At 58.0% G+C, this 56,507-nt stretch carries 53 protein-coding genes and 5 pseudogenes (1 of these 58 running past the window's edge); 23 read left to right on the forward strand and 35 right to left on the reverse strand.

Translation table 11 applies throughout. The features are described from left to right. Positions 1–24: 24 nt before the first annotated feature. Positions 25–537, reverse strand: coding sequence for a ferritin-like domain-containing protein (locus PMI07_RS15570; protein ID WP_007757282.1), 513 nt, complete (start codon positions 535–537; stop codon positions 25–27). Positions 538–999: 462 nt separating this feature from the next. Here PMI07_RS15570 and PMI07_RS15575 point away from each other — a divergent pair, with 462 nt between their 5' ends. The 6 genes from PMI07_RS15575 (at position 1,000) to PMI07_RS36060 (ending at position 6,277) form a co-directional block, all read left to right on the forward strand. Continuing rightward, positions 1,000–1,902: a Ku protein gene (locus tag PMI07_RS15575; protein WP_007757280.1), complete on the forward strand. Its 903-nt coding sequence runs from the start codon at positions 1,000–1,002 to the stop codon at positions 1,900–1,902. A gap of 12 nt (positions 1,903–1,914) precedes the next feature. After that, positions 1,915–2,727, forward strand: a complete 813-nt coding sequence (locus PMI07_RS15580) for a Ku protein (RefSeq protein WP_007757278.1) — start codon at positions 1,915–1,917, stop codon at positions 2,725–2,727. A 1-nt stretch (position 2,728) separates the two neighbouring features. Further along, entirely contained in the window at positions 2,729–3,073 is a 345-nt protein-coding gene (locus PMI07_RS15585) for a hypothetical protein (RefSeq protein ID WP_007757276.1), read from the forward strand. A gap of 355 nt (positions 3,074–3,428) precedes the next feature. Then, on the forward strand, positions 3,429–3,644 hold the full coding sequence (locus PMI07_RS15590; RefSeq protein WP_037087124.1) for a DUF982 domain-containing protein: 216 nt from the start codon (positions 3,429–3,431) through the stop codon (positions 3,642–3,644). A 1,516-nt stretch (positions 3,645–5,160) separates the two neighbouring features. Continuing rightward, positions 5,161–5,439, forward strand: a complete 279-nt coding sequence (locus PMI07_RS15605) for a hypothetical protein (protein WP_007757273.1) — start codon at positions 5,161–5,163, stop codon at positions 5,437–5,439. A gap of 655 nt (positions 5,440–6,094) precedes the next feature. After that, the gene (locus PMI07_RS36060) at positions 6,095–6,277 is read left to right on the forward strand and encodes a hypothetical protein (RefSeq protein WP_348626243.1); all 183 of its coding nucleotides are present in this window, start codon (positions 6,095–6,097) and stop codon (positions 6,275–6,277) included. Here the strand turns inward: PMI07_RS36060 and PMI07_RS15625 are convergent. The 6 genes from PMI07_RS15625 to PMI07_RS15650 are packed head-to-tail and all read right to left on the reverse strand — an operon-like array spanning position 6,266 to position 13,374. Next, positions 6,266–6,910, reverse strand: coding sequence for an SOS response-associated peptidase family protein (locus PMI07_RS15625; protein WP_007757264.1), 645 nt, complete (start codon positions 6,908–6,910; stop codon positions 6,266–6,268). The two genes, PMI07_RS36060 and PMI07_RS15625, sit on opposite strands and share 12 nt — an antisense overlap. 22 nt (positions 6,911–6,932) lie before the next feature. Beyond that, positions 6,933–7,601, reverse strand: a complete 669-nt coding sequence (locus PMI07_RS15630) for an SOS response-associated peptidase family protein (RefSeq protein WP_007757261.1) — start codon at positions 7,599–7,601, stop codon at positions 6,933–6,935. 11 nt (positions 7,602–7,612) lie between these two features. Then, positions 7,613–7,918: a hypothetical protein gene (locus tag PMI07_RS15635; RefSeq protein WP_007757257.1), complete on the reverse strand. Its 306-nt coding sequence runs from the start codon at positions 7,916–7,918 to the stop codon at positions 7,613–7,615. Between the two features lie 11 nt (positions 7,919–7,929). Beyond that, positions 7,930–11,187 carry an error-prone DNA polymerase gene (locus PMI07_RS15640; protein ID WP_007757255.1) on the reverse strand — a complete coding sequence of 1,086 codons (3,258 nt, stop codon included), beginning with the start codon at positions 11,185–11,187 and terminating at the stop codon, positions 7,930–7,932. Continuing rightward, entirely contained in the window at positions 11,184–12,698 is a 1,515-nt protein-coding gene (locus PMI07_RS15645; protein ID WP_197032522.1) for a DNA polymerase Y family protein, read from the reverse strand. Before PMI07_RS15645 ends, PMI07_RS15640 begins: the two co-directional genes overlap by 4 nt. Beyond that, positions 12,616–13,374: an ImuA family protein gene (locus tag PMI07_RS15650; RefSeq protein WP_007757251.1), complete on the reverse strand. Its 759-nt coding sequence runs from the start codon at positions 13,372–13,374 to the stop codon at positions 12,616–12,618. The genes PMI07_RS15645 and PMI07_RS15650 overlap by 83 nt, the downstream gene beginning before the upstream one ends. Positions 13,375–13,937: 563 nt before the next feature. On the opposite strand from PMI07_RS15650, the gene PMI07_RS15655 reads away from it, so the two are divergent. Together PMI07_RS15655 and PMI07_RS15660 are read left to right on the forward strand one after the other, a co-directional pair. Next, complete coding sequence (locus PMI07_RS15655; protein WP_007757249.1) at positions 13,938–14,222, forward strand: helix-turn-helix domain-containing protein; 285 nt, start codon at positions 13,938–13,940, stop codon at positions 14,220–14,222. Next, positions 14,212–15,558: a HipA domain-containing protein gene (locus tag PMI07_RS15660; protein ID WP_007757247.1), complete on the forward strand. Its 1,347-nt coding sequence runs from the start codon at positions 14,212–14,214 to the stop codon at positions 15,556–15,558. Before PMI07_RS15655 ends, PMI07_RS15660 begins: the two co-directional genes overlap by 11 nt. A gap of 240 nt (positions 15,559–15,798) precedes the next feature. Here PMI07_RS15660 and PMI07_RS15665 read toward each other — a convergent pair whose 3' ends face one another. Both PMI07_RS15665 and PMI07_RS15670 read right to left on the reverse strand, forming a co-directional pair. Then, positions 15,799–16,704 (reverse strand): zincin-like metallopeptidase domain-containing protein, encoded by a 906-nt coding sequence (locus PMI07_RS15665; protein ID WP_007757245.1) that lies wholly within the window; start codon positions 16,702–16,704, stop codon positions 15,799–15,801. A 1,217-nt stretch (positions 16,705–17,921) separates the two neighbouring features. Beyond that, a complete protein-coding gene (locus PMI07_RS15670; protein WP_007757243.1) occupies positions 17,922–18,158 on the reverse strand; it encodes a hypothetical protein in 237 nt (78 codons plus the stop codon). A gap of 350 nt (positions 18,159–18,508) precedes the next feature. Between PMI07_RS15670 and PMI07_RS15675 the strand changes: the two genes are divergently transcribed. Beyond that, positions 18,509–18,847 (forward strand): hypothetical protein, encoded by a 339-nt coding sequence (locus PMI07_RS15675; protein ID WP_007757241.1) that lies wholly within the window; start codon positions 18,509–18,511, stop codon positions 18,845–18,847. A gap of 739 nt (positions 18,848–19,586) precedes the next feature. On the opposite strand, the gene PMI07_RS15680 is transcribed toward PMI07_RS15675, so the two are convergent. Beyond that, a complete protein-coding gene (locus PMI07_RS15680; protein ID WP_245277170.1) occupies positions 19,587–19,802 on the reverse strand; it encodes a hypothetical protein in 216 nt (71 codons plus the stop codon). A 784-nt stretch (positions 19,803–20,586) separates the two neighbouring features. Beyond that, on the reverse strand, positions 20,587–21,018 hold the full coding sequence (locus PMI07_RS15685) for a response regulator (protein WP_007757239.1): 432 nt from the start codon (positions 21,016–21,018) through the stop codon (positions 20,587–20,589). Between the two features lie 966 nt (positions 21,019–21,984). On the opposite strand from PMI07_RS15685, the gene PMI07_RS35665 reads away from it, so the two are divergent. Both PMI07_RS35665 and rpsU (PMI07_RS34160) read left to right on the forward strand, forming a co-directional pair. Beyond that, positions 21,985–22,317, forward strand: a complete 333-nt coding sequence (locus PMI07_RS35665) for a hypothetical protein (RefSeq protein WP_081760811.1) — start codon at positions 21,985–21,987, stop codon at positions 22,315–22,317. A gap of 177 nt (positions 22,318–22,494) precedes the next feature. After that, positions 22,495–22,758 carry a 30S ribosomal protein S21 gene (gene rpsU, locus PMI07_RS34160; protein WP_007757237.1) on the forward strand — a complete coding sequence of 88 codons (264 nt, stop codon included), beginning with the start codon at positions 22,495–22,497 and terminating at the stop codon, positions 22,756–22,758. Between the two features lie 338 nt (positions 22,759–23,096). On the opposite strand, the gene PMI07_RS34915 is transcribed toward rpsU (PMI07_RS34160), so the two are convergent. Both PMI07_RS34915 and PMI07_RS34165 read right to left on the reverse strand, forming a co-directional pair. Then, positions 23,097–23,243 (reverse strand): hypothetical protein, encoded by a 147-nt coding sequence (locus tag PMI07_RS34915; RefSeq protein WP_007757234.1) that lies wholly within the window; start codon positions 23,241–23,243, stop codon positions 23,097–23,099. Positions 23,244–23,385: 142 nt separating this feature from the next. Next, positions 23,386–23,838, reverse strand: a complete 453-nt coding sequence (locus PMI07_RS34165) for a hypothetical protein (protein ID WP_007757233.1) — start codon at positions 23,836–23,838, stop codon at positions 23,386–23,388. A 1,438-nt stretch (positions 23,839–25,276) separates the two neighbouring features. On the opposite strand from PMI07_RS34165, the gene PMI07_RS15705 reads away from it, so the two are divergent. Together PMI07_RS15705 and PMI07_RS15710 are read left to right on the forward strand one after the other, a co-directional pair. Next, positions 25,277–25,594 carry a PepSY domain-containing protein gene (locus PMI07_RS15705; RefSeq protein ID WP_007758807.1) on the forward strand — a complete coding sequence of 106 codons (318 nt, stop codon included), beginning with the start codon at positions 25,277–25,279 and terminating at the stop codon, positions 25,592–25,594. Between the two features lie 31 nt (positions 25,595–25,625). Next, positions 25,626–26,231: a hypothetical protein gene (locus PMI07_RS15710; RefSeq protein ID WP_007758810.1), complete on the forward strand. Its 606-nt coding sequence runs from the start codon at positions 25,626–25,628 to the stop codon at positions 26,229–26,231. A 254-nt stretch (positions 26,232–26,485) separates the two neighbouring features. Here PMI07_RS15710 and PMI07_RS15715 read toward each other — a convergent pair whose 3' ends face one another. After that, entirely contained in the window at positions 26,486–27,064 is a 579-nt protein-coding gene (locus PMI07_RS15715; RefSeq protein WP_007758817.1) for an isochorismatase family cysteine hydrolase, read from the reverse strand. A gap of 945 nt (positions 27,065–28,009) precedes the next feature. Here PMI07_RS15715 and PMI07_RS34920 point away from each other — a divergent pair. After that, positions 28,010–28,186, forward strand: coding sequence for a hypothetical protein (locus tag PMI07_RS34920; protein ID WP_155956530.1), 177 nt, complete (start codon positions 28,010–28,012; stop codon positions 28,184–28,186). 493 nt (positions 28,187–28,679) lie between these two features. Here the strand turns inward: PMI07_RS34920 and PMI07_RS15720 are convergent, their stop codons facing one another. Further along, positions 28,680–28,922: a DUF982 domain-containing protein gene (locus PMI07_RS15720; RefSeq protein WP_007758820.1), complete on the reverse strand. Its 243-nt coding sequence runs from the start codon at positions 28,920–28,922 to the stop codon at positions 28,680–28,682. 849 nt (positions 28,923–29,771) lie between these two features. Here PMI07_RS15720 and PMI07_RS34925 point away from each other — a divergent pair. Then, positions 29,772–30,374 carry a hypothetical protein gene (locus tag PMI07_RS34925; protein WP_007758824.1) on the forward strand — a complete coding sequence of 201 codons (603 nt, stop codon included), beginning with the start codon at positions 29,772–29,774 and terminating at the stop codon, positions 30,372–30,374. A gap of 29 nt (positions 30,375–30,403) precedes the next feature. Here the strand turns inward: PMI07_RS34925 and PMI07_RS15735 are convergent, their stop codons facing one another. Beyond that, on the reverse strand, positions 30,404–30,628 hold the full coding sequence (locus PMI07_RS15735) for a hypothetical protein (protein WP_007758825.1): 225 nt from the start codon (positions 30,626–30,628) through the stop codon (positions 30,404–30,406). A gap of 119 nt (positions 30,629–30,747) precedes the next feature. Continuing rightward, a complete protein-coding gene (locus tag PMI07_RS15740) occupies positions 30,748–30,957 on the reverse strand; it encodes a cold-shock protein (RefSeq protein ID WP_024163843.1) in 210 nt (69 codons plus the stop codon). 228 nt (positions 30,958–31,185) lie between these two features. Between PMI07_RS15740 and PMI07_RS15745 the strand changes: the two genes are divergently transcribed. Then, positions 31,186–31,503, forward strand: a complete 318-nt coding sequence (locus PMI07_RS15745; RefSeq protein WP_007758832.1) for a hypothetical protein — start codon at positions 31,186–31,188, stop codon at positions 31,501–31,503. A gap of 315 nt (positions 31,504–31,818) precedes the next feature. Here PMI07_RS15745 and PMI07_RS15750 read toward each other — a convergent pair whose 3' ends face one another. The 7 genes and pseudogenes from PMI07_RS15750 to PMI07_RS34930 all read right to left on the reverse strand — a co-directional run bounded on the left by PMI07_RS15750 (position 31,819) and on the right by PMI07_RS34930 (position 38,999). Further along, complete coding sequence (locus PMI07_RS15750) at positions 31,819–32,103, reverse strand: hypothetical protein (protein ID WP_007758835.1); 285 nt, start codon at positions 32,101–32,103, stop codon at positions 31,819–31,821. 674 nt (positions 32,104–32,777) lie between these two features. Continuing rightward, the gene (locus PMI07_RS15760) at positions 32,778–33,170 is read right to left on the reverse strand and encodes a DUF1236 domain-containing protein (RefSeq protein ID WP_007758837.1); all 393 of its coding nucleotides are present in this window, start codon (positions 33,168–33,170) and stop codon (positions 32,778–32,780) included. Positions 33,171–33,618: 448 nt separating this feature from the next. Next, positions 33,619–35,673, reverse strand: coding sequence for a response regulator (locus PMI07_RS15765; RefSeq protein ID WP_024163844.1), 2,055 nt, complete (start codon positions 35,671–35,673; stop codon positions 33,619–33,621). Positions 35,674–36,270: 597 nt separating this feature from the next. Beyond that, positions 36,271–36,570, reverse strand: coding sequence for a DUF982 domain-containing protein (locus PMI07_RS34180; RefSeq protein ID WP_007758850.1), 300 nt, complete (start codon positions 36,568–36,570; stop codon positions 36,271–36,273). Positions 36,571–36,627: 57 nt separating this feature from the next. Then, positions 36,628–37,101: an Hsp20 family protein gene (locus tag PMI07_RS15775; protein WP_007758851.1), complete on the reverse strand. Its 474-nt coding sequence runs from the start codon at positions 37,099–37,101 to the stop codon at positions 36,628–36,630. A gap of 170 nt (positions 37,102–37,271) precedes the next feature. Further along, positions 37,272–38,303, reverse strand: coding sequence for a non-homologous end-joining DNA ligase (gene ligD / locus PMI07_RS15780; RefSeq protein ID WP_007758852.1), 1,032 nt, complete (start codon positions 38,301–38,303; stop codon positions 37,272–37,274). Next, a pseudogene (locus tag PMI07_RS34930) lies at positions 38,236–38,999 on the reverse strand (Ku protein). Before PMI07_RS34930 ends, ligD begins: the two are co-directional and overlap by 68 nt. Positions 39,000–39,153: 154 nt before the next feature. On the opposite strand from PMI07_RS34930, the gene PMI07_RS15790 reads away from it, so the two are divergent. Continuing rightward, positions 39,154–39,372 carry a hypothetical protein gene (locus PMI07_RS15790; RefSeq protein ID WP_007758860.1) on the forward strand — a complete coding sequence of 73 codons (219 nt, stop codon included), beginning with the start codon at positions 39,154–39,156 and terminating at the stop codon, positions 39,370–39,372. A 114-nt stretch (positions 39,373–39,486) separates the two neighbouring features. Here the strand turns inward: PMI07_RS15790 and PMI07_RS15795 are convergent, their stop codons facing one another. The 4 genes from PMI07_RS15795 to PMI07_RS35340 all read right to left on the reverse strand — a co-directional run bounded on the left by PMI07_RS15795 (position 39,487) and on the right by PMI07_RS35340 (position 40,781). After that, the gene (locus PMI07_RS15795; RefSeq protein WP_007758862.1) at positions 39,487–40,068 is read right to left on the reverse strand and encodes an alpha-ketoglutarate-dependent dioxygenase AlkB; all 582 of its coding nucleotides are present in this window, start codon (positions 40,066–40,068) and stop codon (positions 39,487–39,489) included. 36 nt (positions 40,069–40,104) lie between these two features. Then, entirely contained in the window at positions 40,105–40,299 is a 195-nt protein-coding gene (locus PMI07_RS15800; protein ID WP_007758864.1) for a hypothetical protein, read from the reverse strand. Between the two features lie 61 nt (positions 40,300–40,360). Then, entirely contained in the window at positions 40,361–40,600 is a 240-nt protein-coding gene (rpsU, locus tag PMI07_RS15805) for a 30S ribosomal protein S21 (protein ID WP_007758866.1), read from the reverse strand. A 28-nt stretch (positions 40,601–40,628) separates the two neighbouring features. After that, a complete protein-coding gene (locus PMI07_RS35340; protein ID WP_197032523.1) occupies positions 40,629–40,781 on the reverse strand; it encodes a hypothetical protein in 153 nt (50 codons plus the stop codon). 360 nt (positions 40,782–41,141) lie between these two features. Between PMI07_RS35340 and PMI07_RS34190 the strand changes: the two are divergent. Then, a pseudogene (locus PMI07_RS34190) lies at positions 41,142–42,190 on the forward strand (IS630 family transposase). A gap of 549 nt (positions 42,191–42,739) precedes the next feature. Continuing rightward, positions 42,740–43,090: a hypothetical protein gene (locus PMI07_RS15820; RefSeq protein ID WP_037087152.1), complete on the forward strand. Its 351-nt coding sequence runs from the start codon at positions 42,740–42,742 to the stop codon at positions 43,088–43,090. A gap of 31 nt (positions 43,091–43,121) precedes the next feature. Here the strand turns inward: PMI07_RS15820 and PMI07_RS15825 are convergent, their stop codons facing one another. From PMI07_RS15825 to PMI07_RS15830, 3 genes are read right to left on the reverse strand one after another with little or no spacing between them, the layout of a single operon-like run. Next, positions 43,122–43,802, reverse strand: coding sequence for a hypothetical protein (locus PMI07_RS15825; protein ID WP_037087154.1), 681 nt, complete (start codon positions 43,800–43,802; stop codon positions 43,122–43,124). A gap of 36 nt (positions 43,803–43,838) precedes the next feature. After that, positions 43,839–44,468 carry a hypothetical protein gene (locus tag PMI07_RS34935; protein ID WP_155956531.1) on the reverse strand — a complete coding sequence of 210 codons (630 nt, stop codon included), beginning with the start codon at positions 44,466–44,468 and terminating at the stop codon, positions 43,839–43,841. Positions 44,469–44,496: 28 nt separating this feature from the next. After that, positions 44,497–45,189: a hypothetical protein gene (locus PMI07_RS15830; RefSeq protein WP_007774509.1), complete on the reverse strand. Its 693-nt coding sequence runs from the start codon at positions 45,187–45,189 to the stop codon at positions 44,497–44,499. A gap of 676 nt (positions 45,190–45,865) precedes the next feature. Here PMI07_RS15830 and PMI07_RS34195 point away from each other — a divergent pair. Then, positions 45,866–46,914 (forward strand): annotated as a pseudogene (locus PMI07_RS34195) (IS630 family transposase). A gap of 1,409 nt (positions 46,915–48,323) precedes the next feature. On the opposite strand, the gene PMI07_RS34945 reads toward PMI07_RS34195, so the two are convergent. Then, positions 48,324–48,629, reverse strand: a complete 306-nt coding sequence (locus tag PMI07_RS34945; RefSeq protein ID WP_007761420.1) for a DUF982 domain-containing protein — start codon at positions 48,627–48,629, stop codon at positions 48,324–48,326. A 1,615-nt stretch (positions 48,630–50,244) separates the two neighbouring features. Here PMI07_RS34945 and PMI07_RS15855 point away from each other — a divergent pair. From PMI07_RS15855 to PMI07_RS15865, 3 genes are all read left to right on the forward strand, one after another. Further along, entirely contained in the window at positions 50,245–52,218 is a 1,974-nt protein-coding gene (locus tag PMI07_RS15855) for an AI-2E family transporter (protein WP_007761417.1), read from the forward strand. A gap of 177 nt (positions 52,219–52,395) precedes the next feature. Continuing rightward, positions 52,396–53,262, forward strand: coding sequence for a transglutaminase family protein (locus PMI07_RS15860; protein ID WP_007761416.1), 867 nt, complete (start codon positions 52,396–52,398; stop codon positions 53,260–53,262). A gap of 383 nt (positions 53,263–53,645) precedes the next feature. Continuing rightward, positions 53,646–53,924, forward strand: a complete 279-nt coding sequence (locus PMI07_RS15865; RefSeq protein ID WP_007761414.1) for an HU family DNA-binding protein — start codon at positions 53,646–53,648, stop codon at positions 53,922–53,924. 43 nt (positions 53,925–53,967) lie between these two features. Here the strand turns inward: PMI07_RS15865 and PMI07_RS35670 are convergent. From PMI07_RS35670 to PMI07_RS15880, 3 genes and pseudogenes are all read right to left on the reverse strand, one after another. Beyond that, a pseudogene (locus PMI07_RS35670) lies at positions 53,968–54,161 on the reverse strand (DUF736 family protein); the annotation flags it as partial. 789 nt (positions 54,162–54,950) lie between these two features. Further along, a complete protein-coding gene (locus PMI07_RS15870; RefSeq protein ID WP_007761412.1) occupies positions 54,951–55,142 on the reverse strand; it encodes a hypothetical protein in 192 nt (63 codons plus the stop codon). Positions 55,143–56,502: 1,360 nt separating this feature from the next. Then, positions 56,503–56,507, reverse strand: a pseudogene (locus tag PMI07_RS15880) (CNNM domain-containing protein) (its annotated part continues 482 nt past the right edge of the window); the annotation flags it as partial.

Genomic DNA, 56,507 nt, shown 5'->3' on the forward strand with positions numbered 1-56,507 from the left:
AGCCGACAAGTAGGAGTAACGAACTCAGATCTTTGCGGTCTGCCCGGCTTCCTTGAGATTGGCGAACTTAATGGTAGTCCGACGAAGATTGGCTTCTAGCCACTTTGCCATCGCTATCTCCTCGTCGAGATTCGCCTGTAGGCCCGGCACCAATCCGGCAAAGCCACCAAGTTCGGCGACGGTAATGAGGGAATTGTAAGCGGCGATCTCGAAGTTCTCGAAGGCGAAGTTGGCGAAACTGTTTTTAAGGATTTCGTCACCAGCAACCGAGTGTCCGAGAGCAGCCATCGCCCCGACGGCCGAAAGCGCCATGTCTTTCAGGGAAGAATGACCTTCAGCGAGGCTAGATAGGATTTCCTCCAAGCGCGAGATCTGACCCTCGGTCTCACGAATGTGCTGTTCGAGCTTCGCAGCGATATCGGGATAGTTTTCGATCCGCTTTACCTGCGGCTTCATGATGGAGAGCGCTTGATTTTCCATAGCGTGGGCGTTCTTCAGTCCTGTCACGAAGATTTCGCGGGTTTCGTCGTCTGCCATTGTGGTACTCCTCTGTTGGTGGATGCAAACAGAATGGCACCTCTAAAGTTCCTTTCCCGGCGAGGGATCGTTCCCCGGCGCTGAAGTCCGTCTGCTGGGGGCTGCAACTGATCGATCAGCTCCAAGCCTCAAGATCCACTAGGCAATGCTTTCGACGGCCGTGGACCGCGGTGTTGCATCGCAACGTCCATTACCGAGTTGCCTGGAGGCATTGCCACGGCATAGTCGTCGACCCGCGTAGACGTGATCCGGTAGCCCCGATATTTCTGAACGGCTTGGCAGGTGGTGTATCGTCTTTAGGGGTCGGAACGAGGTGTTACACCTGCGATTCGCCACCTTAGGCACCTCGCGAAGGGATTCAGCTGGCAACTCCAAGCCATTGAAATCTGATTCGTTTCGATTCGGAACGAATCGGTTCCGTAACGATTGAGTCGCAAATCAGTCGAGTCGGAGTACAGCGTCATGGCAGGGCAGCGAGCACAGTGGAAAGGCTTCGTTAAATTCGGGGAAGTGTCGTGCGGGGTCGCGCTTTACACTGCCGCCTCCACCTCTGACCGGATCACCTTCAACACGATCAACAAGGCGACGGGGAACCGCGTGAGCCGCGTGTTTGTGGATAGCGAGACCGAGGACCCGGTACCCAAAGAGGCCCAGACAAAGGGTTTCGAGATTGAAAACGGCCAGTACATAATCATCGATCCCGAAGAGGTCGCGGCGACGATCCCCGAGAGCAACAAGACCCTCGAGATCGAGGCGTTCATCCCCTGCTCCGACGTGGACGATGTCTACTTCGACAAGCCCTACTATCTGACGCCAGACAAGATGGGCTCGGACGCGTTCGTGGCGTTGCGAGATGGCATGCGGAAATCGAATGTTGCGGCGATAGCCAGAACGGTGCTGTTCCGGCGAATGCGCACTGTTTTGATCCGCCCTCACGGAAAGGGCCTGATTGCCACCACGTTGAACTATGACTACGAGGTTCGCTCGTCGAAAAAGGCATTTGAGGAGATGCCGAAGATCAAGATCGAGGGCGAGATGCTCGAACTCGCCAAGCACATCATCGGCACCAAGAAGGGCGATTTCGATCCTGCCATCTTCGACGACCGCTACGAAGCCGCCCTTGCCGATCTGGTGAAGGCGAAGATAGAGGGAAAGGCGCTTCCGAAGCCCAAAAAGGTCGAGTTCTCCAAGCCGAATGACCTGTTGGCTGCTCTGCGCGAAAGCGCGGGCATGATGAACGTGGGCGAAGAGAAACCGAAACGCGCTGCTGCTAACGCTAATTCTACTGGACGGCAGCGCGCCGCGCGCGGGGCGGCCCCAAAGTCCGCCGCTTCAAGGGCTGCCCCGCAGCGCAAGACAGGGTAAGGAGGAAAGACAATGTCGCTCCGCCCATACTGGAAAGGCTACCTGAAGCTTTCGCTTGTCACCTGCCCCGTGGCGATGACGCCGGCAACGTCCGAGTCCGAGAAGGTCCGCTTCCATACCCTAAACAAAGAGACTGGCAATCGTGTCGTCTCTCAGTATGTCGATTCCGTCACGGGCAAGCCGGTCAAAGATGAGAACGAGGCGAAAGGCTATGCCCGTGGAGAAAATGACTATGTGCTCCTGACCGAGGACGACCTCGACGCCGTCCAGTTGGATACTGTGAAGACGATCGACATCGAGACGTTCGTGCCGGCCGATAGCATCGAGTGGGTCTACCTCGAGAAGCCCCACTACCTCATGCCGGACGACGCTGTCGGCAACGAAGCGTTCGCTGTCATCCGTGATGCAATGAAGGCCGACAAGGTCGTCGGCGTGTCGAAGCTTGTCATCGGCCGTCGCGAGCGGGCTGTCGTTCTCCAGCCCCGCGACCAGGGAATCGTCCTTTGGTCGCTGCGCTTCGGGGACGAAGTGCGCCCGGAGGAGAACTATTTCGAGGACATCGACGGCGACGCCGATCCTGATCTCGTGCCTCTGGTGCAGAAGCTGATCAAACAGAAGACTGCACGCTGGTCGACAGACATGGTCAGCGACCCCATTCAGGAGAGCCTCCTTAAGCTCATCGCCGAAAAGAGGAAAGCTCTCAAACCGACAAAGAAGTCGGCCAAGGGGAGGGAAGCGACCGTGCCAGCGTCGAACGTGGTCAATATCATGGACGCCCTTCGCAAGAGCGTCGCGGATGAACTCAGGAGCAGGAAGGCAGGATAAGATGGACAATATCGTCGAGATCGAACTGTGCGAACCCGCGCCTTTCCTGTTCGGAGAAAACGGGCATCTGGGAGTGACGGATGGCACGTCTGTCTGGATCGTCGCCGTCACGCGTGAGGCGATGATCGCCACCGCCGATCCGCCGGAGGCATCCCTCAAACGCCTTGTGCGCTATGCGGACCTTTACCGTGACATGGCCGAAGCCATGTTGACACGGGGAGAGGCCCAGGATGGCAAGATCTGGATATTCGAGAAAGACATTATTGCACGTCGATCGCCGCGCCGAAGTGGGTTTGACAGGGCTGAAGCTAGACCGCGTCCGCCGGTCCGGACTTCAGACGGATAGCGATGATCCTGAATCCAGAGGCATTCGGAAGGTGAGCAGGTCCGCGATGGTCATTCGGCGTCACCGGGCCTTTTGCGATCTGCGATGCGATGTTGTTGGTCTTGGTCCCGCACACCTAGCGAGTGGAAGAAGTCGGTTGCTTGCGCCCATCCGCGTATGGGGCATGTGGAAGTCCACGGTCCGTTCGAGGCGCTCGCACTTTCGATGGTTGGCCCATCATGAGAGGCCGGCACTTCATCCAGGCAAGAACATCGTGTGGAGCAGCGCTCGCTGATCACGTCCCGGCTGAACAGGCGAGGCAGGCTTTCGAGAAAGCCGTCGGTGAAGCGACGCAGGTCGTAAACTAGCGGGGCTTTTGACGTGCAAGAACTGGTACGAACCGGTGGTCGCGGGTGATGATCTAATCTTCGATCCCTTTCAGGCGGCGCAGTTCTTGCGCAGACAACTGCTGCGCAGCGATATCGCAGCAGGTGCCGTGGGTGCGATCATCGGAGCCCTTGACGGGCGTGAGTCGCTCGACAAAGCCCGGGAGACTTTTGTTGCGGCCGTAAAGGCAGCGCAGTTGAACTAAAGCAAAACGAAGCCGACGCCGGCCCGTTGCCCACTGGCGCCGTTAACTGGGCCCAACCCACCGCTGCGTCCTCCTGTTCAAGTCCCTTGCCGAACCAGGCTCGGCCAGGAAGGCGTGGTCGGGTGTCCCGGACGCCTCACGCGCTGGCAGCGAAGATCGAATATGCTTACCCCTTGGCCTTAGCTGCAGCGGCCGTCGGAGCAGCCGGTGTTTGCGCCGGCTTGGTCGGCGCCGGTCCGGTGTTGCAGCCTTTGCTCGTCATCGAGGACAGAATACGAAGGGCCCGCCGGCGATGGCGGCGGGCTTTCCTGAATGGGCGCGCGAAAGGAAATCGTAGATCCCCGCATGCATTCGCGGACAAATTGCGGGAGCAACTAAGCATCGCGATGGAGTCTCGAGCCCATAGGTTCTCTTGATAAGGCGTTGGACCGGAGGTGCGGGATCAAGTTCGTCATCGCGGCCACAATCTTGCTCGGGAGGGTCGGCGCCATCTGATCTAGGCATTTTGCGGCTGTGGCGCAGATCTAGACGAGAGGGTGGGGCGAATTGATTTGCCCGAGGATTTGCGCCCCAAACTTGACTCTCGTCATGAGGGTTTTAATGCTGGCTCCATGAGTCCTGATCGCTTCAACGAGTGCCTGCGCCACATTCGCTGGACGCCCTTCAAAGTGGCGTCCGCATTGCAGTGCGATCTGTCGTGGATCGAAGCGCTTTGCTAACTTCATGAACTCGATGGCCATGACGCCCGACAAGGATACGCTGCATTGAGTTCGACGAACGACTTCGTTGCAGAGCTGGGGCGGGCCGCAAATTAGGTCGAGAAGCTGAGCGAATTTGAACGCCAGCTTCTCTTGAAACGCGCCGTGACGACCCCCACGAAATTGAGTGAACGATCGGAACACCCGCGGCCAGGGTGCCGGCGGATAAGGTCATCGACCTGCAGGTGATGGTAGCTGCGATAGGTGCGGAGGCGAAAAGGTCGGAGGACGTGCGGGCGCAATCCTAGCGCCGGATGCTATGATCCGGGATCTGCATATCGTCCTGGATACGGAGACGGAAATCCAGATAAAGCAGAAGACGTTGACGATCAGGCGCTATCGGATCCTTCGATTGGACGTCATGACGGCGGACTATGCTCCCGGAACCGAAGACTCTGTCAGAGCCCAAGTGAGGGCGGGGGTAGCCGAGGCGATTAGGCGCAGCTGCAGAGCCTGCTCGGGGGTGTTCATATCAAGTTCTATCAGTTGTTGCTGAAATGCACTCGACTCCTGGGGAGGCCGGTGTTTATTCGCCCCAACGATCTGAGGGCGTTCTATGTACAGTGACTGGGATCCCGCCAAAGCGCGGCGGGCATATTTGATCGAATTCGCAGTCGCCTGGCTGACAGCCATCGTCATGGCTGCAGTGCCGGTATGTCTGGCCATGAAGGCCGGCGCACTCTAAGTCGGCAATGTCGGGGAAGGGCAAAAGGAACCTTGGAACGCCAGCGCGGTTAGCTTCGAAAAGGAGCTCGCTAATGGCAAACTACATTTGGCTTTTTCTCGTCTCCGGCGGGGCTGCTATATTGGGTATCGTTCTCGCATTCGGTTTGATCGAACAGAACGGAAAACGCTCGATCGTGGCAATTGCAGGCGCCTTCTTGGTGGCGGCTGTCGCGCTCGTTTTCGGCGTGTACATATCATCCGCCCCGACCGCTTCTATGGTGTCATCAGACCGCCAAGCATCAGAATCTAGCCGTCCCGCACGTCAGTCTGATCAAAACGCCCTTCCCGGTCTGCAGCAGCCTAACCGTTGATGATTACTGAGTGGGGCGAGGCCGCCGCTGCCGCCGCTCTCGTGGTCGTCGCGGATTGTCTCATGCTTTCTCTGGCATCGAATATGGATACCGAAGCGTTGAATCCACGAAGCGGTATTCAGGCCGCCGGTCACGAAGACGTAGCAGGCGGAAGTCCCTGACTGTCAGCTTCGAGCACGCGTTCTTCTTCAATAGCGGAGCGGCATCCACGACCGCCGTCAGGAATTCGACCCTCTGCCATCCCAGCAAATGGGCTTCCTCGAGCAAAAGCTGGACTGCGTATTCCACTGTCTGGTCGAGTTCGACCTACCGTTCCTGGCTGCCTGTTTTCGGGGGGCCATCATAGAAATGTCCCTCGGGAGGGACGAGGGCGCGGCGTTTCAATGTCCGCGAGTAAATCAGAAGCGTCGCACCATCTCGTCGTGTCCGATTGGCACGCCGCGGACCTCGATTGTGAAACCTATCCGATCGCCGAATGTTCCTTCGATATGCAGGAGGACGGATGGCAGGCAAAACGCCGATACACAGACACCCCCGACGGCCGTTATTTTGTCGTCCGTGGCCGATTGTGGCGCAAGCGCAACCCGGCTCTGGATGACGCAGACCGAGAACACCTGGTAAGGGAGCTGATGTCGGCCCACCGAGCGGAATGCCGGTGGCGATAGTGGACGCGGCGATCGAGGCCAGGCTTCGGGTCGACACCGCCAAGGTGGCTCTGGGAGAGCGCGGCACGGTCTGGTGGGATGACGGCGCATCCGATTACAACAGGCACCTCGCCAGGAACACGCCCTATGCGGACTGGTTCGCTGGATCAGCGAATAGCCCGTCAGAGCAGTAGAGGTGTCTCGCCCGCCGTCTTCTTTTTCGACCAGAGCTCGCTTGTCCTCTCCATCACCACCAATTCGGGTGGAAATGTCCGCTGTTGGAAAGTAAGCGCATCGTCGAAACTGCCGTGAAGCCAATGGTCGTATTCGTCGCGGTGGAGGAGGACAGGCATCCGATTGTGTACGGGCGCGATAGCTTCGTTAGCATCAGTCATGACGCCGCTGTAGACGGGGCCCCATTCGTCGCTGACGCGCCAGAGGCCCGCCCAGGCAAAGATCGGCTCATCTCTAAAGCTGAACCACGTCCGGGTCATCCTGCCCTTCTCACCCTCGGCTTCGGCAAACGCCGTCACCGGAATCAAGCAACGCCACTGCGGCTTGCGGGCCAGCCCAACCCACATGCCCTTGGCCAAGTCGGCGATGTTGTTGACCGGCTTCGGCTTCGCTTCGGGCTTCATCCCCCTGAGGCGCAACGGGAAGCCCCACACCATCGACCGCAGCTCCCGGACGCCGTCGTTCTCCGTGACGACCATGCCTGGGGTTCCTGGGTAAACCTCCTCAGGAGCGTTGGACGCCATCGGGTTTGGCACGCGGAAGTGAGCGGCGACTTCGGCGGTGGACTTGCGGACTGTGTACAGGTTACACATGCTTTGTCTCCCGGATCGGTCACTAGAACATGGCGTCGTTGGCGCGGCGCGGCAAGGCTTTCCCTGGCGGTGTCCCGCTTTGCCAGCGGTCCCTGGTGTGAAGGATTTCGAACTCATCCGCAGCTGGAGGAGCGCGAAACTGGATCGCGATGACGTCCTGGATCGAACCGAAAAGCCAACGTTCGTATTCATCGGGTTTCAGGAGGACGGGCATGCGGTCGTTGAACGGCCTGATCTTCTCGTTCGCGGTCATCGTCATTCCGGCAAACACGGGCCCGAAGTCAGGGGTGTTCTTGCAGAACCCGGCCCAGGCCATCAAGGGCTGGCGGTTCATCGAGAACCACGTCCTCGTCTTCTCGCCCTTGGGGCCGTCAGGGTTCGCAAAGTGCGTCAGGGGAATAAGGCATCGGTAGCGGGGATCCACGACGATCCGTTCCCACAAAGGGTTGGTAAGGTCGGCGACGAGACCGATGCGGCCTGGTGGCTCGCCGTCCTTACGCATCTTGAGGGTCCGCCGCGGGAAGCCCCACGGGATCGACTTGAGCAAACGAATCCCGTCTTTCTCGAAGACGATTAGTCCCTGGGTGCCTTCGATAGTTTCGCTTGGGACCTCGACTGATACCGGAACGTCAACGTCGAAATGCGCAACGATCTCGTCCATGTTTCGCGTGATCGCAAACAGCCGGGACATCTTGCCTTCCCCTAGCCTTCGTCGCCGTGATGGAGGATGCGCAGACGCCTTATCTCGCCCGCCAGCATCAGCATCCCTGCGCCTATGACGACGTCCACGGCATCATCGCGTCCTGCCATTTCCGCCAGTGTGGGCATGTCTTTCAGGAAACCTGGATCCATCGCAACCGTGTTGCTGTTCAGCTGGAGCAACTCCTGCTGGGCGCGGACAGTCGCGATGCCTCGTTCGATCAGTCGACGGCGCTCCGCTGGCGCAATGGTGCGAAGCGTGTTCGCCGCCTCGAACAGTTCCGAGATGAAATCCGTCGTCTGGGTCATATGTGCGCCGCCTAGTGGAAGTTACGCGATTTCACCTTCAAAGTATCAATGTGGAGGTCGGGAACATAGATGTCCCTTGCCTGCATGGCGGGCTTCGGGCTGTCCCGAGGATCGGGTCCGCCGCCATGTTTGACCTGATCGCCTCTGCCATGCGGAAGCGGAAACTCGCCGTCGCGTTCGCTGAGACTCGATAGATCGGCCGAGAAGTCGAACAGACGCTGCGCGACGAGATGAATGACCTCGCCTTCACGCTGGATTCGACCGTGGATGCCCATCATGCTTGCCGTCATCAGCACCCGTCGCTGGCGCTCGAACAGGCTCGGCCATACGACGGCATTGACGATCCCCGTCTCATCCTCCAGGGTCAAAAACATGACGCCCTTGGCGCTTCCCGGTCGCTGTCGAACCAGGACCAGTCCCGCCGTCCATAACCACCTGCCGTCGCGCTCGCTCATAGCCTCTGCACAAGTGACGATTCGTTTCGCGTTGAGGTCCTTCCGAAGGAACGACACCGGGTGCGCTCTCAAGGTCAACCCCGTGTGGCTGTAGTCCTCGACCACCTCCCTGCCTTTCGTCATTGACTTCAATTCGACGTCGGGTTCCTGCATCTCGGCGATGACCATGGCTTCCCGTTCAGCCGCAGCCGCCCAGAGGCCAAGCGGCTCGTCCCGGAGCGCCTTGATGTCCCAGAGAGCCTGCCGACGCTCAAGCTTCAGCGAAGGCAAGAAGGCGTCCGCCTCTGCCAGCTTCGCCAACGAGGCAGTCGGCACGCCGGACCGCCGCCATATATCATCGGCGCTTTCGAAGGGCTGGTTCCCGCGGGCGAGGACGATACGGGCCGCGTCATTCAGTGCGAGTCCCTTCACGACGCGCATCCCCAGGCGGACGGCAAACAGCCCTGTATCCCCGATTCTCTCCATGGTGCAGTCCCAACGCGACTGGTTCACGCAAACAGGGCGGACGTCAACACCATGGTTTCTGGCGTCTTGGACGATCTGGGCGACCGAGTAGAAACCCATCGGCTGGCTGTTGAGCAAGGCTGCGCAGAAGATGTCGGGGTGGTGACACTTCACCCAGGATGACGCATATGCGACCAGTGCGAACGAGGCCGCATGGCTTTCGGGGAAGCCGTATGACCCGAACCCTTCCAGCTGGGTGAACGTCCGCTCGGCGAACTCGCGCGTGTACCCGTTCTTCACCATGCCATCGACGAGCTTGTCCTTGAACCTGCTGACCCCGCCCGTAAACTTGAAGGTGGCCATCGCCCTGCGAAGTTGGTCGGCCTCGCCTGCCGTAAAACCCGCGCAGGTCATCGCCACCTTCATGGCGCTTTCCTGAAAAAGCGGCACACCGAGGGTCTTTCCGAGGACGGCTTCGAGTTCAGGCGTTGGGAATTCCACTTTCTCCTTGCCCTCGCGCCGGCGGAGATACGGATGCACCATGTCGCCTTGGATTGGGCCTGGGCGCACGATCGCCACCTGGACGACGAGGTCGTAAAATGTCCTCGGCTTGAGCCGCGGCAGCATGGCCATCTGGGCGCGGCTCTCGATCTGGAATGTCCCGAGCGTGTCGGCCTTCCTGATCATGGCGTAGGTCCGCTGATCCTCTTGCGGAATGTCCGCGAGGCTCATCGGGACGTCCTTGTGTTCGGCAAGCAGTTCGAAAGAGCGCGCCATGCAAGACAGCATCCCGAGCGCCAACACGTCGACCTTCATGAATCTCAAGGCTTCGATGTCGTCCTTATCCCACTCGACAACCTGGCGGTCTTTCATGCTGGCCGGCTCGATAGGGACCAAGTCGTCCAACCTGTCCTGGGTCAGGACGAACCCGCCTGGGTGCTGGCCGAGATGCCGGGGCGCGCCCATGAGCTGGGACGCCAGGTCGAGCGCGAGCTTCAGGCGATAGTCCGCAACATTCATATTGTTCTCTTTGACCTGCATTTCTCCGACGCCTTCGGACCAGCCCCAGACCCCCGACGACAACTGGGTGATGAGGTCTTCGGGCAGGCCCAGCGCTTTCCCCACATCACGCAGCGCACCTTTGGCGCGGTAGCGAGTGACGGTGGAACAGAGTGCCGAGCGGCTACGGCCGTACGTCTCGTATATCCACTGGATGACCTCCTCGCGCCTGTTGTGTTCGAAGTCGACGTCGATGTCCGGCGGCTCGTTGCGTTCCATCGATACGAAGCGTTCGAACAGCAGGTCGGATGTCTCGGGGTTGATGCTGGTGATCCCGAGGCAGTAGCATACGGCCGAGTTGGCGGCCGACCCACGTCCTTGGCAGAGAATATCCTTGGTTCGCGCGAACCGAACTATGCTGTAGACAGTCAGAAAATACGGCGCGTACTTCATCACCCGGATCAGCTCGAGTTCGTGCAGGATCGCCTTTCGGACCTTGTCGGGGATCCCCTCGGGATATCGGTCGGCGGCACCCTCCCAGGCGAACTTGGCCAGTGACTGCTGGGCATCGAGGCCTGGTACTATTGCTTCTTCGGGATACTGATACTGAAGCTCGCTCATGTCGAAGCGACAGCGATCCACGATCTCGCGCGTCGTCGCCAGCGCTTCGGGATAATCCCAGAATAGACGGTGTATCTCCTCGGGGGCCTTTAGGAACCTGTCGGCGTGGCGCTCCCGGTCGAAGCCCACGGTATCGATGGTCGTCCTGTTACGGACGCAGGTGACGATATCCTGCAGCTGCCGTCGGCTCGGATCATGAAACAGGACGTCGTTGGTAACGACCGTCTTCACCTTATGACGCGTCGCCATGTTCGACAGGTTATGCAGGCGCAGCCTGTCGTTGGGCCGACGGCGCAGGCAAAGCGATACGTATGCCCGATCTCCGAAGATCGAAGAGACCCTCCGGAGTTGTGCGGCATAGACGTCGTCGGCTTGGTCCGGAACGAGGATCGCGATCAGTCCCTCACTGTAGGCTTCGACGTCGCCGAGATCGAGGATGCACTTCCCCTTTCCGCCCCTGCTCTTGCCGAGCGACAGCAAACGGGTGAGCCGTGAATAGGCCGGACGGTCCATGGGGTAAACTAAGACCGACATGCCATCCGAGAGATCGAGACGGCAGCCGACGACGAGGCGCACGCCCGTGGTCTTCGCGGCTTCCCAAGCTCGCACGATCCCGGCCAGGGAATTCCTATCCACGACGCCGATGGCATCGATGCCAAGGGCGGCGGCCTTCGCGAACAGCTCCTCGGCCGAGCTGGCTCCCCGGAGAAAGCTGAAATGCGTAGTGACCTGGAGCTCCGCATACCTCATCCGAAGACCCCGTGAATGAACCAGTGATGGGAGCCGGTCTCTAAATCCACGCCGTCGCCGGCACGATAAACCCAGTACCGCTCGCCCTGCTCGTCCTCGACGACGAAATAGTCGCGGACGGCCTGCATCTCCTTTGGCCGGGTCCACCACTCGCCGAAGATGCGCTCAGGTCCGTCGGCCCTTGTGACGCGGCGGCGCTTGCCGCGCCAGGTAAAGACAGCTGGCGGCTGGTCGGGGAGCAGTGCTGTAACCTCGATCTTCTCAGGATGCGCCAACAGCCGTGACGGCCGAGGCCACTTCACGGCCCAGTCGGCCCCCGTTTCATCGGCCGTCGGCCGGATGCGTTTGACCGAGCGCTCTGGCACGTCCGATGCGGCGGGGGTCATGCGGTAGAGGCGTTGACCTCGGTTGCCAAGGATGTCGATCAGCGGCGTGACATCGACGACCTCCTCTTCGACCAGGGAAGACGCGATCTGCATTTCTTCTAGTGGCTCGGCCATGACGGCTACAAGGACGATCTTTTCGATCCCGAAACCTGGGTCGATCGTCTCGATGCGGTCGCACAGGAGCTTGGATAGCCGTGTAGGATCGCGGACGGGCTTCTGGAGACCAGCGCGAACAGATTGCCTCGTGTTGTCCACGCGATGGATGACGAGGTCCGAACGCCGGACGCCGAGACCGCGCTCCTCGAGTTTGGCCGTCAGCTGGCCTACCAGTTGTCGCACGTATTTCGCGATGGTCTCCGGCGCACCGATAGGCTCCTGGAAATTTCGGGACACCTCGACAAGCTCTGGTGTTCGCAACGGCTGTATTGGCTCGGCAATCCGACCAAACAACTGATCGAGCCTACGCCCCACCTCGGGACCGAACCGAAGGGCGAGCGGTGCACGGGGCATGGCGGACAGTTCGCCGACTGTCTCAACGCCGAGAACACGCAGACCCTGAATCGTGTCTGGCGGGAGGCGAAGACAGTGAATCGGCAACCCGATGACCGCCTTCGTGACGCCGCCGACGGGAACGACGATCGTTTCGGCCGGCGTCAGTCGTGCCAGAGCGTGCGCCGCGCCCCAGGTGTCGGCAACGGCGGCACGGGCTGTCAACCCCTTTCCCCTGAGCCCGTTGACAATGCCGGAGATCAACAGCTCTTCGCCTCCCTGAAGGTGATCTGCGCCTTCCGTGTCCATGACGATGCCATCGGCACAGTCCACCGCGACGACCGGGCTGTATCGTCGAAGCGCCCATAGGGCCAAGCGCTCGAGCGCTGCGGCGTCGGCAACAGGATCGGCGTCGATCATGTTCAGGTTTGCGACGATGGCCTGAGCCTTGCTTGCGGGCATTCCCACGCGAAGGCCGACTTTGCCCGCGGCAGTATCGGCGGCGGAAATCCAGCGCTTGGAGCCGCTCCTGGAGATCACAACGAGGGGCTGGTCAGCTGGCACGGCTCCCTCTCCATGACGACGCATTCGATCCGTCGGCAGATACGGGAAGTAGACAGACACGACCCTTGGCATCACAGGCTCCTATTTCGAACTCAGCACACTCGCCTGCTTTCACTCTCATCAACTCGGCCAGCCACCTGGCCCTGCCCACACCAGCCACCGGCAAGGGCTCGGATGGTAAGACACTGATCCGCCAGCGTGTCATCGAGGCTGTGGGGTTCCCGTAGTCCGACGCCTCGGTCTGCCGCCGCCACCGCCTGACGACGAGCGCCATGGTCCCGGTCTTCTCCGCGGCAAGCTGGAGACGGCGGGAAACGGTCATGGGCAGACGGACAAGCTCGCCGACGACCGCACCCAGGCCGCCGAAGGACAGTCCCTCCTCCATAGAAGCAAGGACGTCTTCTTCCTTGTCGGCTTCGCAAAAGATGACGCGGTCCGGATGGAGGCCCGCCTGCGAGATTGCCGGGAAGAAAAGGTCAGGCCGCGTGACGCACCAGAGGATTTTGCCCCTCGACCGCGCCGCGATCCCGGCCGTAAACAACGCGGCGGCGGCCCCGTCAACTGTGCCCACTCCACCGCCTGCGACTTCATGAAGCGCGCCGTAGGCCAGGCCTCCTCCGGGCAGCCGCTCGTCGATCTCGCCTACCCCGAACGGCAGCACGACAGCCTTCTTCGAGGCGCCGCCTTCAAGGTGCGCGATGCGATCTCTGAGTTCCTCGATTACTCGAGGATGATGGACGCGCGACATCGTTCACGGACCTCCTCGGGTTCGCGTTACACAGGACCTCATGTCCTCCAAAACGGTTGACGTTCTTCTTCTGTTCCGGCTTAAGATAAGAGTCAAGCCGGGCAAGACGATGTTTTTTAGAGGGTGCTAAATGGTTCTCAGCGGAATCGATAGTTGAATCAGTAAGCTAGCCCATTCCGGTCCCGGCACGTTTCAATGACCTTACGAAAGGATCGTCGGCATCCCTGCCAAAACCGGGCGCGCCCGTGGTGAGGCTCAAGTGCCGGAGCCATGCGACGGAAAGCCTTAAGACGGCGTTAACCAGTGCCATAACAGCCACCTGCCGTCGCGCTCCGGCCTGACTGAGAGACCCGGCGAAAGCCCTCGGATTGTTCAAAATTATGGACACGAATGCCCTTTAAGACCAAACCAATGAACATAACTTGACTTTGGTCCTCGCACCATGGCACGGTGTCCAAAATTATGGACATAAGAGCAGCTTACGTCCAGCTGGATGAACAGACCAGGTAGCACACGTGCCTCGCAAGAGAAGCTATTCAAGGGTAACGCGCCAAGCGCTCACAATGCTCGGCAAGCTGATCCGCATCGGCCGAGCCGAGCGCGGCCTGACGGCACAGGAACTGGCCGACCGCGCCGGCATCAGCCGCACAACACTATCCACCATCGAAAAGGGCGCGCCAGGCCCCGAGATCGGCATCGTCTTCGAGGTCGCCTCGCTCGTTGGCGTGCGTCTGTTCGAATATGACGAACGCATCTTGCAAATTCACAATTCCCGCCTCGACGAAAAACTGACCCTGCTGCCCAGGAGCGTCCGGCACACGGTGAAGGTGGTTGATGATGACTTCTAAGGCGGACGCCACACAAGCTTTTGTCTGGATTTGGCTACCCGGGGCAACGGAACCGGTTGTGGCGGGCCGCCTGGTGCAGGATGGCGAGCGCCTGCTCTTTGCTTACGGCGCCAGCTACCGCAGCCGAAAGAACGCCATTCCTATCTATGAGCCCGAACTTCCCCTTCAGGCAGGGGTGATCGCGCCTGTCAACGGCTTGCCGATGGCGAGCTGCATTCGCGATGGCTCGCCCGATGCCTGGGGTCGCCGTGTGGTCATCAACAGGCTGACGGGCAAGAAGCCCGACGCTACCGGCGTGCCGGAGATCAGCGAGCTTACCTACCTGCTCCAGTCAGGCTCCGACCGGATTGGCGCCCTTGATTTTCAGGCATCGGCAACACGGTATGTCCCCCGCCTTGCCGCGCAAGCATCGCTGGACGAGCTCACGGAAGCGGCTGAACTTATCGAAAAGGGCGTCCCTCTTACCCCGGCGCTCGATCAGGCTCTAAATCACGGCACCTCGGTCGGCGGCGCCCGCCCCAAGGCGCTTATCGATGAGGGCACAAAGAAGTTCATCGCTAAATTCTCGGCAAGCAACGACACCTACAGCATCGTGAAAGCTGAATTCATCGCGATGAAGCTGGCGAGCGCCTGCGGACTCAACGCTGCATCCGTGTCGATAACCCGTGCCGCGCACAAGGATGTACTGATGATCGAGCGCTTTGACCGCAGGTACACAAAGGACGGCTGGACGCGGCAGGCGATGGTCTCGGCGCTGACCATGCTTGGCCTTGATGAGATGATGGCCCGTTATGCTTCTTATGAGGATTTGGCAGAGCTGATCCGCCATCGCTTTACTGCCCCCAAGGATACACTTAAGGAGCTCTACGGACGGATTTGCTTCAACGTGCTGTGCGGCAACACCGACGACCATGCCCGCAACCATGCGGCGTTCTGGGACGGTAAGATGATGACGCTGACGCCCGCCTATGACATCTGTCCGCAAAACCGCACGGGCACCGAAGCCACACAGGCCATGCTGATCAAGGGCGACGGACGCGCCAGCACGCTGGCAACCTGCCTTGCGGCCGCGCCGGATTACCACCTGAAAGAGGCGGAAGCCGCCGCGCTGATTGAACAGCAGATCACGGCGATCGCCGAACAGTGGCGAGCAGTCTGCGAGGAAGCCGAACTGAGCCCTGTCGACCGCAAGCTCTTCGCCGGACGTCAGTTTCTCAATAATTACGCTTTAGAGGGGCTCGATGGCCACAAGGCGCTGCGGGATGCGTTTGGTGGCGCACGGAATGCGCTGATCGCAAGCGGAGACGCCCGAGACGGGAGCACCGCATCGGCTTGAGAGACACGGCCGTGGGCATTTCTCCGCTCACTGGGCCATAGTCATGGGCTGCGGAGCAGACCGCATCAGGGATTAACTTCCTTGGCGGCCGCCGCCAGGCGCCCAGGATGAGGAGGGAAGCACCCGCAGCTTTCCCCGCTTTGAAATGGTGGCGGCTCGGTCAGTGGCATTTCCAACCGACTACGCGCTGAGCGACAAATCAGGCTTCGGGTTTCATCATATCCGCTCGCCTGAAGTCACTTACCGGTTTTCTGTGTCAACCTCTCCAGCCTTACCGCTCAACCCGTGCAGGAAATCGGCGGCACGCTGCGCATGGGCGGCGGCAGTGAAGATTGCCCGCTTGTCCCCCTTAAGCACGGTCAGCCAGTTGCCGATGTAGGCCGCATGGTCCTCCCGAACTTCGGGCGTGATGTTGAGGTCGGCGCAAAGGAAGGCGCTGCCAAGCTCGGCCACCAGTTCCTCGACGGCATAGCCCTCGTCGCCCCAGCGTTTGCGGCCAAGATCGCGGGCAAGGCGGCTCTTGTGCTTCGTCGCGTGGATTTCTTCGTGGGCCAGCGTGGCATAATAGCTTTCGGCGTCCTTGAACGCATCGAAGAGTGGCATCTGCACCCGGTCAACGCTTTCGGAATAGAACGCCCGATTGCCGCCATGACCAACCTCGATGCCGGTGGCGGCAAAGAAGGCTTCCGCACCGGCAATGCGCTGCACCGGATCAAGGATCGTCTGCGCCGGTCGGCTGTAGTGCTCCGGCAATCCCTCCATCTGCTCGATGTTGAAGACGGTATATCCCTTCATGAAGGGAATATCGCGCTCGACCTCTTCCCCGCTCGCCTCGTCGGCCTCAGTGCGGTGAAGTGTGCTGGCGTAGACGACAAGGCTGCCCTGTTCGCCCTTCCTGACATGCCCGCCAAGCTCCGCGCACTGCTTGTAGGTCATCCACATCGGGGCGGCATACCCTTTGATGACCGCCTCCGACCACAGCACGATCGTGTTGACGCCGCGATAGGCAACACCGTTCGCCCGCAAGGGCCTCGTGATCCGGCCTGCCGCATGTTCGGCGTTCCATGGCTGCATCCACGGCCTGACCCCTTGTTCCAGTTCGGCAACAATATGATCGGTGATCTTTTCGTAAATGTCCTGTTTCATAGGAACGCCTCGCTTTTCTAGGGTTGAACCTGCGAAGCTCTTTTCTTCAAAGCCGCGCATGAACCCTTGGCCAGCGCCGAGCGTCCAACATCAAAAACCCGCGTCAGCGGGTTGGACGTTCGACCGAAAGAACGGGGCTCCAAAGCCTCACCGCCCGAGGGCGGGACGTTCCGACAACACGGGAGGCCAGCCCAGCGAAGCGGCTGGCCGAATGGAGCGGACCGGAGGAACTGAGGCTATTGGAAAATGCCACGGTCGTCGGTGTAAGCTGGAAAAAGGGTGCCCTGCGCGCGATAGTGCGACAGACATCCAGGCGCGACTGAGGATCAGTTGCGCCGCTGAACTTCTGCCATGGATCATGACTCGGATGGGCGGAAACAGCTCCGTTGAGCTAGCAAGGGCTGGGAAATACGTATTCAGAACTTCGTTCAAGTCGGGCATTTATGGGCCTTTCTTTCGCTGTGGCCCATTCACTTTGCCACCACACGGTTGGCACGAATTCACCGCGTTTTGCGAAGTGGAGCGCAATCGTCTGCCCTGCCCGCAGCGTGGAGGAGGGCGCACATGAGGCAGCTCGCGACACGGTCACGACAACCCCAGCACCACAGCGGAAGTGCCAGATCTTTCGAGTGCCAAATCGGCCATCCAGATGTAGATGCGCTCCGGTGTCTCGTCGTTGGGATACGGGCAAGTGTGTCTGCTTTTTTGAGGCGGCCATGGTCCAAGCCCACCCTTGAAAAAACCCAGGGAGAAGCGATCACGACAAGGCCCTATCTGAACTCGGCCGCCATCGCCGTCCGTTCTCCTGCGATCGCCATGTCGGATCTTGGGATCTGGAGCATGAGGTCAATAAAGCCTTGGCGATCGGTTCTTTTGTAAGAGAGAAAGGCTCATCGACGGCGCGCGCAATGGTTTGTTCCACCAATTGTCTTTGCGCCTCTTCGGTATCAACAAGATGCTGTGCCCAGTTCATCGGCATTGGCCGAAGATCTGGAAACGAGAAATTGCTGGAAAATCGGGAGACGCCCCGTGCTCCTCCTATCTTTTTTGCAATCGGAACACGTGTCACCCCGCGGCCATCAGCGCCGACCACTTCGGTGCAGACGATGGAGGAAGCATGCTCACTTTGGGGAGGATTCCAAAACAGGCGCGCGGCACGAAGTCGGCATCAGTGGGGTGGCGTGGGCTATATCGGGGTCCCTCGCTGGAGCCGCGCTCTAACCCAAGTTCAACGAAGATCGAAATGGCACGACCTTAGCGACGGTCCCATCGTCGGTCGTTATCTCGAACTGGTGGTCACCAATGATATCCCCCTTCAACACTTTCTCGGAAATAATCTCGCGAGCGGCTTTGATGGCTTCCTCATAAGCGATACCAGGAGTGGCCAGTTCGGTTCCATCCGGATCTTTCTCGAGGATACCGTCTTTGCGGACGTGGAAATAATACCTGGGCATGTCTTCTCCGTAAGAAGGACGAGCACAACTGCGCCCAAAGCCGACCTCGTTTCCCCGATCACCCGACAACAGCGAGTGCCCAGGCTGAAAGCATCGAAATGTAGCAAAACATACGGCCTTCCGTTTGCGGTTACTGACCTCAAGGATATAGCCGCCAATTCGCCTCCCGTCTTTGACAAAAGTTATAGAGCGCAGGCGGTCATTCGAGATGAACGCAAGGTTGACCATGCCATAACCGCTTCATCGGTCGGGTCCGCGCTCGGCCGAATCGCGAGGGTCGCTGGTGTTCGGAACTATCTTGCGCGCCCGGAGTTCCCGCCCGTGCACAGGCCCACTCAAGGATGCCGATCATGACCGTCAAAACCATATTGCCAACCGGCTTAGCAATTATTGTCCTAGCCTATCCAGTCGTCGCCCAGAGCCCCGAAGGACCGGAAGCCACCGCCTGCAAATCCACCGGCCTTGTTGCTCTGCAAGAGCGGTCGAAGGACATAACTGATCTCGTGTTCGATGCCGACACAATCGCGATCAGCGCTTCCGAAACCAAGGTCGGAGATGTGCCGGTAAAAACAGTGATCCTCGGCGATGCCTACATAGCCCGCAACGGCAAGACCACCACGCCCGACCGCTTCGTGTGCCTTTTGGGTGAAAAGGGAAAAGTGCTCCTTACGTTCTTTACCTCAAAGTAGGCCGTTGATAACGCCGCCGGTTTGTGCAGCCTCCCTCGTCCATTGGGATTATTCAGGTCAGTGGGGCGCCAGCTTCCAACCACATCGCGCAGACTAAACGTACGGTTGACATGGATCAAATTGCAACACCCTCGTCATGCTTCTTTCGATAAAGAATCGCAGTGGAATATGGACCGTCTGATATTTGAACGAAACATCGCGGAAAAAAACTATCGAATCTGCATACGATTGCGGTCACTGGATGCAACGATAATTACATATCAGGCCGCGCGCACGCTCAACGGGCGCGATACGTGGCAAGGTGTGCCCGCCTCGTGGGACGATGTCAGATCAATTATGGATGAAGCATTTGCTGGGGATTTGGCTCCGTTCCGAACGGCGCAAATTCAAAACAGTGCTGCAGCCAAAGTCTCCTCAACCGGAACCAATCGGCCCGCCGCGTATTCTCAGCATGTCGCGAGGGCAAATCCCCCGTCCCCCTCGATAGATTGTTCGATCCCCTCGAACACGCTCTCGCGACGCCCTCCCCTTCAATGTACCAATCCGCAATGTTTATGAGCTTGCTGTCTGGGAGGCAGGGCCCCTACCGGCCCGGCGGTACGCTGCAGATACTCTCATATTTCAAGTGCATGACACACATCCCTTCTTCAACCGTCTCCGTCGGCGACGTGTCGTCGGGCAAACATTCTGCGAGGTGTTCTTCATCCGAAACAGAGGTGCTCGCGACAGCCTTACAATATCAGGTCTTCACGAAGCGGACTTTCCCTTCATCTGCCAAGAGGATGCTTTGAAAGCCTGCATCCATAACGGCTCGTCTCATGCCATGAAACTGAGCGCGATTATGAGGGTTCGCCCAGAAAACTTCGCGAGTGGCGCTTTTGGGAAGAGGTCTGCCGATCGCTTCCTCGATTTCCCCGAAACCCAGAGTTATTTCGGACAGGTTTTCTTTCTCCAACCTGCTCGTAAGTCCTGAATACTTCCGCATCGTCCCTCTCAAATGAACTACCTCGCGAACGTGGCAGTCACTCTAGTTTGAAGCTTGCCAAAGCGTGGGCGGGCCGATTTGTTCCGCCGCAATGCGCCGCGCATAAACCGCCTCCGAAGTGTCGAACACGGCGTAAGTGTTAGGAGGGCTCTCGCGCAGAACGAGCGCCCCACTATTCGGATTTCTGCCCTAAGTGCCTATGAATGATCGAATTCCCAACCCGAGCGCCCCAAACCGTAGCGATCCGGCGCGTACTCTGCGAGAATGGCGATTGAAGTTCAATTCCGGGAACTCGTGAGGCTGCTCGAACGCGGGGATGAGGTTGAAGCCCTTACTGCCATCATCGAAGTCGCTGACAACCTCATGCTAGCACGCAGATCGAACGCGGATCTGAGCTCCCTATTGACGGCGTTGCGACGGAACCTGGAATGAATCGCCTGCATACCGGTTCACAACAACGACCGCTAACGGGCCAAAGCGGAGACGCTGACGTCCGACCGCTAGCCTTCAAGCACCTTACCAGACGAAGAGCGTCGCCAAAAAGCGGCTTTGCTAAGTATTCGCCGATCATCCACACGCGGCCCCAGGGCCTATTGGGCAAGAGCGAACGAGATGAGTCTCCTTGGCTAAGAGCTGGCCGCGTAGTCAACGGTTTGATTCAGTTCAACCTTCCGTTCGGGAAGGCCCGACGCGTGAGTTGGGAGCATCGATCACGGTTTCCGCCTATGGTGAAAGCGGTCGACAATACGCCACGCTAGCCCCACCTATTGTTGCGTTTTCCCTGTCCTGGTGGGACAGCAATCTCAACAGCGGAAAGGCCAGGATGCAGAACCATCTCGCTAAGGGCGGATAAGATGTCGTGGAGCCTATATGGTTTTGGGAAGAAGCGGGCGCTGGCAGGCAGTGCGGCGCGCGACGCGTTGTGGCCGCCCGAGGCCACAACAATGGGGATGGACTTGCAAGTGCTGTCCACCAACCAGGCCAGATCGAGGCCGGAAAGACCACCGGGCATGTCGATATCGGTGACGAGCGCGCCGATCTCATGGTGGCCCAAGACTGCAACGGCTTCCAAACCACATGTCGCTTCGAGAACGCGATAGCCTTCCTCTTCGAGAGCTTCGCAGAGAAGCATCCGGATCAGTGGCTCGTCTTCGACGACAAGGACAGTAGGCATTTGCAAGGCCATCGCTCGTCTCCTGCGTATCCAGCGATCGGAGAACGTGCCGTCGAAGCGGAGGTTCGCGTCCGCATAACAGTCTTTGCTAACAAACTTAATAAAATGCGAACAATCGGCGGACAGGTCGGTGAAGCGTACTAGAACCAATGGGGTTTGCACCCGTTGCACATGACCAGATCGAGGCGGCGCACGCGGACTTGGACTTCCCCGGCGTTTGACCGGATGGCGATTGTCGGTGTGCCGCGTGGCCGGCCAAAGATCTGAAGAGGAATGGATTCGACACGGTGCAAGCCGGGTGCAGAAAATCGGGGCCCACCCTCATCTGCAAGTCGGTTCGCATGGAGCGGCTATCATCCACCGCGCATCAATGGGTACCCCCTTCGCCGGCCTTCAGTTCCACAAGCAACGCGTCGCACGCCAAGCAATCGATACAGATTCCGAACGAATCTTCATCGAACTCCGCTGCGTACTTGCGCTCTCGACAGCAATCGCAGACGATAGTCCCGCAGCTGGAGCTTCGTCGAAGACCGAGAATTTCGATTTTGTAATTTTCGGTGGGATCGACAGCAAGGCCCGGCATTTTAACCTCCCTGACCTCAAATCGATGATGAGATAGGTTGACACCTGACAAGATTCTAGGGGCGGCACGATCTGTCATCCGGCTGGTTTTGAAAGTGATGATCCGCTGTCGTACAGGTCGAAGGCACTTCAAAAATCAAATCGGGAGTTCGGAGGCGCACTGGGACGCGCAGCTGACAAGCCTGCGACTGAGCAGGCTTGTCAGCTGGTTCTTAGCTCCGAGCGGAACCAGGGTCCGCCTCCAGCACTCCGTCCGCACTATCCGCGACGGAAACCAACTGCCTCCGTACTATCGGCGACCGGTTTCTCTGACGAGCGCTCCGGAACATACCGAACTAGTCTTTGTTGTATGTGCGGCCGGCGACCGCCGTCTTTCCAATTTTCCCGGAGGGAACCATGTCCAAACGTATTGCTTCAGTTCTAGCGCTCACCATCGCTGCTACGGTTTTATCCGGGGTTGGGATACCGGCCGCCGCGCAAGACCTTCAGCTCCGTGTTGGGCCTGACGGTATCCGGCCCGTCATCAGAGAGCCCCGCGAGCGCGAGCGTGACAGACCGCGGGGCGGGTGCAGCTCGCGAGAAGCACGCGCTGCTGCCCGGGATGAGGGCCTTCGAGATGCGACAGTGGTACGCGAAACACAGCGAAGCATTACTGTAGAAGGCGTCAACCGCCGTGGACGCGTCGAAACCGTGACGTTTGCAAACGCAAGGGGGTGCCCGGCACTCTGATTGCAAGCCAGACTGACAGCTATAGGGCAGCCGGACATCGACGTCCTGCTGCCCTTCGGCTTTAAACCGTTTGGTCCCAAATGCGCTCGAGAGGGCCCATGAGGTCGGTTCCCGATTGCTCCCCCGGGATCGGTCCAGTAAGGACTGTTACAAGAGCAGATGTCATAGGAGTGGGAATTGAGGATCCTCGTACGAGATAACAATGTCGATCAAGCCTTACGATACTTAAAAAAGAAATTGCAGCAGGAAGGCGTGTTCCGGGAAATGAGACTTCGGGAGCACTATGAAAAGCCCTCTGAGAAACGGGCGCGCGAAAAAGCGGAAGGCGTTCGCAGAATCCGCAAGCTTGCACAGAAGAAACTGAACCGCGAGATGGGGATCAGCACCGCAAAACCCAGAACCCCGCCTCGCCATAAGGATGCAGTCTCCTCAACCCGGTAGCTGGGTTCTCGTGTTCCGTCGCCTGCTCAATTTAGCGCCTGATCGAAAGTGAAGCGCTGACGACCCGACTTGTTCGTGCGTATCTCTGGGAAATGAAGCGCACGAGCCGATCCACATCTCTCGATCTTATGGGCATCGCTGCGGACTGACCCAACCCGCGATGAACGGACCCTCAGGCGCTTCTCCATCCCAGCACGCCACGGCGCATTAACAAATGTAATTGAACGCCCTTCGCAGAGGCGTACGTTTGGGGCAACGGTCAGGAGGAGCACCACGTGCGGACACATAATGATTTTTTCCCGGATATCCTTTTTCCAGACGACCTCGCCGTCATGGTGCTAGCGCACCGGGCTGCGATGGCTCAAACCGGATGCGCCGGCCTTGACCCCGAGGAAGTTGCGAGGATCGCCGTGCGCTTTTATCGAATGGGCCTGGTTGAAGAGGGAAAGCTCGCGGAGATTACCGGCGAGGTTGCCCGCCGCCATCACGCTGTCCACACTCCTAGCTGATCCCAGACGGCCACCGACAATCAAAGGAGACAACGCTCGAAACGCGGATCAGACAACGCCTCAAATGATCAGTGAGCTCGAAGCGATAGAGGTCTTCCTACACTTGGCGCGGCAGAAGCTACAGCTGGGTCGGTTTGATCGTGTCGGTTGCTATGTACTCGTCGACCACGCCCCGAGCCAGATCCGTTCGACCACGCTCGACTTCTATGACAGTATAGGCCTTCTCATCGCGAAAGGCACTTGCGTGGCGGGTTGTGACATCTTCGCCGGGCAGTGCGTCGATTTCGAGAAAATCTAGCTCGCGGCTGGCGGCGACAATGCGTGCGTCGCCCGCGGTCCGGGCCGCGACGACGACCTCTCCTAGTGAGGGCGCATTTTGCCACCTGAAGTCGCCAGCCGGTGCAACGGGCAATAGTCGATAAACATTCAAACTTTCCCCGTTCTGCGTTGAGGACGCGACCCTCTCGGCATCTTCGATCTGCGCCTTGCTCTCAACAGAGGTGCCAAAACTTGTGGAGCTTACACCGCTGTTTCTTTCATTCATATCGCCGGATCGTGTTGCGTTCGACATCCTGAACCTCGCTTCGCTGTCGGGATCCAAACCGCGCCGGCCAAAACAAGTTCCGCCTCACGGCCTCGCACCTGAAAAACTACACTTCTTTCATTGTCTTGATGAAGACGTACTGTCCCGCGCTCCCCTACATCACTGCCTGAAATACAGGCGTTGAGCCATCCCCGAGCATCTTCGCGTAAGCCTGTGCATAATCGATTCCAAGAGCCCAGATTGCACAGCTCACCTATCGACGCGATGACGGGGACGCTAACAAACCCCGCCTCTGGGATCTCCAGGTTCAAACGGGAGGCCGCCAAGCCGGGAGTTGCAAGCACCTTTCTCACGTCGGCAACTAGATCGGTTCAGATCAGCTGAATCGGGGCTACGCTCGCCACCCCGCTTAAGCCGTGCGACCAGTTTGCGGCGCCTGGGCCGGGATGACTAAAAGAGTGAGTTGCGTGTCCTCTACCTCGCTAGTGTGAAGTGCCGAAGCCACACTCAGAACGGGTGCAGTCGCCAAGAACGCGCGTTGGGTGGTGTCTCGAATGAGTAAGTCAGATATGACGGCGTCCATTGCGATCTTGGGGTTGCAACCTTCCGGCGGAAGGAAGCCTCGAGGTTCAAGCCCGACCTTAGGACCTAAGTCCCGACACGCCGAGTTCCTGGAACAACTTGATTCCTTTGGCATTCTGGATGTGAGATCCATCAGGGTAATGCAGTCATGAAAGCGGTTCTAATCGTACTTGGAGGGTCTGTCCTCGCGGTTACAACATTCGCAGGCGGGCTGATTTCGGCAACTGCGATGTTCACCGCTCGCAATGAGCCAAGCCACTTTGCGAGCACGGACGTTTCCGACCTGTGGACGAGCGAGCCGGTCAAGATTGATACCGGCGCGCGGTCCCTCGACCGCGTTGCGGCCCGCCCGGCATCGCCGCGTCCGACCGCACAAGCTAGTTCCGCACTCGGGGGTCCCACCGTTGCCCAGGCGCGCACGGCGGTCTCTCCGTTTTACGACTCCGGTAATTCTGAAAGCGGTGGAGCGGCCGTTGGCGACACCCAGCCGGGAATGGCGGCAGAGCACTTGGAGTGGTGTGCCAGTCGGTATCGCTCTTATCGGCCGCGGGATAATTCTTACACCCCATTCAGCGGCGGACGGCGGCAGTGTGAATCGCCCTATGCGATCACGCAACGTGCAGCCGGCCACACCGAAGGAATTCAAGCCATTTCAGAGGCTCCGAGTGGTGAGGACGCGTTTGAAAAAGCGTCCGGCGGAGGGCCTTTAAAAGAGCAAATCGTCGCCGACCTTGGTCCCTCCACCCTCAGCGAGGAAGAGCATTCCCAGTCTTGCTTCAATCGCTATCGATCATACCGAGTCGCGGACAACACCTACCAGCCTGTTAGCGGCGGCCCCCGCCGACAGTGTCAGTAACAATAAGGGCCTAACCGAGGAAAACCCATGAAAACCAGTATTCTCGCAATAGCACTGCTGTCGGCGTCCACGCTTGTGGCGCAAGCCCAGACCACACCTGCGCCAACAACCAACGGCAACACGCCCGCTGTTGCGACACCCGGTACGAAGAACCCCACCGCCCCGGTCGCAGGTGCCAATAGCTTCACAGAATCGCAGGCCAAGTCTCGCATCGAAGGCGCCGGTTATACCGGGGTGAAGGATCTCAAACTCGACGACAAGGGTGTCTGGCAGGCGATGGCAATGAAGGATGGAAAATCCGCAGCCGTGTCGCTCGACTACCAGGGCAACGTCGTTTCCAAGTGACAAGCAAAACTTCTGAAAGAAGGGCATACCAATGAAAACTGTAACCGGACTTTTTGACGACTACACTGATGCAAGTGCGGCTGTCAGCGCACTTGAAGCCCGTGGTATCCCATCAGCGGACATCAGCATCGTGTCCAATAATGCTGGCGACTACCACAAGAAAGGCGACAGCAACGCCGCCGAGGGTGCTGGCACGGGTGCCGGCATCGGCGCTGTCGTGGGTGGTGCAGGCGGTCTCCTGACAGGGCTTGGGATCATGGCCATTCCGGGGGTCGGTCCCGTGGTTGCCGCTGGGTGGCTGGCCGCCACCGCGCTCGGCGCGGTGACAGGTGCCGTGGCGGGCGGAGCAGCCGGTGGATTGATCGGTGCACTCACAGACTCTGGCGTGCCAGAGGAGCACGCCCACGTCTACGCCGAAGGTGTGCGCCGCGGCGGCACCTTGGTCACGGCCAGGGTTGATGACAACCTTCAGACTGAAGCCGAAGCGATTTTGAAGAAGTCCAACTGGGTCGATCCGGTCGAGCGCCGACGGGCGTATTCCGAGCAGGGCTGGACACAATTCGACTCGGCGGCGCAGCCTTTTGGTCCCGCCGAGATCGAGCAGGAGCGGCGCCGTTACCCACGTCGTACACTCTGAAAATCTCAGGGGCAGGCCTCGAGCCTGCCCTCTTCGATCTTAAGTATCATCGACGACCGATGGTTCCAGCCTCCTCTATCGACGAGAAGATACCGCAAGAAGGTATTGGCGTGGTCACACTGGTATGCATGGCAGACGGCCTTGCCGAACGACGACACTGCCCATTGAATGGAAACCCTGACCGCAGCCTCCTATTTCGGGCCTTGTAATGCTTCTCCAGAAATTGGGGGGTTCGACGTGAGTGACGCCGGCGATCACACGCGACGGATAAAGCCCTCCGTCGACAAGATTTCCAGCTGCACCGAAAAACGGCGCCCCAATAATTCGAGGGAGGCGTCATGCGTGTCATCAGCACCGCTGCAAACGGCATCCTTCAGAATGATGACCCGGTAGCCGAGGTCTATGGCTCCGACTGCCGCAGCCAGAACGCACACGTCTGTCTCTCCTCCTGAGATCACGAGTGTCTCAACCCCCTCCTCCGCCAGCACACAATGAAGCTCGCCGTTGGTCCAGGGCGAATAGGTCATCTTGTCGAAGATCCTTGCAGGGGGGACCATTGCCTTCAACGCAGGGACTAGATCGACCATTTCCGGGCCAAGTTGTTCCAGAGTCATCATGTTCCACTTCTCGTAATAGGTGCGCCACATGCCCGGCATATCCGCCGCGCGGCTGGGTGGCACAAAACGGGTAAAAATCGTTCGCTGCGGATGCCGCCGCGCGACTTCGTCAACCTGAGGCGATACTTGTCGCATCCATGGCACATGCCAAGGCGTGTCCTCGGCGAACATTCGCTGCATATCGATGCACAAGTGGATCCAGTTATCATATCTCATCATCGTCTCCGTCCGACGCGAACCGCGTAAACAAGAGCAGGTTCCGTTTGCGACGTCCGTTTCGTGATCACAGCAGCGACTAAAGGACGGATAGCCTGACATGCGCCCACTCGCTGTCCACATGCAAGGCGGGTCGGAGGCTCAGATGCCTAAGAACCGTTTCAGCCGATCTGCTAGGAACTGAATGCGCCGATGCGCTTTATCGCGGGCGTTGAATTCAAAAGATCACTCACTGGTGTCAAATGACTCCCGTTCGCCGGGAAACCGCAACGCCGCTGGAACGCTCGGACTGCAGACGAAGATTTCAAGGTAGTCAGTCTGACGACTTCTTCGCCATCGGAAGCAGACGGATAGGTGGTGCCCTACCGTGTTGTACCGTATGCCGTCGAAGCGACAGGATAGGCGTAGACTCCTTGGTAAAAGAAGCCGTTACGATATAGGCAACCCCGCAATCGAACCGCATGCAGACTGGTCTCAGTTATCGCCTCAGCGGCTGCTGCGCCCGCTTCATGCAAGCATCTCGGCAGCACCCTGTTATATGCCCGCATGAGCTGAGAGCTGCTCTCCACAGGCACGGCTCCGTAGACAGGCCAATCCGTCCGGGCTTCCGCCGCCATCGAGGTGCAGGCCAGGCTTAGCGCCACGCCCAATGCGAGCTTGAGGTTCACTGGTTCGCTCTCCCACTTTCCCGAATATCCCCTGGAACGTGATGTCGGGCCTTTTGTTCCTGAAAGCAGTTGACGTGTTCGGGGTGGAGAAACTTCTACGCTACCGGCTGTTAGCTAGAAATCGCGAGAGTGATCGAATCGTCCTGGCCGCCTGTGAGGAAGAAATGGAAGCGCGACGATTTCACTAGTACTTCCGGGCTGCACCTGCTGCGCCGCATTTATCTTCCGAGCTTGGTTATCTGGAGGGCACCGTCAGAAGATCTGGTGGAGGAATGACATGAACAAACGAGCCGAAAAGGCGACCCAATCCTTTCTTTGGCAGAAGCCCGTTCTTGTCAGGACCGGCGATGAATTCTTTGAATCGATAAATGGTCCGAGCGGCGCCGGCTTTCCCGCTCAACCGCTGGCCTGGAGAAAGTGGTCAGATCCTCGAAAACGCAAGATATGCCTGTAACACCTGTGAGGTCGCGCTCGAGCGCAAACGGGTCTAGTGAGATCGCTCGCAACGCGGTCGTCGCGGCGGCGATTGACGCATATATCCTGGTATAAGCCCATTACAACGCCTCCCTATTCGTATTAGTGGAACGGTCGTTCTCTGACTGAAGTTCAGTCTCCGTATCAGGCTTTGGAAACGGGAGTCGTCTTATGCAGGAAAATCAGGGCCCGGGCTGGTTGTTCGCCTGGGTCGGGCACCCTAACACCAACATTGGTATGCTTCGATTGCTCAGTGTCCCTATCGGCTTCATCGCCATATTCGGCGCCATCATGTGGTCGATCTTGCCCTAACAATCTCGCGTTTCGGGTGACGGGAGAAACTCGGTTACTTACTTTTGAGGTGCGTGGGATGATGGCGCAATGTCGAACTCTATCGGCTTGGGCGAAGTAGTGCCACCCCGTCAACGACGCGGTCGGAACGCCCTGAGGCCGCAAATTCCGATGTAATCCACTCAGCGGAGGATTCCCGCCTCCCTGGCGGCGGCCCGGAATGCCAGTGCGGCGGCCGATGAGTCGCTACGCCCCTTAACAGCGTCCATGCAGACCCGCTTGGCGGCCGCGAAAGATTCTCCTCCCTTCTGCGGCCAGCCGGTCATCAGATAAGCGACGGCCTCCCTACTATTGCGGATGCTCTTAAAATGATCGCCGGACTCTATGGCGATCTCGATCGGCCTATCCCAAAGATTAGTGTCCATCGGTCATCTCCGCGCGCTTTGGACTTTTACGGAGAACGCCATCGATCCGGCCTCGTTCCGGCTTAGGGCTTTGGTCCTAAACGTGTCTCGCCTGCTTTGGGTGATGAAACAGCTGTCAAGTAAGGCGGCCCAGCGCCGTAGTCCGGTCCGTCAACCGCCAGTCGCGGTTCTACGATGGAAAGTCACACCCGCTGGGCCTTAGGTCCTCCCACCACCAAGTGCCAACGTGACGATCGACGCCACTTTTCAAGAATGTGCTCTCGACAGGCGAGTGCTCAACCGGTCAAAGGCTCAAGCATTGTTCTGAGTTGAACCGGATGCTTAATGCCGAACAAGTACCAATTCACCAGATCACGAGCTACCTGCTGCGCGTCGGGGTGGTCCAGCGGAATGGACTTTTCGTCACACACCTCTTCCAAGACCGTTCGCAGGAGCGCCAGATCCCCTGGCTCCAAAGTATCATGTGACGAAAATACCATTGCAGCCCCCATTGCTGCTCCACCCAAGCAGTAGAGTGCTTTACAATTGCCTAATCTGCAAGAGCTTCCAGCGGCATCAGACTTCTGTCCGATGCCGCACCGCTCCGCCCTGGCAACCGTCTAAAAGGTACCATCAGGGATCTGGGCGCTCGCATCCTTTTTGAGGAGCCGTTCGGAAAGAGATTGAAGACCAGCTAAAGAGCATTAGTTTCACCTGCCCGTCCATGAGTGTAAGGGTGCCTAAATTGCGCCCATCCCAGCTGTTTTCGGTACGGAACTCTCAGTCGCTCGCACGGCAGTTCCTCCTCGCGGGTGGCGCCGTAACATTGGTCGTCATGCTGTTGGTTGGGACAGTGGTGACAAGAGCCTGATGGGAAAAAAGCTGACGCCCAACGAGGACCTTCGGCAGGCTTTTGCAGGTCATATGGTAGCCGAGTTTGATCATGTCGATGATGAAGAAAGCGTGGCCGAGCGGCAGAGCGGCCAGCCCCACTTGGAAATCTACAATCCCGTACTGCAGCCATGGTATGGGGAAGTGGTCGCGGTCTCGGAGTTCTATGAGATGGCGGGGTTTTTCCTGCTGTTGTCTGCTATCGTGTTGCGCGGCAGCAAAACGACCGACCGTCAGCGAAGCATATTGGGCAGGCGGGTCGAAGAGTTGACCAAGCTGCTTCGCGAGAACAAGTCGCTGACCACGCGGGTTCAGAAAGCGTCCCAAGAGACAGCCGCTCTTAACGAGAGATACCTGCGACGCATCGCCGCCGACCTACACGACGGCCCTGCACAGCAGGTTCCCTATGCATTTCTGAGGGTGGATAGCGACATAACCCTTGAACACGTCGGTGTCGACATTCCAGGACCACGTTGCCACACCAGCGGCATCGAGTGCATGGCGGAGCTGCTCTGGTCCCCAGTCAAGCTAGTCCTCGATCGCGCGTCGGTATGGCAACTCCCTGAACATCGTCCCTTGTGAGGGAGAAGGGCCGCCAACTTACTGTGTGATCAAGACTTTTTAAGGCGTCTGCTGATGAGGGCTTCTGTCGCCGCAGCAATACCCTGTGCCTCTTTCGCGAGACGCGCCTCGCGGAGCCTCAAGGTCTTGGCTTCGCGGGCCTCGACGATCGAGACGAGTTCCTCGACCGCATGGCCGCGTGCGAAGAATTGGGTCTGTGTGTGGCCGAATGCGATCTCGGCCTGCAGCCGGGATTTTAGATTTGTCTGTGTCATGGGTCATCCGGAGTTAGAGAAGTGCAACAGAAAAGGCCAGGCAATTTGCCTGGCCTCGCGGGTATTTTGCTTTCGACAGTGCCAGTACATCCGTGGTCAAAGGAAAGCAGTAACCTAAATCAAGCAGCCTGAAGGTTGCAAGCCGACATCTTGCCCGACTTCATATCGCGCTCGAGTTCGTAGCCAAGCTTCTGACCTTCGACGATTTCGCCCATTCCGGCGCGCTCCACGGCCGAGATATGAACAAAGGCGTCAGCGCCGCCGTTGTCCGGCTGGATAAAGCCGAAACCCTTGGTGGAATTGAACCATTTTACTGTGCCTGTGGTCATGATGAACCCTTTCAAAGCAACATTAAGCGACCGCAAAGCCGAAGCCTGCGGATGGTGATAGCGATTGATTTTGAAAGGGAAGTTCGTCAGGCGCGGTGCTAATCGCGCGGCAACCAAAGTTCAGCAAGCAAAAGATCGATAAACCGCTAATAGAGACAGACTACCGACAAGTCAACTTTTAGTTTTGCCATCCGTTGAATAGCCGTAATCACGCGGTAGTCTGGGGATATGGAAAAAACACAGATAGACGACATCAACGCCCAAATCCTCAAACTGCGGACGGCATTGCCGATCTGGGGCGTCGAGGCCAATGATCTCGTCGAACTCGCCCGCAACGCCGAACGGGCGGCCGCCACGGTCGACGAGAGAACGATGCAGCGGATGCGCGGCCTGATCGAAACGACGACCGGGTGGCACAACACACTCCTCTACTGGGAAGAGCAGGACGCCGCACCCGCTCTCAGCGCCGACTTCAGGGTGTTGCGGGGATCGCTTGACGCGATGCGGAAGGAAGTTGCCGAAGCGGCGGCCTCGTTCGAGATGTAGGACAGTGGCTTGCAGTCGATGCATTACTCCGTCCGGGCGACAAGGTTGGCGGCATCTGCTGGTTTTCTAGGTGGCAATCCCATGAGCCGGTCCGCCGCGATCGTCCCCATGATCATGGGCAAGGCAATCCTGACAGACCGGACTGACGGAGGAATTGTCAGCAGCTTCTGTCGAATCGCTTCCAACATTCGGGTCACGGCATGTCCGGCAACCGAACTGATCCGCGGAACGATCGGTTGTCTTTCGCTCGGGCATCAGTGACGACCGTTGGCATGCGGCCCTGCTCGAACGCGACAGTTCCCAGCTCCTTGACGATCAACCGTCCTTCTCATTCCACCTCGCCGATAACAGCCAAGCTACCCCCGCGCCGAGCAACATCACACCGATGATGGCTCCGGTTGCCGCCGAAGGGTTCCGGCGAGCAGCCTTACTCAGGCTGTGACCTTCCCGCTGGTACTGGCGTGCGAACCGCCGCGCCTTGGGGGCGATATCCGTCGCAGCGTTTTCCGCTGCGTCGTCAGCTTGCCGAGCAAGCATGGCGCGGAGTTCGGCGAGCCGCTTACTGAGACGGTCGATGTCGGTCGTGAGGGCTCGTGCCATGTTCAGCGCCCCTCGAATCTATCGCGGTCACGGTCATAATCCCGATCACGGTTGCGTCCGGTCCCGCGCCCGGAGTTATCATCGCTCAATGAGGAGTTTTGCAGCCTGTCAAGGACTTGCAAAAGCGCGTCAGCGCAATCCTTTGTCGTGTCGCCTTCAGCGCAGTGCAGATCGACCCTCGTCCGGCCGTTTTCAATGTGGATACGGGGCCCGCGTTCTGGCGGCTGCGGACGGTGGCTTGGTCCCTTGTCGGGGTGCGCCGATCCCATGTTCGGTTCGCCGTGTGGAAGTAAGGGCCTCGAAGGAGGATTGTCTTTGGTGATCTCAGCCGGAGCCGGCGGAAGCGGAGATGGCTCAGCGGGCGCCTGAGCGAATGAAACGGAACCGGACAGCGCGAAAGCTCCCGCCGCAAGCAGGCAAAGCCTGATCATCGTGTACCTCTGGGGGTTTGTTGCATCTGTAACGTTCGATTTAGGGCATCGTTCCGCGCGGAGGTTGGGGCGCTTCAAATTTCAAACTTCCCGACCTCACACCGCCACCTCATCAGCATGATTGCCAACAGATTATTTGCCACACGTACTCGCAAAGCGCGCATAGGGTGAGCGCGATTCAAGGCCGAGGGACTAGTCGCGGCAAAAAAATGCCCCGCGGCCTTTGGGCAGCGGGGCTTCAGTTTAGTTCAGCACCTGGACGACCGTGTGGGTGCGCGGATCTACGATCACGCGCTGGTCATTGACAACCGTGTACGCATATTTCGGATTGCTCGGTACCGGTGTCAGTACCACGCTCTGAGGGATTGGCTTGCCGACCACGATTTGCTGCTCAAGCCTTACTCGCTGCGCCGGTGCGGGCTGCTGCTGAACATAGGTTACCACCTCGCTCGGCGGTGGGTCGATTGCGGTCCCGATAATCGCGCCGGCCACTCCACCGACTGCGGCGCCCACTGGGCCGCCAACGATGGCACCGGTCACCGCGCCGCCCACGGCACCGTTGACGGTACCGCTTTGGGCAAAGGCACCTGTTGCGGCAAAGGTAAGTGCCGCAGTCACAGTCATAAGCTTGTTCATAATTTTCTCCTGGTTGAAGTGGCAAGAGAACGGCGCGTGGAGGACTTCGTTCCGTACCAGGGACCTAAGTCCATCCCACCCGCCCACCAACCGGTTCCGAATGATGTGGTCGCCCAAACGGCTCTCCCGATCCTGCGTTAACAGAAGTCGGGCCATCTCATCGCGGTGTCGAGCGTTACGGTGTATTCGAACTCCCGAACTTCGGCATCTATCACGCCTCCATGACTTCCGGCCTTCCCTCGACGATACCGTCGATTGCCGGGCTGGCCTTGCTATGCTCCGGCCCATAATTTCCAATATGAGCGAAGCGTTCGACCTTGTTCTTCCGTTTCCTGAAGATGCGTAGGTTGTGGCTGGAGTTGACGCCAACCCCGCGGAAGTGACGGCGTCACTGACATGGGTAATATTTGGCGTTGAAGCCTCTTTACAGCCAAGTACGTCGGGCCTCTTAACCCTTTGAGGACGTGTCCAAACGCACGACGTTTCCGAGCTGAACAGTCTTCAATCGCTCGGCTGCCAGAGCAGCAGCCAAGTCTTCGTTCTTGAATGGCTTGGCGACGACGGGACGGGCAATCTCCAGGCCAGCCTCGAGCTTGTCGCTATACCCCGTCATAAGCACGACCGGCAGGCGGGTGTCCTTTCGTGCTATTGCCTCGGCGAGCTCGATCCCGGACATCTCCGGCATCATAATGTCGCTCACGACAGATTCGACGTCGGGATGGCGCTCCAGGATGCCCAGAGCCTCCGCGCCGCTCGAGGCAGTGTAAATGGTCGGAACCAGTCCGTCCAAGGCAAGTCGGACGGACTCGAGCGATGCTGGCGTGTCGTCGACGATCAGAATCGTCTTCGGAAGATCAAGCTCCGGGCCCTCGTGCTCGCGTGGCATCCGGGGCGCGGTTGATTTCGGAAGCATGAGAATGAATGCGCTCCCATGGCCGATCAAGCTGGTGGCCTTGACGGTGCCGCCCGCGGCTTTGGCGAAGCTGTGAACCTGGGTCAACCCCAGGCCCGCCCGCCCGTTTTCCTTTGTGGAAAAGAACGGTTCGAACACGCGTAACAGGTCGGGGGGTTCGACGCCTTTGCCGGTGTCCGTAACCGTGAGCGCTACAAACTCGCCGCGAAGCATAGGATCTACCGTGGCGCCTTGCGGTACGTTCCTGGCTGAGACAGTGACCCGGCCACCATTTTGCATGGCTTCTCGCGCATTGGTCAGAAGATTGATCAGCGCGATTTCGAGACCGGCAGGATCCGCATGAACGGGCCAGAGGTCGTTCGGGACATTGACATCCATGACAATGGCATCGTTGAGCGCCTGTCGAAGAAGCGGCTCCAGGTCCGCAAGCTTGCCATCCAGTTCGATATGCGTGGCCCCCTGATTGGAGCGTCTCGAAAACGACAGGAGGCGTTGGGTGATTGCCTTTCCCCGCGCCACACCGTCGGACATATGTCCAAGGAACTGCGTTACCCGCTGCTCATCGTTCCTGCGCCGCTTGATGCCTTCGACCCCCGACTGAAACACCATCAGCAGATTGTTGAAATCATGCGCTGCCTGACCCGTGAGTTTTCCCAACGCATCCATCCGCTGCCAGTTGGCTATGCTTTCCCGTTCGCGATGACGAGCATTAACTTCCCGATGAAGGAGAACTGCTGCTGCGCCCGAAAGCAAGAGGGTGAAACAGCAGCCAGCAATGAGCAGCATCCAAGCCTTTCGGGCCAGTTGATCGTATTCCGCGAGCGGGATACCCACCCTCACCCGCCACGGCGTTTCTTCCAACGCGACCTCGGCAACACGCAGGTCACCGCCCGCCTTCAGATTTGCCAGACCGACACCGCTCCCTGAGAAACGAGCAAATTCGTCTCCTTTCTTGCCGGCAAGCTCTGGTGAGCCGGTCGATGCCACCAGCCGATCTTGCCCATCGACAATCCAGGCGGGCCAAGTGTCGGGAAGACCCGTTGCATGAAGCAGGTTCGTCACCATTGCCGGGCGGATCACTGCCGACAGGACGGCCCGCAGCTTGTCCTTTCTTTCGATCGGTACCCGGATCGCAAATGCGGCTTGCCCTTTCGGTCCGATGACGATGTTTCCGATGACGCCCTCCCCGGATCGAAGCAGTCTGTCGTAGCTCTCGGTATCGATCACGCGCCGGCTTGATGACGCTTCAAGCGGCGGGAGAGACAAGACCACATTGCCCACTTCGTCCGAAACACGGATCTGCTCCCAGCCGGGAACGCGCTCACGCAGACGGCGAGCGGTCTCCGTAAAGCTGGAGCGCGAGACAGGAAGATCGAAGCGCGGTGAATCCGCAATCACCGACAACAGCTGGATCTGGGTGTTCAATTCGCGCTGGACGGTTGCCGCGATCGTCGCAGCCCTCGCCCGGACGCCCTCATCGAGCGACTTGCGTTGCTCGGCAACGAAGAACCACCCCATTCCGGCTGCCAGAATGATGACGGGTATGAGCGAGGCGCTGAGAAGAAGGAGCGCTGGCCGAGCTCTGTTCAAGCGATATCCCAAATAATATTCTTCAAGCGGTATGACATAAGCTCCCGCGCAAAACTTGCAAGCAGCTTGGCCCCGGCACGTCGCCTGGCTGTCCGCGTGGCAATGGAGCAACGGTGCCGATTGCCACCAGCAAGGATCAAGGCCCGATGGCTGAGGCCAGGGTCGCGAGCCCACCGGTATTCATGTTTTGTGGTATCACCCACCGCCTGTTTAGCCTTACCCGTAAGCTCATTGGCCGCGCGGCGCATGCAAGTTTGCTATCCGATCAAACGCCGGGGAAGTCCATTGCAGGCCGCTTCACGACGCGCCTGATACAACGACTGAGCATGCGCCGCTTCGTTTCCGCTGTGGCCACAGAGTGCTTTCGCGGCTCAGATGGGTTCTGACGAACAAGCGGAGGACTTGAACCGCCTCGGGAGGCGGCCGGGAACAAATATGCCATGGACGCTTCTCACCACCAACAAGTCACCGTTCAAAGGCATCGGTGCACCGAACAAGCATCCCGATTTCGTCTGGCCGAAGCCGGAACTCGCCGCGGGCTTTCCAATCGCCATCGCATTGTTTGAGACCTGCTCCCATCTGTCCGTCATCGGGCCATCAACGCACGTACGGATCTTTATCCGGGCGCCGGGGAGACGCGATGATGACGTCACTTTCCGGCGCCAGCAGATCGTGTTTCTCGGCAAAGGCGGCAAACAGACCGCGGGCGGTCTCCGCTTCGATTTCACCGCGTAGCGCGGCTCCGCATGCCTTTAAGGCAATCGCATGGGCCGCGTCTCGGAGCGACACCGGCCACTCAGAGAGGTGACGGTAGGCGTCCATGACCCCGCGCACCTCGGCTGGAAAACCAAGTCCGACAAGGATAGAGACAGGCTGTCTGAACATATCGGGTTTCATCGTCTTCTCCTTCCCAATGGGCGCCGCCGCAACGGCGCCCTGGTCGATAGGATTGCTTTAAGCGGCCTTCTGCCCTTCGATCTGCGCCAGGAGAGCCGACGTCAGAGCGGGTCCACTCTGGATCGAGATCTTCCGCGGCTTCAATGCCTCCGGAATCTCGCGGACTAGATCGATCGACAGGAGACCATTGTTCAGATCGGCCCGGTTCACCCTGACATGATCAGCAAGCTCGAACCGGTGCTCGAACGGCCGACCGGCAATGCCACGATGCAGGTAGCCATCCGCGGATGTCTCCTGCTTCTTGCCGGTGACAGTGAGCAGATTGGACTGGAACGTAATGTCGAGATCATCCTGGGCGAAGCCCGCCACCGCGATCGAGATCCGGTAGTTATCGTCACCGGTCTTGACAATGTCGTAGGGCGGCCAGTCGCTGATCGCGCGGGCGCGCTGGGCGTTTTCCAAAAGATTAAAGACCCGGTCGAAGCCGACGCTCGAGCGGAAAAGCGGTGCATAGTCGTAAGATGTTGCCATAGCCATATCCTCCTTGAAGCAACATGGGTACGGATGCGCCGAGAGACGGCGCCTCCAGCAAGGCCAGCCCTTCATCAGCGGCTGGCGGCAATCGATTTGGTTTCTGAGATTTTTGGATTCAAGAGCGCCGCCGGAAAAAATTCTCCGGTTTTTGCCTTCGCCCGGGTCATTCACTCAAGCGCATACACTGCAGCATTATCTTGAACCTCGCGCAGACCTTTATAGGAGGCGTGGCGGAGGTTGCGGTCGTCGGTCCAGCCGCGGAATTCGATCTCGGCGATCAGGGTTGGTTGGGCAAACACATAGTCCTTGCCTTTCAACGGAATGACCGGCGTCCGCGTCTTCAGCGTCTCAAGCGTCTTCTTAAGATAGGTGGCATCTTTTTCCTTGAAGCCCGTACCCACGGCGCCGACATAGACCCAATCATGGCCACGTCGGCCTGCAAGCAGAAGGCTGCCGATCCCACCGCGAGCAGCGGCTGACTGCTCGTAGCCGACGATCACGAAACTTTCGCTCTGAACGCATTTGATCTTGAGCCAATCTCCGGTGCGGCCGGATCGATAAGGACTGTCTCGATGTTTGGCAACAATACCTTCCATTCCGAGAGAGCAAGCTTTCGCCAGCAATTCGTCGCCGTCACCCTCGGTTTCTTCGGAGAGCTGGATTGCGCCCGCAGCGCCTTCCAACAAGTCCTCCAGAAGGTGACGACGAACCACCAGCTCGGTCGTCGTCAGATCGTGTCCATCAAAATACAGGAGGTCGAAGGCAAACAGGACGGATTCCGTCGAGGCTCGTTTGCCACCGCGTCCGCCAAGAGAGCGTTGCAGGGCTCCGAAGTCGGATCGGCCCTGAGCGTTGAGCACGACGGCTTCACCATCGAGGATAGCGGTCCCTACTCCGAGTTCCATGGCGGCCGCGGCAATGGCCGGGAAACGATGCGTCCAGTCATGGCCACCGCGGGTGATGATCCGCACGCCTTTCGGCTCGATGTGGATCGCAAGGCGATAACCGTCCCACTTGATTTCGTAGGCCCAGTCCGGCCCGGTCGGCGGCGCCGTCTTCAACAACGCCAGGCAGGGTTCGATCCGATCGGGCATAGGATCGAACGGGAGGCTAGGCTGCGCCGGATCGCGCTTACGCCTCGGGTGAGATTTCGCGGTGAATGAACCGTCCTGCAGAAGTGGCTTGGCGCGCTTGCTCATTTTCAGTCCGCGTATCGGTTGCGAGCGACTTCCACAAGGCATCCATTGTTGATGACGCTAATCAGTGCGGGCGTTTTCGCCTCGACCGTCCACGACTTCTTCAGCGCCTTCTTCTCGCCGGCGATGATATCAAGCAGTGGATCCTGCACCGAGTCGATAACCACCTTCGGATTCCAGGGCTGGTTCTGCTTTTCGATCAGTTGCTCCACTAATGGCATCATCTTCTGCATTTTCTGTTCATGGCCAATGCCGACGAGATAGGGTATCCTCGTCACGGACTTCCCCGTAGCGCAACGTCCAGAGCGCGATACCATTATCCCGTGGCTCAAGCATGACGGCGCGCTCGCGGCGGGTCATGACCAGCCGGGAGATGCCGACCATGTCATGGGACTCCATCGCGTCGAGTGACCCCGAAAGCCTCTTTGAGATATAGATTGTCTTCGTACCGTCGAGGGCGACGTTTTCCAACTCCTCACCTTCGGGGATGATGTATTCGTCCCCACCACGTTGGTCGCCTTTGACCTCGCCCTCTTTCTTGACCTCGTCGCCGGTGACAAAAATGGCGTAGCGGCCGACGACGTGGTTCTGAGTGAACGTAATGCACTCCGACGATGAAGCCGCGGTGTAGAGTGCGACCGGACAGGCGACGTCTCCGAACTTAATGACGGCTTTCCGATTCGCTCGCGGGACGACCATGACGCAGGGGCTCCTGAGATGACCAGTGCGATTCAAACAAATGGGCATGCAATTGTTCCCAGCCGAAACGAATCATTTTTCAATAACTTAGCCCGTCGACCGCGCGTCTTTTGCGAGTCTCCGCTAGACCCATGATTCTCATGCATCTTTTGGTATGACGCGCGTTTATTCGAGCAGCAACCAGAAGGATCACCGCGATAGCAAGCGCAAACTGATCGATACCGGTACCGACAAACGCTATGTCCGCCGTGACGAGGACGGCAGATTCAAGGAAAGCGTCGACGTTTCCCGATCTCTATCCGCTGACGCCCGGCATGATGCCAAACACGACCAGAAACCCGGTCAAAGTGACAAGGGCGACTACAAGTGCTGATCAAGCCGGCCTCAGACCGCCTTGCCTGCGCAGTAAGACCCAAGAAGGGGCGACTTCCTTCTCTGAGGAGCCTGCTTTTTTTTACCTGCTTTTTCCAAACGCAACCGGCATTGGCTACCTTCCGGTTGCGGAATTCATTTCGCGAAAGGTGATCGAATAACGAAGCTGGTCGACCGGCGGGATAGAATGCTCCCAGAGGGTTCTCGCTTCCCCGGCCATGACATAGGCCGACCCTGGTTCTAGAATGATCGAGCTGCGCTGCCACTTATCGCCCTGGCGCCGCCTCATCCTGAATGTGCATGGAGACAGAAGCGAAATACCGACCAACCGACCGAAGACGAATTTATCCCTGTGCCAGCCAATCGGAGCTCCGGGACCATACTCGGTGACCAAAGCTTGTTCCAATAGGTCGGGTTCAATGCCGGCAAAACCGCCGGCAATCTCGCGCACGGGCAAAAGAAAGGGCGGAATGTCTTCGCCTTTTCGGACGCGCTCCGTTTCAAAGTCGTATTTCCAGCCGAACGAGACCGTCCTGCGCTTGCCTTCGAAACCGTGGAAATCAAACGCCTTGAGCGGCAGCTCGGGCATCTTTTCCAGGATGGCCTGCTGCAGATTGTCGGGAACGACGTCCGGCGTATAGCGAAATCCATCCGGCAGAGACGGTTCGATCGCCCCAAAGAGGTCATGCTGTTCCATCGTGCTCGTGTGCCGCTCTCGAAGTTCCCAGTCGGTTCAATGGACTCTCGGCGTTTTCACTACGGTGGCGAAGTCCTCGGCGACCAGTTCGCTGACCGCGATCAGGATCTCCTCGCGGCTGAAGCCCGTTTTCAGTGCACTCCGAATAAGATCTTGCAGCTCAGGTTCAATGACGTCGCGGCAATCTTCCAGGCGTTCTTCGGAGATCGTTATGCTGGTGAGTTCTTCCATTCGTTCATCCTTTCAAAGGAAAATCGCCGCCGGGGGACACATGTACGGCGGCTTTTCGGTTCTATCGAGTGGAGGCCTTCCGCCTTGGCGCGGCGATCAATCCTTCGCGCTGCAGCTTCTTGCGCGCAGCCTTGCGATGGCGGCTGATGGCCTGCGCTTTTTCCCGGATACGGCGTTCGGACGGCTTTTCGTAGGCGCGCCGCTCTTTCATTTCCTGAAACAGCCCTTCGCGCTGCATCTTCTTCTTCTTCAGTACCCTGATGGCCTGATCGATATTGTTGTCTCTGACGAGTAGCTGCATCGTCTTCTCTTTATTCTATCATTAAAGCTCAGCCGAGCTGATCGGCGATCAGTTCCTGCAGTTCATTGCGCGTGAGGAGGCAGGGATATGGTTTCCAGTTCTTGGTCGGCCGAACCACGGCCTCATCGCGCTCACGGGGCTTCACAACCGCGGATGTGGCAGCGACATTTGTGTTGTTCAATACGTTTCCTCTGCCGCCAATCGGCAGGCATCATCAATTCATGTTGAATTTGCCCGTCACGGACATCGGGGCAGGCGTTTACCGCCGCAGCAAAACGCCGGACGAATCCCAAGGGGTTGCCTAGTAAGTCCTGGATATGGGCACTCGCAAAGAACATTACAATCTTCCCCCGAGTGTGCCTTCGTGCGAAAGGGGGAAATCGTGGAGGGTCCCCAGTTATTTGGCACCGGGGCTACACGGGAGCCCCGCTTCGGCGGTTCTTTTGGCCGTTACCTCATACCAACGAGCGTCATTTCTGACTCTTGCTGGATTCCCGAAGGACCCCGAATCTGAATCGATGTTGCAAACAGGAGGTTTGCGATGGGTTCAGCGCTTTCACTGCGACAGGATTTCGATGGTGTGGCCCTCCGGGGGCTCGCTCGTCAGGCAAAAGACGCCAATCAAGCCCGGCGCTTGTTGTCTCTGGCCTTGATTTATGATGGCGGATCACGTGCAGATGCGGCCCGGCTTGGCAGCGTCAGCGTGCAGATCGTGCGCGACTGGGTTGAGCGGTTCAATGCGCGCGGCGCCGATGGCTTGATCAACGGCAAGGCACCCGGCAGCCGATCGAAACTGAATGAGGCTCAGCGCCAGGCGCTGGCGAAGGTCGTAGAGCGCGGCCCCATTCCAGCAATCCATGGTGTCGTGCGCTGGCGCCGCAAGGACCTTGTGCAGTGGATATTCGAGGAGTTCCGCATCTCCATGGACGAGACGACGGTCCGGTCGTGAGTTGAAGGCGCTCGGCTTTGCCAAGCTCTCGGCCCGTCCACGCCATTATGCGCAGAACGAGTTGGAAAAGGATGCTTTTAAAAAGATTTCCCCGCCGCAGTGGCGGAAATCCAGAGCCGCCTCGCACCGGACACCCAAATCGAGCTTTGGTGGGCAGACGAAGCCAGAGTAGGGCAGAAGAACAAGATCACGCGACGGTGGGCTCGGCGCGGCACCAGACCAGTCGCCCCTTGTGATCAGCGCACGATGTGGGCCTATATCTTCGGTGCGATCTGCCCAAAGAAGGGCAAGGGTCCGGCCTTGTTCTGACCTATTGCGACACCGACGCCATGCAGCAGCATCTCGCCGAAATCAGCATTGCCGTTGACGACGGCTCGCACGCAATCCTCATCCTTGATCAGGCAGGATGGCACACGACGCCGAAATTGAAGGTCCCGAACAACGTGACCTTGTTGTTCCTGCCGCCGAGATCACCGGAGCTGAACCCGGTCGAAAACATCTGGCAGTTCGTGCGAGATAACTGGCTCTCCAACCGAATCTTCAAAGACTATGACGATATCGTCAACCACTGCGACGCCTGGAACAAGCCGGTCGAGCAGCCATGGAAAATCATGTCGATCGGACATCGCCAGTGGGCATAGCGGTCGCGATCAGCGCTCGTTGGTATAACGTCTTCGAAGAAGATGCTCTGCATATAGCAGGATAATAAATATTCGGCCTTCATACACAAGGAACGTCTTAAGATCACAAGTTCAGTGTTTGGTACCTTGGATTTTATACACGCGCGAATTGTCATATTAAACTTTGTTCATTAAGCTATCCGCCGTAAGTTTCATCAGCTACTATTCGGGCTCTGATATGACGCGAGCAATCTGCATCAAATGCGGCAATGAGAAACACGGCTCCTGGACGCCCTGTCGAGAGTGCCGCTACCAGCCGTTCGGTGTCCCCGACGTCGCATGGTCCCTGGTACTTTCGGACCACTACCTCTCCGGAGATACATTAGATTGGATTGGCCAGTACATCGCGACAAACAAGCGTCTTCCCCTGTCCGAAACCGACGAGATCAATAACCTATATCAACGCGCGGAAGAGACTGTACTGGCTTCATCGCGATCGCTTTCCAAGCGGGGTTTATTACCCAAAACTGAGTAAGCAGATGCAGTGAAGCCCAACGAGAGGACGCGCATATGAAGAAAAGACACCTGGCCATTCTGATTGCAGTACTACTCTTTCCGATAGCAATTCGCGCGGAAGACGAGCCTAACATGGAAGATCTTGTCAAAGACGCGAAGCAGAACTCTGTACTGAAACAAATGATCTCGATGTCGGCTCAAACACTTCGATGGGCGAACGCCAGACTTCGAGAGGAAAGAAAGCCTCTTTTATTCTGCGAGCCGAGGGGAAGCGTAATCACAGCCGAAGACGCTCTTGCAATTATTGCATCCCAAGTGCAAGACTCAGAGTGGATCCGCAAGGACAAATCATCGAATATGCCGATGCATTTGCTCTCTGCTCTTGTCGAGAAATACCCATGTTAGCGTCGCGTCGACGCGAGGAAGCTCTAAGGTATCAGCGAAGAGAGCACCCCGGCTGGAATGACAAAGTCTTTGTTTGCTCGAAGCTTTTGTCATGGATATTTTTTCCATGCTCTCTAAGGTCCGCTTTGATAAGCTTACATGTAGTCCCCTGAATTTGGATAGCGATATCTACCCGGACCTCATAGTCGGTACCGATGGTGGAGTGCTTACCCATCCATTCGAATGGCTGTCGTTGCTCGTCCCGCAGAATACTTGAGAGCGTCAGAATTCCATCCTTGAAACTGCTAGATGTGGACATTGTAATCTTGTTCGTCTCGCCGGGCTTAGACGGATCGCTGCACGAGATCCGATCGGAGGTCTTCTTTCCTATGTCAAACAAGGGAGAGATCGATGACCACCTGCCATTGACCTTACAGCCCCGTCCGAACGGTCCGCCATAGGAAAAAGTGTAGAGCGCTTTCCCTTCAGATCGAACAGGCTGAATATAAGCTCCGCTGGAATTTGGGTGTTTATACACATTGAACTTATTCTTCAGTATGTCCCAAGAATAGCTGTCCATGTGGGTCGTGATATTCGATAACTCGATATACTGAAACGCCAGTTTTGCCGTATCTGCTTGGGCAGCGGAAGTCGTGACTGCGGCGAGCGCCGTAAGGGCGAGGCAGCTTATTTTCGTTCGGATGAATATTCTCGATTTTGCCATTATGCCCATGCCGACATTCTTTGCTATGAGGAGGTAGCGCCTGTTTCAGCGAAGCGTACAATTCTTCGAATAGGAGGCCGTCTTGTAGCTTGTACTATCCTTGGAGGTGGATGCCTTATCAAGTGCGCTGAGATTGAGCTCAAGCACTGAGCATCTACTTCCTTCGATTTTTATTACGATATTGACGGATGCCGTCACATCATTTCCCCAATGGGACGCGCGTTGCTTGGTTTTCATCGTGCTTGAAAAGGAAATAGTGTCACCGTTGCGGACACTTGAGGATGTCATCGTAATCTCGGTTGTAGAGCCGGGTTCAATTGAATCTTTACAAACCAAACGATCCGATGTTTTCGAACCGATATCATATAGCGGAGTGGCGAACGAAAAACGTCCATTAATCTTACACCCAGCGCTCCACGGCGTGGAATAACCAAGTGTATAATAGGTTTTCCCATCTACCCGGGTAGCACTTATCATCGCGGAAGCAGATATTTTATCTCTCTGGACGAGTGGCTTGTTGGTCAGAACGGCTAGATAGTGCCGCTCTGTCTGGACAGTTACGTCTGGAATTTCGATTCCGTACTGTACAGGAAGAGCCGACTCAGCTTTGGCAGGCACACCTTGTATTGCCATCAGCAACGTTGCGAGGATAGCCAACGAGCTGATATTCGACATAGTGAGACACGCGCGTCGCATAGATTTGTCAGTAGCAGGCATATTTACCATTAAGGAGCATGCAGTTGTTCTTTTGGGAAGGGATCATACTGCTACCTGAGTTGTTCTTGATCAGTGCATCATTTGCCGTCCGTAGTTTCGAGACAAGGCTTTCATTTCCTGCACGCGTCGCTGCATCTATACCCATCCGATAAGCAATGTTCGCCCGCGTGGGTTTCCCTGCTTTTTCTGCGTCGTACCCGCTTCGCAGCCAATGCAAGGCGTCTGCGATCTCGGCGTTTTTCTGATTGATTTTTGCCTCTCGCTGGTTTCCCGCGATCACCGCCTCGTCCGCTGCCTTTAGAAAGGCGATGCGCGCGCTATCAAATTTTCCGGCCTGCTGAAGTGCAATTGCCTGTCGATTGAGCTGTCGGCTATTCGTGCCATGCCGCTGTTCGTCCAGGTCTGCCCTTCCGACATTATCGGTGGCTTGGGTTTGGCTGGCAAGGGATTGGACAATGGAGAGAATAGCTCCGCCGACTGCCAACCCCGCTGCAATCTGTCCGCCGGTGACTTGCCCGGAATTTCTGGTTATCGAACCGCCATTCCCTGATACGCAGGCCCAAGCATTCGTAGCGAGCTGTTTTCCAGGACCACAAACGGAATCCGCCAAGGCAGATTGAGATCCGGTGAAGGATGAAAAGGCAATAGCAACTGCAATAAGATAGGTTGAACGCTTCATTTCAATCCCCTTCGGAAGAAATCCAATGAATACATAAGTTATTACTACCGTCAATTCCCCGCGCCTAATGTGACCACGTTTATTCCTTCCGTTGCTTCCTTCCTGAAAATGCGACTGATCGCAATGCTAAAGGATCGAAGGCTGGCGCGAAAGCTTTACGATGAAGTGCATCCGACACGGCACTGGATTTACTCCGATTGATCCCGAGCCACATTTTCAATTAAGACCGAAATTAAGCTATTATTAGTGATCTTTATTCGAGCCCCCGGATGCGGAGTCTCGCTGGAGTACCGCCGAGATTTTAATACAAAAGAATATCAAAGCTTTTAAATTGACGCGAGCGAAGGAAGCTTAGTAGTTTGAGGACCAAGCGGTGGAGCACGGGGGGATCGACTGAGGCTCGGTGTAGCTGTGGCGCCGGCTATCCAGCGTGCCCGAATGCTCAGATGGATGGTTGATCGATCGAAACGGCCGATACGGCCCTTTCATCGGTTGCGTTCGACATCCCACCTGCGATGGTAAAACGCAGGCTCCCCGCGCTATTCGGCGCGAGCGGAAGGGCAGTCTAAACTTTAGTGTATTCTTCGACGTAATACCAACGAGCGTCATTTCTGACTCTTGCTGGATTCCCGAAGGACCCCGAATCTGAATCGATGTTGCAAACAGGAGGTTTGCGATGGGTTCAGCGCTTTCACTGCGACAGGATTTCGATGGTGTGGCCCTCCGGGGGCTCGCTCGTCAGGCAAAAGACGCCAATCAAGCCCGGCGCTTGTTGTCTCTGGCCTTGATTTATGATGGCGGATCACGTGCAGATGCGGCCCGGCTTGGCAGCGTCAGCGTGCAGATCGTGCGCGACTGGGTTGAGCGGTTCAATGCGCGCGGCGCCGATGGCTTGATCAACGGCAAGGCACCCGGCAGCCGATCGAAACTGAATGAGGCTCAGCGCCAGGCGCTGGCGAAGGTCGTAGAGCGCGGCCCCATTCCAGCAATCCATGGTGTCGTGCGCTGGCGCCGCAAGGACCTTGTGCAGTGGATATTCGAGGAGTTCCGCATCTCCATGGACGAGACGACGGTCCGGTCGTGAGTTGAAGGCGCTCGGCTTTGCCAAGCTCTCGGCCCGTCCACGCCATTATGCGCAGAACGAGTTGGAAAAGGATGCTTTTAAAAAGATTTCCCCGCCGCAGTGGCGGAAATCCAGAGCCGCCTCGCACCGGACACCCAAATCGAGCTTTGGTGGGCAGACGAAGCCAGAGTAGGGCAGAAGAACAAGATCACGCGACGGTGGGCTCGGCGCGGCACCAGACCAGTCGCCCCTTGTGATCAGCGCACGATGTGGGCCTATATCTTCGGTGCGATCTGCCCAAAGAAGGGCAAGGGTCCGGCCTTGTTCTGACCTATTGCGACACCGACGCCATGCAGCAGCATCTCGCCGAAATCAGCATTGCCGTTGACGACGGCTCGCACGCAATCCTCATCCTTGATCAGGCAGGATGGCACACGACGCCGAAATTGAAGGTCCCGAACAACGTGACCTTGTTGTTCCTGCCGCCGAGATCACCGGAGCTGAACCCGGTCGAAAACATCTGGCAGTTCGTGCGAGATAACTGGCTCTCCAACCGAATCTTCAAAGACTATGACGATATCGTCAACCACTGCGACGCCTGGAACAAGCCGGTCGAGCAGCCATGGAAAATCATGTCGATCGGACATCGCCAGTGGGCATAGCGGTCGCGATCAGCGCTCGTTGGTATCAATCGCCCTCTTTCCGTAACGCCTCCCTCCTACATCTTGGGCTCCAGCCCTCCGCACTCGCCGGAACAGTTCTGGGAGCTCGGAGGTTAGACCACCATACGGGCCGGGAAAGCTCACTCCGTCAAGGGCCATAGGGCGGCGGAGAACTTTTCCGGGGGAACGGACGCAGTGCGACCGCGCTCTACTCCCGACATGGAGCCCCGCCAGTTAGTCCTGCTGGCGGGGCTTTTCTCATGCGCAGCCACGCAATGGTGGCAAACACCCAGAACAACGGAACTACCGCAAGAGCAGATTGTTTACCGACTACGCACACACGAGGCACGCGACGATGATGAGTCCTACCCCCAATGAGCCATCCAGCAAACCCTTGGCTCCCGTCACAGAAACCGGAACTGAGGCGAGGCAGGGCCGAAGCGGACGGCCTGTCCTCATTGTGTTGATATGTGGCCTTGTGCTTGCCGCGGTCGCTTGGGGAGCAGCAGAGTGGTGGGGAGAGGCAACTGATGCGCCCGCTGAGAACACAGCAACCCCTCCGGCCGGCAGCAATGTTCCCTCCCAAACTCAGACCCCGTCAAATAGTGCCGCACCCGGTACCGGAGGCAATACGGCGCCGACAGACCGGACGACCCATCCGCAAAGCGGCACAGGCGGACCGTCTCCGACGAATGTTCCCTCAGGGAGCACGACCGATACTCCTCGGCCATAAGACACCATAACAGGAACCGCAGCCCAATGAGTTGGTAGGGCCGTCCGGGCGCCAGACACAAAACGGTCCCGAAACTGGTTGCGCGGGAATACCCCGGAGGAGTGTGAGCGTCGCTTTTATCAGTTTAGTGGTGAAGGTGGCCTGCGTTTTAGTGTACTGACGCCTTCTTCTCGATGAAGCTAGTAATTGTGTCTCGGAAGGTGTGGTGGGCCGACGGTTAAAGTGGGCAAGTTTGCCTCCATCTTCGTACAGCGCCCTCTTGGCCACGCCCGCATCGGTGTCCGACGACACTGTAGCAAACATTTCCGGCACTCCCGCCTCGGCTGCGGCGGACCTGAAGTCTTCCTCACTCATATCCTGATAGGCAATTGGCTGATGGAAAAGTTCACGTCGTCCTCTTCGACCCTGAACGTCAGTTCTTGATGGAGTCGCGGATACCCTGCCAGGCCAGCGCGAAAGACCAGCAGCCACTTTGGATCGTCCTGTGGCAGGTCATCTCGAAAACCGAGTCTGAAATAGCAACGAAGGTTGACCCCGTTCGAAAAGGCGGTAACGGCCTGACCTACTTGCAAACTCGCGATGGGGGAGGCGTCATCATCGGTGTCGATCGTGACTCCACCCGAAGCCTTTACGGAACAACATAGTGGGCATCCTTCGATGCTGCTTCACAACCTGATCAGGCGACATCCCTCTCCGAAAACTCGCCGTCGTTTAGCGCCGTCCGGGGTTCGACCAGCAGGCCCTTCTTTTTCAACATCCGGTAGAATGTTTCGCGCGCCGCGCTGACTGGCAGCTGGCCCTCTAGGCATTTGCTCAGCGCCTTGCAGGTTACGTTGGCGATCAAATCGTTCTCGTCGAAAGCCCTAGTCTCCATGTAGCCGAGCGCCTCGTCGACGGAACCAATTTCCTCCACCAGATAACGACCACTCCCAGCGTAAATCGGTTCATCAAAAAGTCCATTGATAATCAAGTTCACCGTCATTTTGTAACAGTCCCTAGAGCAGGCAAGATTTGTGACACTGAGAGTAGGGTTTCAAGATGTCAGCCGCATGTCAGGTGGGGTCCCGCGCTTCCATGAGCAGCGATCGCTCAGGTCAGAGGACCCCAGTAGAACACGGGGTAGAGGCACGCAGTGACAAAGACTGTCAACAAGCGCCAAACCCAATTTCGGAAAGCCAACTGCCGCAAATAACATCGCCAATGGCCAGAGGCAGGTCTCAAGCGCGCTCGGCCTGATAACGCGTCAACTGTTGTCTCCGATAGCGACCAACGAGATCGCAAACCACCGCGAAACATGCGCCCATTATTCGACCTCACAAGGTGGTGGCCACAACGACGAGGTTCGTGGACTCGTTGAGAAATAGCGGCCTCAAGGAGATGCGGGAAGATGGCTACTTCGCCCAGCCAACGATGACTTCGTAGGGGCTATGGTGATAGCTAAGCACACCTTTTCGGGGCCTACAATCTTGCGACGTACGCTCGGCCAGTGATTAAGCGGGCGTAACTTTACTCATCGCAGTCCAAAGAATCCGAGAATAAACAGGACAATGACGACTGCTCCTACGATCCAAATGATGCTGTTCATCATGTCACCTATTGGTGGGTGGTTGTCAGACCCGGTTGGATCGCCATTGGAATGCGGTGGTCCCCAACTAGGTTCCAAGAAACGTGGATCTAGCTCCAAATCATTAGCCAATGCTTGAATACGCCGAGCAACCACCCATATGGGTTTGTCCCCGAAACAACTTACGGACGCCCGGCGTGGTTGCGACCCGCGGCGGCGGCGGTCGATGTCAGAAGGTCCTCTGGGTCCCGTCGCCGCCAATCCTCATTGTGTCACCGATGGTGGCATCCCCATTGCCCTGTGCGCGTCTGTTCCACTGCTGTGGGCAATCCTGCGCCAGGTCCAGCTTCAGTGCTCCGTGGCGCGTTCGTTTTCTGGTGGCACATGGCTAAGTCGGATAACCGACCATTGGTGCATCTGTATCGCACAGCAAGGTGGGCGAGCCTCCGTGCCCATCAGTTCGCCACTCATCCATTTGCGAGTGATGCCTAACCGAGACGACGTGATTGCTGCGAATGAAGTGCATCGGCATAAGGGCGACCTTGATCTATTCTGGAATCGACCATTCGTCTCGAAATGTAAGCCGTGTCACTCTTGGTGGGGAAAGCTCATAGCAAGTCGGTCTCATCAACGGGTCCAGTTGGGTATTTCGGGTCAATGATGTCGCCGGACGGCCGGCTACCTGCCGCGGAAGTACTCTTCGGCTGGATCTTCTGTCCGCTGGTGGGTACTAGTCATTGGTGCCAAGCGAAAATGATCGGATGACCTGGCCAAGCTGGGTCGAAGGTCGCTCCGGCCGAGCAACCAGGACGTCCTGTTCGCTGACTTGGCATCTGATCTTCAACCATCGAGATCGTCTACGCTCTCATCGTATGATACACTGCCCTTGTCCCCGACTTCCCCTCGCTACCGCGGTGACGGGCCCCACCCGCCACGCCGTTACGCCCGTCCGGTGGCAGCACGACCATTGCCGCGGCCAATCTGCGCCCTATTTGCAAAAGAAAGAACGCCGGAACGTCGACGCCTTCAAGAGATGCCAATTACGGAGGCGAAACTGAAAAATGATCTCGGCGGCCCCCGCCGCGTCTATTCGATATCGCCGTCCTCTCCGTCACGCATGCCTGCGTTTGCGAGTGTACTCGCAGTCATTGCCATTCTCTACTTTGCAAAGGAAGTGCTTCTTCCTCTAGCAATCGCGGTCCTGTTGACGTTCGCATTGGCTCCGATATCCTCTCGTCTGCGAAAGCTTGGTCTGCCCCGGATCCTGGCGGTAATAATCACTGTCGTGCTCGCTTTCCTCGTCCTCATCCTGTTCGGGCTAATCGTGGCTGGGCACGTTGCCGAGGTCGCCCAAAACCTCCCGGCCTACCAGGACAACATTATAGCAAAGATCCGGGCCCTCCAGGAAACAGGAACTGATAGTGGTATTGTTCGACGGCTGACCTCAGTTGTTGAGAGCGTCGGCCGTGAACTCAACCGCGCCGAGCAGCGGTCGTCAGGTGGCGGATTTGCGCCGCGTGAACCTCTGCTCGTCGAGATATTCGCGCCTAGCCGTCCGATCGAAACGCTTACGAGCCTGATAGGTCCCTTGCTCGGTCCGATCGCCTCATTGGGCTTGATCGTCGTGGTCGTCATATTCATGCTTTTAGAGCGAGAGGAACTTCGCGACCGCTTTATCAGGCTCGTTGGCTATGGAGATCTGCATCGCACAACAGAAGCCCTCCAGGAAGCGGGCAGCCGCGTCGCGCGGTATCTTCTGATGCAGCTGGTTGTGAACTGCGCCTACGGCGTTCCCTTGGCGCTCGGTCTGTGGGCGGTGGGCATTCCCAATGCAGCGCTCTGGGGGATGCTCGCCATCGTCCTTCGATTCGTCCCCTATATCGGGCCTGTAATAGCCACGGTCCTGCCGCTGTTCCTGGCATTCGCAGTCGACCCGGGTTGGAGCCTCGTTCTCTGGGTTGGGGCCATCTTTCTCGTGCTGGAACTGACAAGCAACAACATCGTGGAACCGTGGCTCTATGGTTCTCGTACAGGGCTGTCTCCGCTGGCGATCATTGTTGCGGCTATTTTTTGGGCATGGCTCTGGGGACCGGTCGGTCTGATTTTGTCGACGCCGCTAACCGTCTGTCTTGCAGTTTTGGGCCGGTATGTCCCGCAGTTCGAGTTCCTGGAGGTCCTTTTTGGCAGCGACCCGGTGCTCGATCCCAAGGAGCGGCTCTACCAAAGGCTTCTTGCTGGGGATCCTGATGAGGCGACCGATTCCGCTGAGGAAATCCTTGAAGAGGATTATTTGGCGGACTACTACGGCAAGGTTGCCATTCCGGCCCTTCTGCTCGCTGAAAAGGACCGGCGTCGGGGTGTCTTGACGGCAGAGCAGATGGAACGCGTGTTCGAAACAGCCATCGTTCTGGTCTCAAACCTGGCGGAAATTGCGCAGGAGGAAGAGCTGGAAGAAGAAGGGCAGGAAGATAAAGACGCGGCCATCGGACGGCCCATCACGCCATCCAACAAAGGCAATGAGGACGAAGAGGAACTTCCGGACGGAAGTGACAAGACCGTCTTCTGCGTCGGAGGCAGAGGGCCGCTCGACGACGCGTCAGCTGCGATGCTTGCCCAGGTCCTCCAGGTGCAAGGAGCCGAGGTGGTGGCAGCAAGGCACTCCGATATCGCCAGTCGCCGCACCATGAATCTCGTTCCGAAACAAACAAACTCCATCGTCGTGTGCTTCCTCAACGGAGAGTCGACCAGGCATGCGAGCATTCTCGTGCGCCGGTTCAAGCGTCTGTATCCCGCCATGCGCGTCGGCGCGGTCCTGTGGGCCACAAGCGAGGAGGACAGGCAATTGTCCGCGCTCGAGGAGGTCGACTTCATTGCCTCGACGTTGACCTTGGCCGCGCGCGAAGCGCTCTCCGATGCACTGCCGTCGTTGGTGGCGCCCCCGCGCAAGATCCGCGTCAGGCGCCCTCTGAACAAAACAGGCGCTGCCGCGGCGCAACCTGGAAAATAAGGTCGCCCAGGAATTCTGGCCTCACGATCCTTACGATACGAGGCACGCCACGCGCTGTCAGTTCTGGACGCGCTGCCTATAACAGAGGCAAAGCTGGAATGCGGAGGCTTCCCAACGGGTGGGAACTTGTCCGTGCCTTGGGAGTTTCGCACGAACCTCTCACGCGATAGGCTTTCAATGACCGTCCGCTATACCCTAGGCTGCGACTTGTCGTACGACGTAAAGTCGCTTACGGTCTTCATCTTCAACCTAGAGATCGCAAAGCTAATGCGCCACCACGATCTGGTCGAACGGCTGACTATCACGCCTGGCCACGAACGGCGCACCCATGTCGTTCCCGACATCCACAACCGGTATTTCAGCATCGACGCGCAGCCCGGTCCGTTGAACGTCCGATATGAGGCCGACGTCACGCTCGACGTCTTCCGTGCCGATCCGAACACGATCGACGAGGTTCCGTTGAACGCCATCCCGCTCGACATCATGCCGTTCCTGCTGCCATCGCGCTTCGTGCCGTCTGACCGCCTCTCTGCGTTCGCGGAAAAGGAGTTCGGCGCCTTGCCGAAAGGTCATCGCAGGGTCACGGCGATCTGTGACTGGATCTACGATAACATCGACTACCAGCGAGGCTCTTCGAACGAGCAAACGACTGCCACTGAAAGCCTCATCAAACGTGCGGGCGTTTGCCGCGACTTCTCGCATATCGGCATCGCCTTCTGCCGTGCGCTCAACATTCCCGCGCGCTTTGTCTCTTGTTACGCCTACGGCCTCGAGCCACGGGATTTCCACGCGGTCTTCGAGGCATATCTCGAAGGACGATGGTGGCTGTTCGATGCCACACGGCAGGCCAATCTCGACGGCCTCGTACGCATCGGCGTAGGACGTGATGCAGCGGAGATCGCTTTTGCATCTCCGTTCGGCGAGATGGAGGCCGGTCCGGTACTCATCACCATCGAACATGCTGACGGATCTCCGGAACTTCCAGGACGGACGACGGACGCCATATCGACCGAGGAACCGGCTCCGAACGCGGGAGCGAACTGATGCAAACCCCGACTTCTTAATTTGAAGACCTTGTCAGGCTCGCCCGGTTATTGTCACCGAGAACGGCGTGGTTGATGAGAAGGCCTTCCATCTACAAGAGCACGCCGAGGCTTGGGCAAGCGGTCAGGGCATAAGGCTTGGTTTACCGCCGACCAGCCGAGAGCGGGCCCCAACTGATCATGCCGCTCAAAGGAGCTTGTACCGGATTGGTCATCAGTCCGAGTGTTGGCGCGGTATACCCGTGCTATTTGAGCGAAGGGGTATCGATCGGTTGGAAACTGTGGAAATCCCGGCAGTTCAGCACAATTCATCCCAGTGCCTCAATGACAACAGCGCAATCGGCTGTCACGGATTTCAGCATCAATAATGATGCGGAGAATGACATGACGACCACAAATGAAATCGCCGACAAGATCGCAACCGATCATAACCTGACCAAGGCGCAGGGCAAGGCAATCGTCGAAGCAGTGATCGCCTCCATCACCGAGGCGGCGATTGCCGGCAACGAAACGTCCCTGCCCGGCTTTGGAAAATTTAAAGTCAAGGACACTCCTGAGCGGGAAGCGCGCAACCCCTCAACCGGCGCAACCATCAAGGTCGCCGCCGCCAAGAAGCTGGCGTTCGCGCCGGCCAAGGCGCTGAAGGATGCGCTGAACAAGTGACGTGGTACGAGCTCCACCGGATCGGGGGGCTCGTGTCTGGCCTTTAGCGGCGGGGATTGCCCGACCAGATGAGTTGCAAGCCTTCCTGGCCCTGGACTTCGCTCAGCGTGGCGTAGATCGGGGCCGGGAAGCTCCGATCGTTGAGCTTGACCGAGATGTAGTCGCGCTCGGTTTCGCCGGCCTGTTTCTGCCACCCGCCCCGAACTCGACATTGCCGGCCAGAATCCGGAAGTCGGGAGCCGCACCCGCAGGGCCGCAACGAAGTGGAGGACGGCCAAGCGCCGAGGTTTCTTGGTTCCGCGAGGAATGACTGCGATCCGGGGTCCCCGCGTGACCTGTCATGGGTGGGTGGTCGCCGATAGGGGAAGAAAACGAGCCGGCCGCTACGGGAGGACGAATGAGCCGAGCAACGTGAGGCGTTCTCCGGTCAGACATGCCCTATCGAGACCGCGGTCGGCGTACCTTGCGCAGATTGAAGGATGGAGAATTCGGGCCCAGAAGCGCCAGCATTGAAGCTGCAAGTCTCGCGCCATCTCCCCATCCCATGAGACAGGCGTCTCGGCGATCGTGCAACACTGGGGCCTACTGCACTTTGAGTCGGTTCGCGCCAGATCGTGATCCTACGTTCGACCATCGTTCGCAGTTAAATCAGGGATTGCGCCAGCGCGACAACCGCGGCCAGGCTGGCAGTTTCAGTCCGTTAAGGGGAGAGGCCGCTAGCCCAAGGCAACCTCTTTTGGTCGCTCAACTGGAGGGAGTGGCGTCGTTGGTGACGGGGTCGCTGGCGGCGGTGTACCCGTTGCAGCGGGCGGTGCGGCCGTGTTGGCGGGACCGCAGGGTTGATCAGGACCCGACCGGAACATCATCACGGCAATGATGACCACGATGACGGCGACGGATGGCGATTATCATGTTTCGGTTCGTGAATATTCCTCCGTGAGCCCTGCGTTGGCGCCCGGCGAGGTAGGCCGGACGATCCGTTTGTCCACCCCAGTGGCAATGCCTAGGCTTCCCTGAGACCTGGCCTTATTCACGCCAAGACAGGCGCCGCGCCCGAAAGACAGCCTTGAGTTGCTCTTCTATGTCTTCGACTCGTCTGTGCCGAAACCTCTGGCCCAGAGCCGCTGCCAATGCGTGAATGTCCATCTCTCTGGTATTCGCTACTGCTTTATCGGCCTGCCCCGTGATCTCTGCGAACAGCTCATCGTCGTCCTTCATCTTTCCATAGCCTCCCAAACTGACCGCAGGCTGTGACGTTTCCGGTTGTAAATCAAGGGGCAAAAAAGAAGTGACCTCAGCAAATTAGGTGACCCTCGTCACCTTCTTCGGCGACGCTTCATCCATAGTAAAACCACGGATGGCATGCGGTGCCGTCTGACCTTGGCTGCGTTACGCGTTCCTGTTCCTCCCTATTGGTATTGCCTTCGGCTCCGTTGTGGTGACGTCGGTCCGCAGCGAGGCGCTTCTCGCGACATGCCTAACCGCGCGCTCGAAGGCTGGCTTTCAACAGAGCGGGCTACCCCTCGGTAGGGCCTCGCGAGCTGTCTCTTGAAACCTAGGGAATGAGTCTTTTTGGGTAGTTTGCCATCCACCCATTACTTCAGCGAATGGTTGAATATAGTCAGAGCTTCGTAAGGCTGATGCGGAAGGGTGGATCGGTATAACACCCTCCTTGTAGAATGGCGTGCGCTATCACGATCTTAGGACGTTTCGCACTGTAGCAGCCCGAGATAGCGGTCACCAGATCGGATTCGTTGATTCGGATTCTGTCCAGCACCTTCTGGCCTGCGACCTCGATATACGCCTTGTATTCTTGGTTCTCTTTCAATGCTTAGTGAGCCCGTTTGGAGAATTGCGAGGGTTGTTTTCATATCTTCCTTCTCCATAACCAAGTGAGCGATGGACGGTTCCCGAAGGGTTCCGCAGCTTCAGCCTTGGGCCACCCAGAGGGTGCTGTGCTACGAGGTCCAGGAAGTGGGGTAAAGACACCTACCTTGCCTCCCCGCGCCAATCTGCGGCGTCTGGTTTGCGGCAATCGGGACGGCAACAAATGGAGGGTTGATCAGTTGCCTCCATCAGGAGTGGGAAAGAAAAAGGCCCAGTCGCGAGCACGACTGGGCCAAGGGCATGTCTAAACGACAGCAGCATACGAGGGGAGGAGATTGCTGCTAGGCGGCATATTAGCGACTCATAGTTAACTGAATGCTAATGGATTGACAGAAGAGGTATCGCTGGACGCAACATGCCCCGACGACGCCGATCACAGCGGCAACGTGCCCGAGGTCGGTTTGAGGTAGTTGTTACCGAGGACGGCTCGGTAAATCGGAACGACTTTGATTTAAATGAGCATGCTGGGTCATATGCGAGTGGACAGCGCGTAAAGCTCGGCTGCCAGCGGTAGCCAGGTCCAAAAAATCGCCCGAGCTGCAAGTCTAGCCACCGTGTTTTTGACAAGCGCCAAACGTATCTGACAGATGTCTTAGGCAGGGCTAATGCAGATCAATTAAGGGGTTGATCGCCAACGTTGTTACTGGCCCGATGCGCTTAAGGGCATAAGGGCACCCTGCAGGCTAAAGAAGCGCA

Origin of the sequence: Rhizobium sp. CF080 (assembly GCF_000282095.2) — a bacterium.
In the GTDB taxonomy this organism is placed as follows: domain Bacteria; phylum Pseudomonadota; class Alphaproteobacteria; order Rhizobiales; family Rhizobiaceae; genus Neorhizobium.

Coding starts and splice junctions, on each gene's coding strand:
- PMI07_RS15820 (WP_037087152.1), top strand. CDS start 42,740: ATGAAGAAAAGACACCTGGCCATTCTGATTGCAGTACTACTCTTTCCG.
- PMI07_RS15715 (WP_007758817.1), bottom strand. CDS start 27,064: ATGAGATATGATAACTGGATCCACTTGTGCATCGATATGCAGCGAATG.
- PMI07_RS15585 (WP_007757276.1), top strand. CDS start 2,729: ATGGACAATATCGTCGAGATCGAACTGTGCGAACCCGCGCCTTTCCTG.
- PMI07_RS34915 (WP_007757234.1), bottom strand. CDS start 23,243: ATGGCGGCGGGCAACCTCGCCGGTAATCTCCGCGAGCTTTCCCTCTTC.
- PMI07_RS15760 (WP_007758837.1), bottom strand. CDS start 33,170: ATGAACAAGCTTATGACTGTGACTGCGGCACTTACCTTTGCCGCAACA.
- PMI07_RS15660 (WP_007757247.1), top strand. CDS start 14,212: ATGACTTCTAAGGCGGACGCCACACAAGCTTTTGTCTGGATTTGGCTA.
- PMI07_RS34925 (WP_007758824.1), top strand. CDS start 29,772: ATGGGAAAAAAGCTGACGCCCAACGAGGACCTTCGGCAGGCTTTTGCA.
- PMI07_RS15650 (WP_007757251.1), bottom strand. CDS start 13,374: ATGTCGCGCGTCCATCATCCTCGAGTAATCGAGGAACTCAGAGATCGC.
- PMI07_RS15625 (WP_007757264.1), bottom strand. CDS start 6,910: ATGTGTAACCTGTACACAGTCCGCAAGTCCACCGCCGAAGTCGCCGCT.
- PMI07_RS15635 (WP_007757257.1), bottom strand. CDS start 7,918: ATGACCCAGACGACGGATTTCATCTCGGAACTGTTCGAGGCGGCGAAC.
- PMI07_RS15865 (WP_007761414.1), top strand. CDS start 53,646: ATGACGACCACAAATGAAATCGCCGACAAGATCGCAACCGATCATAAC.
- PMI07_RS15720 (WP_007758820.1), bottom strand. CDS start 28,922: ATGGACACTAATCTTTGGGATAGGCCGATCGAGATCGCCATAGAGTCC.
- PMI07_RS15825 (WP_037087154.1), bottom strand. CDS start 43,802: ATGGGCATAATGGCAAAATCGAGAATATTCATCCGAACGAAAATAAGC.
- PMI07_RS15860 (WP_007761416.1), top strand. CDS start 52,396: ATGACCGTCCGCTATACCCTAGGCTGCGACTTGTCGTACGACGTAAAG.
- PMI07_RS15605 (WP_007757273.1), top strand. CDS start 5,161: ATGGCAAACTACATTTGGCTTTTTCTCGTCTCCGGCGGGGCTGCTATA.
- PMI07_RS34935 (WP_155956531.1), bottom strand. CDS start 44,468: ATGTCGAATATCAGCTCGTTGGCTATCCTCGCAACGTTGCTGATGGCA.
- PMI07_RS15655 (WP_007757249.1), top strand. CDS start 13,938: ATGCTCGGCAAGCTGATCCGCATCGGCCGAGCCGAGCGCGGCCTGACG.
- PMI07_RS15870 (WP_007761412.1), bottom strand. CDS start 55,142: ATGAAGGACGACGATGAGCTGTTCGCAGAGATCACGGGGCAGGCCGAT.
- PMI07_RS15640 (WP_007757255.1), bottom strand. CDS start 11,187: ATGAGGTATGCGGAGCTCCAGGTCACTACGCATTTCAGCTTTCTCCGG.
- PMI07_RS15735 (WP_007758825.1), bottom strand. CDS start 30,628: ATGACACAGACAAATCTAAAATCCCGGCTGCAGGCCGAGATCGCATTC.
- PMI07_RS15830 (WP_007774509.1), bottom strand. CDS start 45,189: ATGAAGCGTTCAACCTATCTTATTGCAGTTGCTATTGCCTTTTCATCC.
- PMI07_RS15630 (WP_007757261.1), bottom strand. CDS start 7,601: ATGTCCCGGCTGTTTGCGATCACGCGAAACATGGACGAGATCGTTGCG.
- rpsU (WP_007758866.1), bottom strand. CDS start 40,600: ATGCAGCTACTCGTCAGAGACAACAATATCGATCAGGCCATCAGGGTA.
- PMI07_RS15670 (WP_007757243.1), bottom strand. CDS start 18,158: ATGCCCAGGTATTATTTCCACGTCCGCAAAGACGGTATCCTCGAGAAA.
- PMI07_RS15855 (WP_007761417.1), top strand. CDS start 50,245: ATGCCAATTACGGAGGCGAAACTGAAAAATGATCTCGGCGGCCCCCGC.
- PMI07_RS34165 (WP_007757233.1), bottom strand. CDS start 23,838: ATGTCGAACGCAACACGATCCGGCGATATGAATGAAAGAAACAGCGGT.
- PMI07_RS15675 (WP_007757241.1), top strand. CDS start 18,509: ATGACCGTCAAAACCATATTGCCAACCGGCTTAGCAATTATTGTCCTA.
- ligD (WP_007758852.1), bottom strand. CDS start 38,303: ATGAGCAAGCGCGCCAAGCCACTTCTGCAGGACGGTTCATTCACCGCG.
- PMI07_RS34180 (WP_007758850.1), bottom strand. CDS start 36,570: ATGAAACCCGATATGTTCAGACAGCCTGTCTCTATCCTTGTCGGACTT.
- PMI07_RS15575 (WP_007757280.1), top strand. CDS start 1,000: ATGGCAGGGCAGCGAGCACAGTGGAAAGGCTTCGTTAAATTCGGGGAA.
- PMI07_RS35665 (WP_081760811.1), top strand. CDS start 21,985: ATGTCCAAACGTATTGCTTCAGTTCTAGCGCTCACCATCGCTGCTACG.
- PMI07_RS15645 (WP_197032522.1), bottom strand. CDS start 12,698: ATGCCAAGGGTCGTGTCTGTCTACTTCCCGTATCTGCCGACGGATCGA.
- PMI07_RS15790 (WP_007758860.1), top strand. CDS start 39,154: ATGACGCGCGTTTATTCGAGCAGCAACCAGAAGGATCACCGCGATAGC.
- PMI07_RS15800 (WP_007758864.1), bottom strand. CDS start 40,299: ATGGAAGAACTCACCAGCATAACGATCTCCGAAGAACGCCTGGAAGAT.
- PMI07_RS15705 (WP_007758807.1), top strand. CDS start 25,277: ATGAAAACCAGTATTCTCGCAATAGCACTGCTGTCGGCGTCCACGCTT.
- PMI07_RS15795 (WP_007758862.1), bottom strand. CDS start 40,068: ATGGAACAGCATGACCTCTTTGGGGCGATCGAACCGTCTCTGCCGGAT.
- PMI07_RS15710 (WP_007758810.1), top strand. CDS start 25,626: ATGAAAACTGTAACCGGACTTTTTGACGACTACACTGATGCAAGTGCG.
- PMI07_RS34945 (WP_007761420.1), bottom strand. CDS start 48,629: ATGACGGTGAACTTGATTATCAATGGACTTTTTGATGAACCGATTTAC.
- PMI07_RS15775 (WP_007758851.1), bottom strand. CDS start 37,101: ATGGCAACATCTTACGACTATGCACCGCTTTTCCGCTCGAGCGTCGGC.
- PMI07_RS34920 (WP_155956530.1), top strand. CDS start 28,010: ATGAACAAACGAGCCGAAAAGGCGACCCAATCCTTTCTTTGGCAGAAG.
- PMI07_RS15580 (WP_007757278.1), top strand. CDS start 1,915: ATGTCGCTCCGCCCATACTGGAAAGGCTACCTGAAGCTTTCGCTTGTC.
- PMI07_RS15745 (WP_007758832.1), top strand. CDS start 31,186: ATGGAAAAAACACAGATAGACGACATCAACGCCCAAATCCTCAAACTG.
- PMI07_RS15750 (WP_007758835.1), bottom strand. CDS start 32,103: ATGGCACGAGCCCTCACGACCGACATCGACCGTCTCAGTAAGCGGCTC.
- PMI07_RS15570 (WP_007757282.1), bottom strand. CDS start 537: ATGGCAGACGACGAAACCCGCGAAATCTTCGTGACAGGACTGAAGAAC.
- PMI07_RS15740 (WP_024163843.1), bottom strand. CDS start 30,957: ATGACCACAGGCACAGTAAAATGGTTCAATTCCACCAAGGGTTTCGGC.
- PMI07_RS15665 (WP_007757245.1), bottom strand. CDS start 16,704: ATGAAACAGGACATTTACGAAAAGATCACCGATCATATTGTTGCCGAA.
- PMI07_RS15685 (WP_007757239.1), bottom strand. CDS start 21,018: ATGGCCTTGCAAATGCCTACTGTCCTTGTCGTCGAAGACGAGCCACTG.